Here is a 57,671-nt window from a genome sequence, read left to right as displayed (position 1 = left end):
GCATTCAAATACTCTGCTCGGGGTGTGGACGCATGGGAATAGGGGTTTTCCAGACCGCATCATGATGACTTCCTTGTCTTATGTGCTGAGTCATTGTGCAAAGTTTCGGGAACAAGTCGGGTGGGTGGAAAACAGTGATAGTTTTACGCCTGTTGTGCAATATCTGACTACGCATAGCTCAGTACGTCAGGCTTTGGTCAAACTTATCCAGCAACAAGACCCAAGCGTAGGTGATACGGCTTTGGTAGTGGTCAAGTATTTAGTGGCTTTGGATTTAGGTGCTTTATTTAAAACCTTGAAACAAGCACGCAAAAATACCCAAGACCCTTTACTCAGGTCTGGCCTTGCTCAACTAGCGAAGCTGTTATTACCGGGTGTGTATGATCGACCCTCTTTGGCAACGGTTGCAGAGGTTTGTGGTTTGGCGAAAATACCTTATGCCACCTCTGTATCTGCTGAAATGTTAATGGCGGGTGCGATTCAGCGTGACATGGTATTGGAGTTTTATCCGATTTCTAGCACCAATCCGCAGTTAGCCGCAGTACCGGGGTTTTATTGTTTAGGTTTACCGCCTGAGTCAGGCTCAGTCGCTTTACAAGCTACCCTCACTGATATGGAGGATGATCTATTTCGGCGGGTGGGTAGCCAAGGTATAGACAAAATTACCAGCGATATTGATCAATATCTGTATGACAATCTTGCTCAGAAAAGTCGTGCCAGTCGTGATCGTCCGCAAAAGCGAATCATGGTAAATAATGAGTTGAAGCGTTTGCTGGAGCGTGATCAGGCAGGCCAATATTATTGGATTTTGCAAGAAGGTGAGACGGGTTCATTATGGCCAAAAGTAGCCAGCTATTTTGCTGAAAACTATCCTTCTATTCGCTTGTTGTGTTTGGCGGATGATTTTGATAAGGAAGAGCGTGAGAAGGATTTATTCGCAGATTTGCCCGATATATTGAAAGATTAAGCCTAGGATACCTATGAACTTATTAGCCCAAGACCTCCGGCAACAAGAAATTATCGCTGATACTGGTGAGCGGGTGCAGCATGTGTTTGAACCGAAAGCTATCCAAGCCATTAATGCGGCCTTAGCCGTGCAGCGCCCTTTATTGTTATGGGGTGAGCCGGGTATTGGCAAAAGCCAATTAGCCAAAGCCGCCGCACAAGCCTTGGAGCGAGTGTTTATTCCTTTTGTGGCAGATGCTCACACCGAAGCCCATGATTTATTGTGGCGCTTTGATGCAATAGCCCGCTTGGCTGAAGCTCAAATTCAAACAGCGGTGGCGCATGATCGGGCCGCCCTTGCGATGAAAAATTTTATTATTCCCGGCCCTTTGTGGTGGGCTTTTAATTGGGGGAGTGCCTTGCAGGTGATTGCGCCCGATCGCTCTAATCATCTGGGGCAGATTTGCCAGCGCCACCCACCTCAAATCCATGCAGGGTGTGCGGTTGCAAACGGGGTGGTGGTGTTAATTGATGAGATTGATAAAGCCGATAGCAGTGTCCCGAATGGCTTATTGGAAGCCTTGGGGGCAAGGCGTTTCCAGCCACAGGGCTTTGAGCAGGTAGTCAGCTGTCAGGGCGTAGCTCCCTTAATTATGATTACCACGAATGAAGAGCAGCGCTTGCCAGATGCTTTTATGCGCCGCTGCTTATCGCTGCATTTATCCTTCCCTAAGGATGCTTCCCAAATGCAATTCTTATTGCAACGGGCGTTGCCTAATTTTAAAGCGCTGCATCAGGAGTCTTATCCGGCTTTGGGGGATAAGACGGTGCTAGAGGTGGCGGCTGAAATGCTGATACAAGATCGAGCCTATGCAAAAACTAAGAATTTGTATCCCTTACCGGGTTTGGCAGAGTATTTTGATCTATTGCGCGGTGTTGAGCGTTTGAGTGCAGCAACCGGGCAAAAGCCGCTTGATTTAATCCAGCAGTTGCAGCAGTTCACCTATCAAAAACACCCCGGTTTTCATGCCCAAGGGGTCTAAGGATGAAACGCAGCCAGCTTAGCCGTTTAGATTTACTGCAAGCTTTGGCCAGTGCGGATACTCAAAGCAGCTTGTACCTCGCTGAAGCCTTGGGGTTGGTTTGTGAGTTTACACCTGCGGTAGCTTCTGCAACTACCAGCGCAGAGGATACGGGTACAGCCAAGGGTTTGGTTAGCACAACTGAACTAGGGAATAGTACCGAACAGTCGACAGCCGTATTGCCACGCCCTTCATTCTACTTATTGCAGGCACGTGAGGCGTTTGAAACCCAATTAACGGCATCGAAGGAGCAAGCAGCCACTAGCTGGAGTGCTCAGCCTGAGCCTTCGTTACGAGTCCCCATGCATCATTTTTTGGGGCGGGTGCGTGATCTCTTGCCCCGCTTGAAACACGCCCTGTTGGCGGAGCAGTGTGGGCGACAACTGGATATAGAGGCGATGGTCGCAGCGGTGAGTCGGGGGCGTTATTTGACCCATCTGCCTCGGCAGGCACAACGCCGTTTCAATCAAACCGTACATTTTTTGACAGATCGAGCCATCCGCTTAACCCCCTATTGGCGTGACCATGATCTGTTGCAGCGCTTGCTATTGCAGGGGTTACCACAACATAAGGGTGACTATGCCGTTTTGCCCGAGGGCAGTACAGAACCTCGGCAACACACGCCAATGGGCTTGGCCGATTGGTCGATACCCGAGCCGGGTAGTGCTTTGGTGATCTTTAGTGATCTGGGTGCTTTAGAGCGGTATGGAGATGCGGCGGCTCAGGTGTGGTTGCAGATCGGCGAGCGCCTACACCGCCAACAATGCCATGCGCTGGTGGTGTTGCCTTGCCACCCCGATGATTGTGATCCACGCTTGCGGCAGTGGTTTAAGTGCGTGCCGTGGCAAATGAGTTCTTCGATTAGCCAGCAAGAGGCCGGCCCTGGGGCGCAACCGATAGAGCGTTTGTTGACCGTGTTAGCCCCAGCGATTCGGATAGAACCCAGCCTGCTACGCCAGATGCGCCTCAGCATGGCGCAGTTTGGGTCTGAGTGGCAATGGGACGCGCGTGTTGAGGCTGGTGTTTGGCAAGACCCCGCTTTGCCAGAGCGTCATAGTCGTGCGGCAAGTTGGAAGGTAGATAGTCGGCAAGACTATCTACAGAAATTTGCTCAGTTGGATGCTGGGCAACAAACCGCCGCGCTGGAGGTGATCAAAACTTGGCACACGGGTTTATCAGAGCAAATCTGGTTTGAGGAACTCACCAGCCTTGATGCCAAGGCGCGGCAGTTGCCGAGTTTGCAGGCAGATATTCAGGCTGCCAATGCTTATTATCAGCAGTTGAGCCAAAGCTGCGTAGCGCCGACCTGTTTGGATGAGCCACTACGTGAATGGTTGCAGCGTTCTTTAAAACGTCTGCCACCCACTGCTTTGGCGGATCAAGTGCTTGGCCAGTCCTTGCAGCAGTTGCAGTATCAAGTGTTTGAGGGGCAACGCTTGCAGGGCATCAACCCCCAACAGTTACCACGAAGTGATTTACCCGTTCAGCAGCTTGAGCTAGCTCAGCAGGGGCAGTGCTTATATTTACTGCCTTTTGAACCACTCTCAGCCCGCCCCCTAGGGTTTAGCCCCTTAGCTTGGCTGCGCTTGCGCCGCCCGTTTGTGCAGGTCTTGCTAGGGGCAGGGCAGGCGTTATCCTTGACCTTGGATAAGCCGCTGGCTTTGCCTAGTCGTGAAACCTTTGAGGTAATCAGCGATTGTGAACGTCTGTGCTTCACAAGCTGGCAACGCCCAGCATGGGCGGAAGCGCTAGGGCGGGACCAATATGGCTTGTTTATGGATCTGGTATTCCAAAACATCCCCCAACGCTTCCGCTATATCCCGCCTCAAACCTTTCTGATGGGGTCGCCAGTGGACGAAGAGGGGCGCAGTAGTGATGAAACCCAACACTCGGTCACCCTCACTCAAGGCTATTGGCTGGCCGATACCACCGTGACCCAAGCCTTATGGCAGGCGGTGATGGGTAAGAATCCCAGCCATTTTCAGGGCGAACAGTTACCTGTGGAGCAAGTCAGTTGGGAGGATGCTCACGCCTTTATTCAAGCTTTAAGCCAAGTTTTTCCAGACTTAACTATGCGTTTACCGACTGAAGCCGAATGGGCGTGTGCTTGCCGGGCAGGGACGACTACCGCCTTTGCTTTCGGTGGTAAGGCTGAGCTGAATCGGAAGCGAGTGAATTATTCAGGTGAATGGGATGCGTTTAATGCAAAGGGGCCAACCAAGCCTGTTAAAACTTATCCGCCGAATGCTTGGGGCTTGTATGAGATGCATGGTAATGTCTGGGAGTGGTGTGAAGATTGGTATGCTAGTCGCTACGGAGCAGAGCCACAGACAGACCCGCGCGGGGCTGACTCGGGTGAGGAGCGCGTGCTTCGTGGTGGCTCGTGGTTCAGCAACGGTAGGGGCTGTCGTTCTGCCGGCCGTTCTGGGCTCACGCCTGACGGCTGGGACGACGACTTTGGTTTCCGGTTTGCCCTAGGTCATCTGAGCTCAGGAGCAGGTCAGGAGCAGGCTGGCAGGCGCGTCACGGAGTAGCGCCAGCACGGGCAGGTGGACAGACTGCGGGGGAGGGCTTCGACTCCGCTCAGCCAGCGAATCGTTCCCTGAGCGCAGCCGAAGGGAACAAGGCTGATTTATTAAAGCCAAGTCTGGCTGAACGTATCGGTGAGGCGGTAAGCGGCTGGTTAGGACGGTGGGGGAGGAAAAAGTGAGGTATAAGTTTTTTCATGGGCTTGCTCAAATGGGTGTTGTAAGATGACCCCTCTCCACCCCCTCTCACCCCCCGAATTCCCTGCCCCGTGGGCTTCTGATTGGGGTGAAGATCGCTATGGCTTATGGATGGCCTTCAGCTATCAAAATGTACGCCAAGCCTTCCGTTGGATCGCCTCCGGTTCATTTTTGATGGGGTCACCCGCCGATGAGCCACAGCGTAACAATAATGAAACCCAGCATAAGGTAAGCCTCACCCAAGGTTTTTGGTTGGCCGATACCGCCTGTACCCAAGCCTTATGGCAGGCGGTGATGGATAGAAATCCGAGTCGTTTCAAAGGCGATGAGTTACCTGTGGAGTCTGTCAGTTGGGAGGATACCCAAACCTTTATTGAGCGTTTCAATGCCTTGCATCCGCTGTTGCAAGTCCGCCTGCCCACAGAGGCCGAATGGGAATATGCCTGCCGTGCGGGCACTCATACTCCCTTTGCGTTTGGGGGCAACATCACCCCTGAGCAAGTCAATTATGATGGCAATTATCCTTATCATAGGGGGAGTAAGGGGCAATACCGTGAAAAAACCGTTGCGGTTAAAAGCTTGCCACCAAATGCTTGGGGCTTGTATGAAATGCACGGCAATGTCTGGGAATGGTGCAGCGATTGCTATGCTAGTGACTACGGAGCAGAGCCGCAGACAGACCCGCGCGGGGCTGGCTCGGGTGAGCATCGCGTGCTTCGTGGTGGCTCGTGTTTCTACGGCGGTATGAGCTGTCGTTCTGCCAACCGTGCTGGGGACGCGCCTGACAGCAGGCGCTACAGCATTGGTTTCCGGTTTGCCCTAGGTCATCTGAGCTCAGGCACAGGGTAGGAGCAGGCTGGCAGCCTAAACGGGCAGGCGCGTTACGGAGTAGCGCCAGCACGGGCAGGTGGACAGATTGCGGGGGGGGGGAGTTAATCCTTCAAAACTCACAGTCTAAAAGAAAGCTATGCGATTAGGTCGGAAACCTGAAGGACAATTACATTCTGATAACTTCGTATTCGTTTATCATTGGTAATGAAAAAATCGCATTGGTTTTCATAAGCGGTTGCCATGTGTATAGCATCGGGGGTTCTCATCCCTGTTTCACCACCAAGCTTAGCGGCTTGATGAAAGGTGCTTGCATTTGCTCCAAGCAAAGTAAAATACTCAGACTCAAGTAACAGCCCCTTATAGTCTTCAATGAGCTCATGAAGCTGATCACGATAAGGCTTGATCAATACTTCGGTAACGGTAAATTCAGCGGTAAAGGCAGCGATCAAGTCTTGATCTAATAGGTCAAAAATCGGTTTTACGGCGGAATAAAAAATCTCATGCCCTTCTACAAAGTAAATAATGGGTTGGTGTCAAAGTAGACCCGTTTACTTTTGAGGTATTCCAGCATGGTTATTTATCCCAATTGTCACGCAGACCAGAAATGAAAGTGTCGGCTTCTTGAGCGCTTGCATAGCTGCGTTGTTTTCTGTTGATGCCTGCATAGCGAAAAATACTTTCTCTCTTTTTCTTTGATTGAGCAGAACGAATCATGACGCCATTGTTCGTAATGGAATATTCAAGGTAGGCATCGGGTTTTATTTGCAGGAAAGCAACCACCTCTTTAGGTAAAGTAATTTGATGTTTATCCTGTACTTGGATCATCGGCATGGCAGCCACCATAAAAATTTAGAAATTAAGGGACTTCTTACAGTCTAGGTTCTTCAATGAAAAAAGCAAATCAAAGTAGCTACGATTCTTGATCTTACAGTGTAGCCATGAAGACCTCCCAAACCTACAACCACCCCTTATGCTTAAACAACAAATACGGCGCTACCCCCGCCACGACCATCAAACTAATCGCCCACGGATAGCCGAGCATCCATTGTAATTCTGGCATGTGTGTAAAGTTCATCCCGTACATACTGGCTACTAAGGTTGGCGGTAAAAACACCACAGCCGCAATCGAGAAAATCTTAATAATCTTATTCTGCTTAATATTGATAAAGCCTTGAGTGGAACTCATTAAGAAGTTGATTTTGTCGAATAAAAACGTGGTATGTGACATCAAGCCTTCAATGTCATGCATGATTTCGCGCAGGGTTTCAGTCAGCTCGGCATTGCCCTTGAGATGACGCAATAGGAAAGAAATATCGCGTTGCGTATCCATCAGGCATAGGCGAATCTTGCCATTACTGTCTTCGAGTTGAGCCAGTTCGCTAATTGAATTTTCTAAATCAGAATCTTCCTCCTCGAGCACTGAATGGCTCACATCCTCAAGGGCGTGATGAATATCCTCCAAATAGTCCGCATGATTTTCGACTTTATGCTCAAACATCGTCACCAAGAGTTCAGCTGCATTGGTGCAATGAATCTGCCCACGGCGGGCGCGTAAACGGAATAAACGAAAATCAGCCAGCTTTTCCTCACGAATCGTGATCAAGCGATGGTCTTGCAGAATAAAAGCTACCGATACCGTACTATGGCGACCTTCTTCTTGATAAATAAATAAAGCATGCACATGAATCCCGGATTGATCCACAAAGCAGCGTGCCGAGTATTCAATTTCTTCGACATCATCGGATTCGGGCAAATCGGTGTGCAACAGTGATTCGAGCAATAAACGCTCATCATCATCTGGGTCGCACATATCAACCCATTGCACCTCAGAAAGCTGATCATGTAAGCGCTCAGGCTCTACATTAGTTTTGTGGAGTAGGCCCTGCTCAATTTTAAATAGGCGTAACATGTTTAGACCTCCTTAGCGCTTCGAGTCGCGGATAGGTAAATTTGCGCGCGAGTTTACCAGAAAGCTATTAGGGATGACCAAACTTAAGCTAAACAGCAAAACCAGCAAAACCTAGCCACAAGTAGCGTAAACGCCCACAACCTGCTACCTTATCGCCCTTAGTCTGGACTTCGGATCAAGCAATGCAGCCAAGAAAAATCCTCATCACTAGTGCACTACCCTATGCCAACGGTAAGATTCATTTAGGCCACATGGTAGAGCATATCCAAACGGATATTTGGGCGCGGTTTCAGCGCTTGCGGGGGCATGAATGCTATTTTGTGTGTGCAGATGATGCACATGGCACGCCGATTATGTTGCGTGCTCAAAAAGAGGGCATTGCACCGGAAGCCTTGATCGCTCGAGTCAAAGAAGAACATCAGCGCGATTTCGCAGGCTTTAATATTAGTTATGACAATTACTACACCACCCATTCTGAAGAAAATCGCTATTATGCTGAATACATTTATTTAGCAGCCCGCAAGAACGGACATATTGCCGAGCGGACGATTCGCCAAGCTTACGATGCCCAAGAGCAGATGTTCCTACCGGATCGCTTTATTAAAGGTGAATGCCCTAACTGTGGCTCGCCGGATCAATACGGCGATAATTGTGAGGTTTGCGGCGCTACTTATGCCCCGACTGATTTAAAAAATGCAGTTTCAGCCATTTCCGGTACTCGTCCTATTGAAAAAGAAACTAATCATTATTTTTTTAAATTAGGGGATTTTGCAGCGCACTTACGTGAGTTTTTACAAAGCGGGGCAGTCCAAAAAGAAATTGCCAATAAACAAATGGAGTGGTTTGAGTCTGAGCAAGGCCTAAGTGATTGGGATATTTCCCGCGATGCACCGTATTGGGGGTTTAAAATCCCTGATACCGACGAAAAATATTTCTATGTTTGGTTGGATGCACCGATTGGCTATTTAGCCAGCTTTCAAAATCTCGCTCAACGCAAAGGCTTAGATTTTAATGAGTATTGGCAGCCCGCTTCAGAGGCTGAAGTACATCATTTTATTGGCAAAGATATTGCCTATTTTCACACCTTATTCTGGCCGGCTTTATTAACAGCAGCAGGGTTTCGGACGCCGACTGCAGTGCATTGCCACGGTTTTTTAACCGTCGATGGTGCAAAAATGTCGAAATCACGCGGTACTTTTATTCAGGCAGAAAGCTATTTACGCCATTTGAATCCAGAATACTTGCGTTATTATTTTGCCAGTAAGTTGACGAATGGAGTGGATGATATTGATCTAAGCTTAGATGATTTTATCCAGCGCGTGAACAGTGATTTAGTCGGTAAGTTAGTGAATATTGCTTCGCGCTGTGCAGGCTTTATCACTAAACGTTTTGATAATTATTTAGCCGCTGACTTACCTAATCCGGGGTTATATCAAGAATTTGTAGCTGCAAGCGACAGCATTGCAGAGGCTTTTGAGGCGCGTCGCTATAGTCAAGCGATTCGAGAAATTATGGCCTTAGCTGATAAGGCCAATCAGTATGTGGATGAACAGAAACCTTGGGTGTTAGCCAAAGATGCAGCACGCTCAGCTGAAGTACAAGCGGTTTGTACCCAAGGGATTAATTTATTTCGTGCCATTATTACTTATCTAAAGCCGGTTGTTCCGCAGTTGGCGGCTGATTCAGAAGCCTTTTTGAATGCAGGTGAATTGACTTGGGGCAGTGTGCAAACTCCGTTGCTGGCCCATCCGATTAAACCGTTTAAAGCCTTATTAACTCGTATTGAACGCGAGGCGGTCTTGGCGATGGTTGAGGATAATAAACAAGCCTTAGATCAAGCCAGTGCAGAGGCTAGTGTTCAGAGTGCGGTGGCTAGCGAGCCTGAAACAACCACTCAGCCGAGTCAGTTAAGTGCTGACCCACTGAGTGCGGAAATTCAATATGAGGACTTTGCTAAGCTGGATTTACGAGTTGCAAAAATTGTTCAGGCGGTGGCGGTTGAGGGTGCAGATAAATTAGTCCAATTGACTTTGGATTTAGGGGGCGAGACTCGCAAGGTGTTTGCAGGGATTAAATCAGCCTATCAACCCGCTGAGTTAGAAGGGCGCTTGACAGTCATGGTGGCTAATCTTGCTCCTCGCAAAATGCGCTTTGGCGTCTCTGAGGGGATGGTGTTAGCCGCAGGTCCTGGAGGTAAAGATTTGTTTATCCTAACCCCGGATAGCGGTGCTGAACCCGGTATGCGTGTAAAATAAAACTTGCTTGACTATTCAAGGCTAGTTCAAGGCTAGTTCAAGGCTAGTTGAACTTAGGTTTAGTTAAATTTGTTAAATTTAATTCTATTCTATTTGACCTCTCCTCGCCGAGTGCTGAGGAGTATCCACTACAGAAGTTGAGATTTATCATGCTAGGAAGCTTGTTTAAACCGAAATGGCAACATAAAGACGCCAAAATCCGCTTACAAGCGCTAACCAGCTTAGCCCCTGACAGCAGCGAATTAATAAGCTTAGCCGAAAATGATCCAGACGATAGTGTGCGTCGGGCGGCGATTGAGCGCCTGAATCATTTGCCGTGCTTAATTAAATTGGGCAAAACCAGCACAGCTATGAGTCGTGAGGCGCAAGCACGGGTGCAAGCGCTGATTGAAACAGATCTAAGCCAAGATGCAGCTTTAGTGGAGGTGTTCGCTTGGTTTAAACCACAGGCTCATTTACTCAAGGCCTTAGCACAAAATCCGAAGCGGGATGTGAGTTTACGCAAATTAGCCCTCGCTGAAATTCGTGATCAGGCGGTCTTACTACAGATTGCTGAGCAAGCGGTTTCTAAAGATATTCAATTTCAAGCCGCCAGCCAAATCAGTGATTTGCAGACTTTGCAGCAACTTGAGCGTTCACAAGGTAAAACCAATAAGCGCTTACGGCAGTTGTTAAAGGAGCGGATGGATCAGGCGCAACAGCAACAACAGCGCCAGTCTAACTTAGAAAAACTGTGTGCTGATTTAGAGGCTTTAGGTCAACAAGGGCAATGGGCGCAGGATAAAACCCGCCAGCGTGTCTTAGCGCAAACTTGGAAGCAGCAAACTGATTTAGGCGAGATTCCACCTGCATTGCAGCAGCGTTTTCAGGCCGCTGAGCAGGATTTTGCGGCGCGTTTACAAGCCTATGAGGCTGAGCAAGCTGCCCAAGCACCACTTCAAACGAATTTTGAAGCTTATTTACACGAAGCGCGGCTGCTCCAAAACACCATCCAGCAGCATCCTGAGCAATTGACCTTAGAGACTATTGATCAGACTTTATTACAGCTACAAGAGCGCTGGGTGAGTGCTCAGCGTTTGCCGGAAAGTTTGCAAGCGTCTTTAGATCAGCGTTGGGTGGAACAGTTTGTCGCTTTAACGGATGCACGGGATGCAGTCGCTAGCGATTTGAACGCTTTGGCAGCTTTGCAAGCCTGCTGCCAGCAAGCTGAAACTTTGCGCACGAGTGAGCGCTTGCTTCAAGCGAAACGCTTGACGGATTTGCAAAGCCAATGGACTCAATTAAAGCGCCCCTTGCATTTGCGTGAAGTAGTGGCGAATTTAGAAAATCGTTTCCATCAAGCCCTCAGTAGTTTAACCGCTCGGTTAGACAAGCAAGTGGCGCAACGTGAGCAAGTATTACAGCAGTTGCAAGCTGATTTACAGCAAATGGAAGCGGATTTAGAAGCTGAAAAATATGGCGAAGCGATTGATCTTCACCAAAAACTGAGTCATGCCCTCAGTGAGGATCTGGATTTGCCAGCAGGTGAATTAGCGAAAATAAAACGACGTTTGCAAGCCGCGACACCGCTGGTGTTAGAGCTGAAAGATTGGCGGCGTTGGGGGACGGATCAAGCTCGCGAGCATTTAATTGAAACGGCTGAACGTTTAGAGCGTAATGAGCTAATGGATCCACAAGTGCGTGCCAAAGAAATTAAGGCCTTGCGTGAAGAGTGGCGTAAGTTAGGGCAAATGGATCCGGGGCGGCAACACAAACAATGGAAAACTTTTGATAGCAAAGTCACTGCCGCGTATGAGGTGAGTAAGCAGTATTTCGCGGAGCAAGCGACTCAACGGGAGGCACATTTGCATGACCGTGAAGCGATTTGTGCGGCCTTAGAGGCATTGCAGGCTGACACAGCTTGGGAGCAGGCGGATTGGTCTGGAGTACAAGCCGTAATCAATCAGCAGCGTCAAGCATGGAAGGCCTGCGGTACAGTCGGACATAAAGAATGGAAGCAAGTGAATCAGCGTTTTAACGCAGCAATGGATGCTTTGGACGCTGAGCTAGGTGCAGAGCGTACCCGTAACTGGGCCGCCCGAGAAGCTTTAGTCGAGCAGGCCAAGGCTTTATTGGCGCAAGAAGATTTGGCGGCTGCAACTGAGCAAGCCAAATTATTGCAAGCACAATGGAAAATTACCCTTGCTGCCCGCCCTAAAGAGGAGCAGGCCTTATGGAAGCAGTTTCGAGCACCGATTGATGAGCTATTTACACGCTTAAAAGCCAGTCGCCAAACCCAGCGCTCAGAAACCGAACAGCGGATTGAGCAAAAAGAGGCTTTATGTGCTGAAGTGGAGGCCATGCAGACGCTGAATGGTGAAGCGTTTACGCAAGCGACTAAGCAACTGGAGGGTTTGCGCCAACGCTTTAATGCCCTACGTGATTTACCTAAACCTATTTGGCAAAGCTTAGAAGAGCGCTTCCAGCGGGCTGAGAAAGCGCTGCAAACTAAACGTCTACAATTGCGTTGGCAAGCTAAATTAGCTGAACTTGATCAGTTAGCGACCGAATCTCTGCAACATAAATTAGATTTTGAGGATGTGGCGTTGGCAACGATGGCTCAGCATCAAACTGAAGGTGAAAACCTTTGCTTGCAATTAGAAATTTTAATGGATGTCGCTACACCAAACGCTTTTCGTCAAGCCCGTCTGCACTATCAAGTTGCACACATGTCTGAGTCGATGCGGGGCTTAAAAGAATCTGGGGATTTGCGCACCCAAGCTTTGCAATTATTGAAAGCTTGGTATCAATTAGGTGCGATGCCAGCAGAGGCTTTAACTGCACAGCAAGCTAGGATTGAAGCCGTGCGTCGTGCGGTGGCAGGCTAACTAGCCGCTAAGAGAGGCTAAGGCTAAGATTGACTTGCGGCTGTGCCGACGAAAAGCACAGCCAGCGCTCAATAGGGGTTTAAAAGCTTCAGCTGGGTCTAAATCATGGCGAAATAGGCGCGTAATTCTTCTTCGCTAATCACCTCTTGGTTTTGATTTTTAATCACTCCATCCAATTGATGATTTAAGCGTTCGGCTGTTTTGACAAAATCATGGATCGCCTCACGATTATTAATCGGGCTAGGTAAATTCAAAATCAAGGATAAACCCGGCGTACTGGTTTCCGCGACTTCATCCGGTACTAAAGTCCAAGGCTTAATCCCATTGGCGACATAAAATAAGCTTTGCTCGCCGGTTTCAGTGAGAATCATGCGGTGATAGACATTCATCTCGCCAAACTGTAAGCCTGCATTATCTAAGGCTGATAAAACCTCAGTGCCGGCAAATTCAGCCTGTTCAGCGGCAATAAACATAATGAGTTGTGAAGGGAGCTCAGCGGTCGTTTCTGGCTCAGGGTCAGGTGGTGTAGAGGGACCAGGCTTAGTTTCCCAGCCGTCAAGCATAGTGCGCGCATTTTCGTTGGGTAATTTACCGTCGCTAGCAGGTAGATCCGCTGCTATAGAGGAGATTTCACCACCATCTTCAGCAGTAATCTGATCAATTGAAGGTCGATTTTGCCTTTGTTGGGTAAAGTCTTGACCTGTCCGACGGCTAGCCCAGTAAATAAAGATTAAGGCCACCAACCCAATGATCATAATAATCAGGCTTACTATTTCCACAGTATCATCCTTCTAATTAACCTTCGATCCTTGAAGGGTTTGAGGTTTGTTTTACTCACTAACTAGCTCCAAAGCTTGCGCCATATCCACTGAAACTAAACGGGATACCCCCGCTTCTCGCATGGTAACACCGATCAGGTTTTCGGCAAGCTCCATAGTCGTTTTATTATGCGTGATGAAAATGAATTGTACCTGCTCAGACATCTGCTTGACCAGCTCACAAAAACGCCCGACATTGGCTTCATCTAAAGGTGCATCCACTTCATCCAAAATACAAAAGGGAGCGGGGTTTAAGGCAAAAATAGCAAAGACTAAAGCCACGGCTGTTAAGGCCTTTTCGCCCCCTGACATTAGCTGAATACTGGATAAGCGCTTGCCCGGAGGCCGTGCCATGATATTCACACCACTCTTGAGCAGATCCTGCTCGGTCATCGCTAGATAGCATTCACCCCCACCGAATAAGCGTGGAAACATCTCCTGCAACCGCTGATTGACTAAATCGAAAGTTTCCTTAAAGCGTGCTCGTGTTTCTCGGTCGATTGTGTGCATGGCGGTGGCTAAGGTTTCAAGCGCTAAGACTAAATCAGCATTTTGTTGATCTAAATAGGTTTTACGTTCACTTTGCTCACGATACTCTTCAATCGCCGCCAAATTAATAGCACCTAGCCGTTCAATGTTGGCACTGGTTTTCGCTAAGTCTTGGCGGATGGCTTCAAGATTAGGGTACTGAGCGAGTGTCTGAGTTAAGGCGGCGAGTTCAAAACCGGTCAGTGCGAATTGCTCTTGGAGATGTTGAGTTTGAACTTGCTGCGTTTGCCACGCGAGTTGAAGGGTTGCTAATTGCTCACGAGTGCGCTCTAAATGCGCTGTGCATTGCAGACGTTGTTGTTCTTGAGTGCGGATCTGTTGCTCAAGTTGTTGAGTCTGCTGGCGAGCTAGCTGTAGGGCTTGTTCAGCCTCTAAGCGCTGGGCTTTAGCGGTGGCTAAATGGGTGTGTAAAGCCATGAGCGATTCAGTTTGCTGGGCTAATTCAGTTAAAACTTGTGCTTGTTGTGCCTGTAAACGAGTCAAACGGATTTGTCCACGTTCTAATTGCTGTTGAATATGCTGCTGTTCAGTCTGGACTGTGTGGAGGGTTAGGGTAAGCTTTTGTTGCTGAGTGTTCAGGTGACGGGCTTGGCTACGTAAATTTTGTAGGCTCTGCTGTTGTTGATCTTTTTTAAGCCTGAGGTTGGTTTGCTCTGCTTGTAAGCTAAGGCTGGTCAGTTCAGCGCTTGCCTTGCGTTCAAGCGCACTGGCGAGGTCTAGAGTCTGTTGGGTTTGTTGCTCGGCTAATTCGTGTAGCTCAGTGTATAATTGCTGTTGGCGTTGTTGTTGTTGAGCCTGTTGCTGTTGGATTTGCTGTAATTGCTTGCTTAGAGCAAATTCTTGTTGTTGGAGTTGCTTAGACGCTAATTGTGCTTGGCCTTGGGTTTGTTCTAGATCCCGGTTCTGTAAATCCAAGGCTTGTTGCGCTGCTTCCATTTGAGCCAAGGCAAGCTGCAAGGGCTCGATTTGGGTTTGCAGGTTACGAAGGGTTTGTTGGCGTTCCAGAACATGGCCAGTGGCGGATTGACTGGGTGTTTGTAGCCAATGTTTGCCGACGCAGCTGCCATTGGGCGTAATATAAAACTCCGGCGGAGTTAATTGCTCGCGTTGGGCGAGTGCGGTGGCTAAATCAGGGCTGCAGAGTGCATGTTGGGCTAATGACTGTGCATGCTGTGGGGCAAGGATTTGATGGGCTAAGCTTGCAGGATTGAGTGCTAGGGGCTTAGCACTAGCTTCGCGGTTAGTTTCGATTAAAGCAAGACCCGTTTCGGGCAGATTTTCCAAAGTAATGTCTGCTAGTTGCTCAACACCAAGGGCAGTTAAATGCTTAGCCAATACCACCTCAACGGCGGGTTCCCACCCGCTAACTACCTGCAATTCAGTGGCTAAACGGGGATATTGGTCTAAAGCTTGGCTTTGCAACCAGCCTTGATAGGCAGGCTGGTCTTGCTTCAAGGCGGCTTGTTGTAGGGTGTTAGCAGCAGTTAATTGGCCTTGTAGGTTTGATAATTGCCTGCGTTGCTGCTCGATTTGTTGAGTGATCTGTTGCTGCTGTTGACGCTGCGTTTGCAGCTGAAGGTTGAGTGCTTCTAGTTGCTCTTGGTTAAACGTTTGCTTTGCGGTCGTCGTGGCTAATTCTAGCATTAAGCCTTGCTGCTGAGCGGTAAAATCATCCTGCTCTAAAGCAGCTAAGGCTTGTTGTAAACGATCACGGCGTGGTTGGCTGGCTTGAGTTTGCCGCTCTAATTGTTCAATGCGTGCGGTTTCGCTATGCAGTTGGCGCAGGGGTTGAGCCAAGGCTTGTTGCAATTGCTGCCATTGTTCTTGTAATGCTAGGGCAAGGTGCTCAGTGGCTAGTACAGAGGCCTCGGCTTGTGCGAGTTGCTCCTCGAGGGTCGCCGCTGCTGGCCGTAATTGTTCTAATTGAAGAATTTTGGTTTGTAATTGAGCTTGATCCTCAGTCTGTTGAGTTAAGCTTTCGGCTAGGCTTTGCTCTAAGCGAATGAGCTGCTCTTGGTGGCGCTGCTGAGTGGCTTGCTGATGTTGCAGGTTTTGTTCTAAGCGCCCTAGATTAGCACCTGCTGCATAGTAATGAGCTTGCGCAAGGTTTAAGGCCTCAGTGGCTTGGGAAAACTGTGTACGTAAGGCTTCAAGCTGTGCCGTGATTTGCTGAATTTCTGTGAGACTGGCTTGTTGTTCCTGTGTGGACTGCTTTAAGTCAGCCAATAATGGCTCAGCAGTTTGAGTTAATGCTTGTAATTGCGCGGCTAAATGCAAGGCATCTAAACGCTTTTGCTCTTCACGCAGCGCTCGAAAGCGCTCTGCAGTTTTGGCTTGTTTATCGAGCTTTTGTAGCTGTTTGGCTAATTCTTCACGTAAATCAGCCAGCCGCGCTAAATTGTCTCGGGTATGCGTGATTCGAGTTTCGGTTTCACGACGGCGTTCTTTATAACGTGAAATCCCTGCCGCCTCTTCTAAACTGGCTCTGAGTTCTTCAGGTTTGGCTTCAATCAGGCGGGCAATCATGCCTTGTTCGATAATGGCATAGCTGCGTGAGCCTAAACCCGTACCAAGAAATAAATCAGTAATATCACGGCGTCGGCAACGACTGCCATTTAAAAAGAATTTAGAGCTACCGTCACGACCGACTTGGCGTTTGATGGCGATTTCTGCATAGCTGGCGTAAGGTCCGGCTAATTGTGCGGCCGTATTATCAAACACTAATTCAACAGAAGCTAAACCGACGGGTTTACGTGCAGATGAACCATTAAAAATAACATCTTCCATCGCTTGCCCGCGCAAGTTTCTAGCCGAGCTTTCGCCCATTACCCAGCGCACGGCATCAATAGTATTAGATTTACCACAGCCGTTCGGTCCTAAAATACCTACCAAATTACTCGGTAAATTTAAGGTGACAGGATCAACAAAGCTTTTGAAGCCGGCTAGACGAATTTTACTTAGACGCACGGTTTTAGGGGGTTAGTTGGCTTGGGGCAACGGAATTGCGCCTAAGAATGCTATAAAAGGCAGGGTTTTGCAAATGTTGCCCATAAAAAAGCGGGCCAAATGGCCCGCAGAAGACTTTAAGGAAGCTGGTCGCTACAAGCAACTCTTGTTGTTATGTGGCTGGATCTCAGACCTTCCGTTTAATCTTGAATCCATGAGCGCAGTATAGGTGTTGCTAAATTAACAACGCTTGAATCTATTAATTTTTTTTATTGCTAACTGTAAGTGACCTTAAGCCATTAACTTAAAACTCAGATCAACACAGATCAGCATAAAGCGACACCGCTTATCCTAGGTCATTCTATTGAGTTGCAGCGCACAACAGTAAGGCTTGATCTAGGTTCTGCATTCCTTTAACCTGCAACTAAGAAAAAGTTCGAGAGTTTCAATCGTTTTGGAGGCAAGGATGATGTCTTCTAGTCGTGTCAACACTACTAAAAAGGCTACAGTCGCCTGTAACAACTGCAGTTTGAGTGAGCTGTGCTTGCCGCGTGGTTTAACTAAAGAAGAATTAGCTAGGCTAGAAACTGCGATTAGTAAAGCCACGAAAATCAACAAAAAAGATTATCTGTATCGACGTGATGATCCGCATCAAGCGATTTATGCGGTGAAATCTGGCTCGCTGAAAACCTCGCTATCGACCTTGGAAGGTGAAGAGCAAATTTTAGGCTTTTACCTACCCGGCGATTTGGTGGGTTTTGATGCATTTGCTAACAGTAAACATAGTTGTGATGCGCAAGCCTTAGAGGATACTTTTGTCTGTGAACTGCACATGGATGCTTTCTATGAGCTCTGTGGCAGCATTGCGAGTATGCGCAGTGGCATGATGCGACAAGTGGGCATGGAGATTGGGCGTGAGCATCAATTACTTTTAACTCTAGGGCAAATGCGAACTGAAGAGCGGTTAGCAACTTTCTTGATTGGGATCGCAGAGCGTAATCAATCACGGGGGTTTTCAGCGCGTGAATTCTATTTGCCCATGCCTCGGCATGATTTAGCCAATTACTTAGGCATGGCGGTCGAGACCTTAAGCCGGATGTTTTCACGCCTTCAGGACGATGGCATTATCAGAGTTAACCATCGTCTGATTGAGATTTTAGCGCCAGAGCGCTTGAAAGGGTTAGGCCATCACCAATGTCGCTAAAGACAGCACTTTAGTAAAATCTTAAAGTACTTTAGAAAATAATTGAGTCGCAGAACGCTGTTTTAGGCGGGTATCAAATACCATGCAAATAACGCGCACTAAAAACCGTCCGCGTGCAGTTACTTTAATTTGATTGGCATGGATTTCGAGTAATTGATCGGCTTGCAGGGGGGCTAGTTGTGCTAATTCAGCTTGAAAGTAGCGCTTGGCATCCATTGCAAATTTCTGACTGAGTGTGGTTAAGTCGAGGCTAAATTGGCAGGTCAATTGCTGAATCACATAGCGCCGGATTTGATCATCTTGGTTTAAATTCAGGCCGCGTGTGACGGCTAATTGCCCTGCATCGAGGGCTGCATAATAAGCCTCAGTGGTTTTTTCATTTTGGCTATAACAGTTAGCGACTTGGCTGATTGCGCTTACACCCATCGCGACTAAATCACTCTCGGCATGGGTGGTATAGCCTTGAAAATTACGCTGCAGTGTTCCTTGTTGTTGGGCGAGGGTTAGTTCGTCCTGCGGTTTAGCAAAATGGTCCATGCCAATATACACATAGCCTGCTGCGGTGAGTTGTTCTACCGCCGTGTGTAAAATGGTTAGCTTCGTTTCACTGCTCGGTAGTTCAGCGCTATTAATCCGCCGCTGGGGCATAAATAGGCTGGGTAAATGCGCATAATTGAACAATGAAATCCGATCAGGTGACCAGTCCAGTACGGTGGCTAGGGTTTGGTTAAAGCTGGCTAAAGTTTGCCGTGGTAAGCCATAAATCAAGTCAATACTAATGGATTTAGCAGCGTGGCGGCGGCAGCTTTGAATAATAGCTAAGGTTTGCTCAGGGGATTGAAGACGATTCACTGCTCTTTGTACGTGCTCATCAATATCTTGCACACCGATACTAAAGCGGTTAAAACCTTGTTCAGCAAGTAATTGAATCGTTTCAGGGGTGACTGAGCGCGGGTCAATTTCAATCGAATAATCGCCTGTACCATCCGTTAATACATTAAAATGCTGGCGAGTTTTAGCCATTAACGCTGCTATTTGAGCATGATCTAAAAAAGTCGGTGTGCCGCCGCCCCAATGCAATTGCTGCACTTGACGATCAGGGTCGTATAGGGCTGCTTGGAGTTCGATTTCACGAAATAAATAAGCTAAATACAAGCTTGCTTGTTCGCGGTTTTTGGTAACGATTTTATTGCAGGCACAATAAAAGCAAATGGTCGAACAGAAGGGGATATGGAAATACAAAGACAGGGGTAAAGGAATCAGGTCTTCATTACTTTGCAGGGCTTGGCTGAGGTAGTCGGCAGCTGCAAAATCCTTAAACGAAACGGCCGTGGGATAGGAGGTATAACGTGGTCCTGTAAGGTCATAACGGCGTATCAGGTCTGGGTCAAAATTTATACTTTTCATACTGAGCCTCGACGAATACGTGCATCGGTTAATCTAAAAAGCACTTTGGCTAGTTAAGCTTGAAGCCTAAGCTAGCATGGCGGTTTTAGTGCAAAGCTAGCATGACTAAAGTCAATAGAGCGCTCTAGATTAGCCGCAGATCCTGAAAACTGCAGACTCTTTGATCTTTATCAGGATTTGAGTGATGGCTAATCGAGTGAATTTAGAGTTCATCCTCTTCTTCATCTTCTAAGGCAGAGCGACTAAAAAAGAAGGGGTCAAACATTTCAATAAAGCGCTTGGCTTGAGGAGTAAAAAATTTGCCTTTACGCACAATTAAGCCATAGTTGCGTGAGGGAAAGTAGTGATCAAGTGGAATGGCAACAATTTTATCATTCGGTGTCAGGCAGACATCGGTGACAATCGAAATACCTACGCCTAGCTCAACATATTTTTTAACAATTTCCCAGCCACCTGCTTCCATACTGACGGTGTAGGCGACTTCGTGCTGGCGAAATACAGTATCAATCATGCGCCAAGTACTTTGATTTTTAGGCGGTAGAATCAAGCCATAAGGGCTAATATCTTCTAAGCTGATATTGATTTGTTGGGTGAGTGGATGACCTTCTGGGACGATTAAAATTGAGCGAAAATTTTCAAAGGGTTGATAAATAATACTCTCGGGGATTTGTAGTAAAGGACCAATAGCGAGGTCAACCTGATCTTCTAGTAAGAGCTTCATCCCACTTTGGCCTTCTACCGTATGTAGATTAATCCGAATACCGGGATAAGCCTCTTTAAATTGTTGAATATACTTGGGCAAAACATACAGCGAGGTTGATTGACCTGTGGCAATATTCAATTCACCCATTTCCATTTTGCCAAGGCTAGCGGCAAAGGACTCACGTAAGCCATCAATTCCGGCTGCTAAGGGTTGTACCAGTTGATATAACACCTTGCCTTCAGGGGTGAGCTTGACGCTAGGGCCACGTCGTTCGAGTAGTTTTTGTCCCATTTCACGCTCAAGCGCTTGAACTTGGAGAGAAACGGTCGGTTGACTGATATGCAGTTGTTCAGCGGCATGAGTGATGTTTTCTTTTTGAGCCACAACACAAAAGGTACGCAACAGCTTGTAACGAGTCTGTTTGTAGTAGTGCATGATGTTCCTGGGTGCTTTTAAATGAAGACTAGACTTTTTTACTATTGTGCAGATCAATAGTAAAAATTGAAACAATTGATTTTAATAAATTAGACAGGATTTGTTAATATTGCCGTCATCAAACATTCATGTAATGTTATCTCATGCTAACTGTGGTGCTTGCGGCGTTCCTAGTGGATGCCGCTCTTTTTGCCCGCCTGTCACTGTAGATGCACTCCCTTCCATTTTTAGATAAGCTAGCAGTCCCCTTTTTAGCCAAATTTTAACATTTCGGGAGATCCAAAATGGCTGATTATATTTTGTGGTTTGATCAACTCGGCATGCATGATGTCAATATTGTCGGGGGCAAGAATGCGTCATTGGGGGAAATGATCAGTCATCTTGCCAAGGTCGGTGTCAGTGTACCCGGTGGCTTTGCAACGACAACCGATGCCTATCGTGATTTTCTACAATATGAGGGCTTAGACGCTCGCATTAATCAGCTGTTAGCGAGCTTAAATGTAGATGATATTCAGGCTTTAACCACAGCGGGCAAAACGATTCGTGATTGGCTGATGGCCGCCCCTTTGCCACAAGCTTTATTAGCAGCTGTCACCAAGGCTTATGAAAAATTAGCCGCTGGTTCAGGTGATACGGCTTCTTTTGCCGTGCGTTCTTCGGCGACCGCTGAAGATTTACCCGATGCCTCCTTTGCAGGCCAGCAAGAAACCTTCTTGAATGTACGCGGTTTAGAGCAGGTGATTGCCGCGATCAAAGAAGTGTTTGCATCTTTATATAATGATCGTGCGATTGCCTATCGTGTGCATCAGCGGTTTGAACATGACAAAGTATTTTTGTCTGCCGGCATTCAAAAAATGGCTCGCAGCGATATTGGGGCGAGCGGTGTGATGTTCACCTTGGATACTGAATCGGGTTTCCGTGATGCGGTGTTTATTACCGGTGCTTACGGTTTAGGTGAGACGGTTGTGCAGGGCGCGGTTAATCCTGATGAGTTTTATGTCTATAAACCTAATCTGGCGGCCAAGCGCCCCGCGATTTTATCGCGCCGCTTAGGGGCAAAAGCGATTGAGATGATCTACGACACGCAAGCGGGTGCGCATAATAAAGCGACGTTAACCCGTGATGTTGAAGCGGGGCGTCGGCAGCGCTTCTGTTTAACAGATGAGCAAGTCGAATCCTTAGCCCGCCAAGCAGTGATTATTGAGCAGCATTATGGTCGGCCGATGGATATTGAGTGGGCTTTAGATGGGGGCGATGGTCAATTGTACATTGTTCAAGCCCGCCCAGAAACAGTAGAAAGCCGAGCCAGCAGTGTGGTCGAGCGCTATCAATTAGCGGGCAAAAGTAAAGTGCTTGCCGAAGGGCGCTCCATTGGTCAGAAAATAGGGCAGGGAACTGCTCGAATTATTATGAGTATTGCCCAAATGCATGAGGTGCAAGAGGGCGATGTGCTGGTGACGGATATGACTGACCCTGATTGGGAACCGATCATGAAGCGTGCCTCGGCGATTGTCACCAATCGGGGTGGGCGTACCTGTCATGCAGCGATTATTGCGCGTGAAATGGGGATACCAGCAGTAGTTGGTTGCGGTGATGCCACTACGCAGATTAAGAAGGGTGATCAAGTAACGGTTTCTTGTGCCGAAGGCGATACTGGTTATATCTATGAGGGTTTACTCGGCTTTGAGCGGATGACGGCGGATACCGGTAATCTTCCCGAGCTGTCGGTAAAAATTATGATGAATGTGGGTAATCCTTCGCGTGCTTTCTCGTTTTCGCATTTGCCCAATGAAGGCGTGGGTTTAGCCCGTTTAGAGTTCATCATTAATAATACGATCGGGATTCATCCGAAAGCTTTATTGGAATTTGAGCGCTTACCCGAAGACTTAAAAGCAAGTATCGGTGAAAAAATTGCCGGTTATTCAAGTCCCGTCGGTTTTTATGTGGATAAGCTGGTTGAAGGCATTGCCACTTTAGCGGCTGCTTTTTATCCGCATCCAGTGATTGTCCGTATGTCGGACTTCAAATCGAACGAATACGCTAATTTATTAGCCGGTGATCGTTACGAGCCGCATGAAGAAAATCCTATGATTGGTTATCGTGGTGTATCCCGTTATTTATCCAGTGCCTTCCGTGATTGCTTTGAATTGGAATGCCAAGCCTTACGTAGAGTACGTCATGACATGGGCTTAACCAATGTACAGGTGATGATTCCTTTCTGCCGTACTTTAGAGGAAGCCCAACAGGTCACAGAGCTACTCGCTGCCCAAGGCATCCAGCGTGGTGAGCAAGGTTTACGCTTAATTATGATGTGTGAGATTCCTTCGAACGCGCTGTTGGCTGAAGAGTTTTTAGAGTATTTTGATGGGTTCTCGATCGGCTCGAATGATATGACGCAGCTTTCCTTGGGTTTGGATCGTGATTCGGGTTTAATTGCACATTTATTCGATGAGCGTAATCCTGCGGTGAAGAAGCTCTTGAGTATGGCGATTGAGGCTTGTAAAAAGCAGGGTAAATACGTGGGGATTTGTGGGCAAGGGCCTTCAGATTATCCTGATTTTGCCGCTTGGTTGCATGAGCAAGGGATCAGTAGTATTTCCCTGAACCCCGATACCGTGGTGAATACTTGGTTGCATTTAGCCAGCCTTGAGAAATCAGCCTAAGCTAAGGAGGACGGTATGAGCAGGCAAAAACGCACCGTTTACTATTTGTCTGACCGTACAGGGATTACTGCAGAAACTTTGGGTCATAGTTTATTGACCCAATTTGATGGCATTGATTGGAATAAAATTAATGTCCCTTTTCTGGATACGGTCGCCAAAGCGCATGATTGGGCAGCACGAATTAATGCAGCGGCAGAGCGTGATGGCTGTCGCCCCATCGTATTTAGTACCTTGATTGATGATGAGATTCGTAGCCTGATCGCTCAGGCGAACTGCATGATTTATGACTTTTTCGGTACTTTCATTGGTTCGATGGAGCAAGAATTGCAACAACCTTCAGCGCATGCAGTAGGGCGCTCACATGGTTTACAAAATAATTCTTCTTACTTTAATCGGATTGCCGCGATCAATTATACCCTGACCAATGATGATGGGGTATCAGCCAAGAATTTTAATGATGCTGATATTATTTTGGTGGGTGTTTCTCGCTCAGGCAAAACCCCGACCTGTCTCTATCTAGCTTTACAATATGGGATTTCAGCTGCCAATTATCCACTCACTGAAGAGGATATGGATGCGTTGCGGTTACCTAAGCTGTTAGATCCCTATAAGCATAAACTATTTGGCTTAACCTTAAGTGTGGAGCAATTACATTTAATTCGCCAAGAGCGGCGTCCGAATAGTCGCTATGCTTCGCTTGCGCAATGCCAGCAAGAGCTGGATTGGCAAGAAAAATTATATCAGCGATTAAACATCCCCTATATTGATACGACGAATATTTCTATTGAAGAAATTAGCACAATCATCCTGAATCGTAGTGGTTTGAAACGGCATTTATACGGGCAGTGACAGTTGCTACGCAGACATGCGAAGATGTGTGTCTTTGCCTGTGAGGATGGAAGATGGTTGCAAGGGTTATTGATGGCAAGCAGGTCGCAGCTCAAGTTCGCCAAGAAGTAAAAGATAAAGTTGCAGAACGCTTGGCTCAAGGTAAGCGCCCCCCCGGTTTAGCCGTCATTTTAATCGGCAACGATCCTGCCTCCCATGTGTATGTCAGCAATAAACGTCGTGCCTGTGATGAGGTCGGCATTGTTTCGCGTTCTTATGATCTGCCTGCAGAAACGACGCAGTTTGAGCTATTAAAGATTATTGATCGTCTCAATAATGACCATACAGTGGATGGTATTCTGATTCAATTGCCCTTGCCTGCGCATATTGATACTTCCTTAGTGATCGAGCGGATTGATGCGGGTAAAGATGTCGATGGTTTCCATCCGAGTAATGTGGGTAAATTAGCTTTGCGTATTCCGGGCTTACGTCCGTGTACGCCTTATGGTGTGATGCGCCTATTGGAATCTGAAGGCATTAAGTGTTTAGGTAAACATGCTGTGGTTGTGGGCGCTTCGAATATTGTCGGTCGACCAATGGCCTTAGAATTATTATTAGCTGGAGCCACTGTGACGGTGTGCCATCGCTTTACACCTAATACGCCCGAGCTAGTTGCGCAAGCTGATATTTTAGTGGTTGCTGTGGGTAAACCTAAATTTATCCAAGCACAGTGGCTCAAGCCGGATGCAGTCGTGATTGATGTAGGGATTAATCGTTTAGAGACTGGGCGTTTAGCGGGTGATGTGGATTATGAGGCAGCTAAAGAAAAAGTTGCTCTGATTACTCCAGTACCGGGCGGAGTAGGGCCGATGACCGTCGCGATGCTGATGAGAAATACCTTGAGTGCTTGTGAGAAGCATCAGTTCTAATCAAGTGCGAATCGCGTCTAAATCTAAGCCTAGCCTAAAGCTAACAAGGCAAGATTTGCTTAAGCTTGCCTTGTTAGTTGAGAAAATTAAGCCAGTGATTCGACCAATCACTTAAAGTGAATCGACGGGTTTAGTTTTTCTTTGGAGGTTGTTGAGCTAATTTCTTCAAAACATCATCGGATAAAGCACCCGATTCACGTAAGCGGCGAATGACAGAAGCAGGTAAGCACACGATATCTGAAGCGGCAGCGGGTAATAGCTCTTTGCCACCACTGCATAGACGCCGCTTATCATCCCCTTCTTTAGTTTTCGCGGGATCTTCAGCTAAATAAGCTGCATTCACCCAGCCATTTTGGCCAGCCCAGCGTACTAATTCAAAAGCAACATCTCCACCTTTGGCGACTTTGCCTATTTTGGTAATCCAAGTGGCATTATGTGGAATTTCTACGGCAATGGCAGATTGATTACCTTCTTCCACATACATCATTAGGCTCTGGCCAGCGGTTAAACCACGCACTGAGAAAATAGGCACAGAACGGAAAGGCAAGCCTTTAGCTTTTTCTGGATAGCCGCAACAAACCTTTTGATCAGCAGGTACTTTAGGATCAACTAAGCAAGCCCGCCGTGCTGCGGCGATACTGGTCGATTCAGCATCATAACTTAAAGCGCTAGATTCAACCCAACCGGTCATATCATCCCAGCTAACCTTTTCCCATAAGACATTACCGACTAATTGTTGGGCATTCCGACGCACCAGCCAAGTCGCATTGTGCGGAATATTGACTAAAATGCCTTCGCCGGGTTTTTTATACATTTTTAGCACATTGCCGGGCGTCCGACCTGCGACTTGATAAATTTTAGAGCTATCTGCTGGCAAGGTGAGAGGAGCTGCGAGTGCTTGTAAAGAGGCAGTCAGCAGAAACGCGCCCGCCATGAAAGCGGGGATCATCTTTTTAAGTAATTGCTTGTCCATGTTTCCTCCGATGAAAAAGACTAGGCCGCTAGATTGGAGAGTCTTTATCTTCGATCTAAACTTAAAAACCACCTAAGGTGATGGTACACAGGGTGACACTTCAACCCAACACTATAAAAGTGTAGCGCATGATTAACGCTTGATAGCTAAATCATGATTTTTCCGCAACGGCTAGGATACTATATGTTGTAAAAAAGTCACAGAAAAACCACTGATAAAGCTTAGTTTTAAACTGCTGAACGGTTGTTTTCTCGCCGAAATAATAACATTGCATCACCATAACTAAAGAACCGATAAGCTTGTTTAATGGCATGTTGGTAGGCCGCTTTGATTGACTCATACCCCGCAAAGGCAGAGACTAAAATTAACAAGCTGGATTGCGGTAGGTGGAAGTTGGTGATTAAAACGTCCACGACTTTAAATTCATACCCCAGTTTAATAAATAAACGGGTATCGCCCGTGTAAGGTTGAAGACTACCCGCTTGTGCAGCTGTTTCTAGGCTACGGACTGAGGTTGTCCCCACAGCTACGACTCGTCCTCCGCGTGCTTTGCAGGCTCGAATAGCTTCGCAGGTGGCTGCACTGACTTCAACATATTCCGCATGCATCTTATGTTGTGACAAATCTTCCGTGCGTATTGGTTGGAAAGTGCCTGCACCGACATGCAAAGTGACCGTCGTGCTGGCAATTCCTTGTTCAGCCAGTTGCGTTAACAGTCTGTGATCAAAGTGCAATCCTGCGGTAGGGGCTGCAACTGCACCTAGCTTTTCTGCATAAACAGTTTGATAACGCTCACGGTCGGTCGCTAAATCGGGGCGTTCGATATAAGGGGGAAGGGGAATATGCCCATATTGATCTAATAATTCAAAAAAGTTGGCGGGTTCAGTCAGTTGCAGTTGAAATAGCTCACCTTCACGCTCTAATATGATGGCCTGAAAAGCACCTTCTAGCTCCAATACTGTACCGGCTTTGGGTGATTTACTGGCTCGAATATGTGCCAAAGCCCGCTGTGGGGTTTGAATCCGCTCGATCAATACTTCAAGTTTGCCACCACTAGCTTTTTTCCCATACAAGCGAGCAGGAATGACTTTGGTATTATTGAACACCAATAAATCACCTGCTTGTAAAAATTGGGTTAACTGATAAAAATATTGATCTTTCGGTTGAGGGCTACAGGGATCTAATACCAATAAACGGCTTTCAGTCCGCTCAGCCAAAGGTTGGTAAGCAATCAATTCAGGAGGAAGTTGGTAGTCGAAGTCACTAAGTTTCATGTCAGTATGATAACACTGCATAAAAAGACTTTCCAAATGGCAAAAACTTGGTAGAATACGCGCCACTACACCTTGCCGGGGTGGCGGAATTGGTAGACGCAGCGGATTCAAAATCCGCCGCTGGTAACAGTGTGCGAGTTCGAGTCTCGCCCTCGGCACCACGTTATAATCTAGATTAATCTAGTACATCCATAAAGCCTTGAATCTTAACGGATTCAGGGCTTTTTTGTGTCTAAAGCAAACTAATTTATCTATGAGCAGGTTAACCAAACAGGTAGATACAAGCTATTAGAGCAGAAAAGATTTCAAGAAATTTAGATACTATTCAATAGCATCAACTCACTCGGGTGGGGTCTTAAATAATACTGCCGCTCAATATATGGATGGGGATGCCGCCGAAAATGATGTTTAAGCAAAGTAATTGGCACGATTAAGGGTAGATAGCCTTGTTGGTAGTGTTGAATCGTTTCGACTAATTCAGCCCGATCTTCGCGATCTAGGTGCTCAGATAAATAACCCATTAAATGAGTCAGTACATTGCCTTGCTGCCCTCGCGATGCTCGTTTGGTCAGAATGTGCATGAGCTTTTGAATATATTGAGCATGTAGGTAGGTTAAATCCGCGTTGCCTGCTTGTGCAACCAGTTGCCCTAATTCGCGTAAGCCAGCTTGATCATGTGCCATGATCAAATATTTATGATCAGCATGAAACTGTACAAAAGCATGGGCATTAGGCGGTTCTTGCATGAGCGCTTGCCAGCGTTGGTAGACAAATACCCGCCCAATAAAATTCTCTCGTAAAATCGGATCACATAAGCGACCTTCTTCTTCTAAGGGCAGGTTGGGATAGGCTTGTTGCAAGCTGGCTGCAAATAGCCCAACACCACTGCGCTCAGGGGGCTGCCCTGTTGCAGGTTCTGCATAAACCTTAACTCGTTCCATGCCACAACTGGGAGAATCTTTTTTAAGAATAAACCCGCTGAGCTTGGCGAATTGAGGCTCAGCGAGCAAATTTTCGCTGGCGGCTCGCAAGGCTGCGGTCACATCGACCTGATGATTTTTGACTTGGACTAAGCGTATGTCCCCTGTGCGCTTCACTAAATGAATCGGTGGGCGAGGTATCCCTAAGCCAGCCGCGACCTCAGGGCAAACTGGGATAAATTCAAAATACTCACCTAAAGAATCCGTGATATAAGCATTATGTTTATGTCCACTGTCAAAGCGTACTGAATTACCTAATAAGCAGCTACTAATGCCCAGTTGTGGTTGGTGAGGATGAGTCATGGTCGATAGTTTGATCCTGTTAATGAGAGCTGGCGCTGGCGGAGTTTAATCGCTGCTGGCGCTGGTTTTGTTGGCGAATCGCCCCGATACTAAAGACGACCAAAGCCACCCAAATAAAGAGGAAAGCAATGAATTGCTGCTGAGTGAATGGCTCTTTGAGCAGATAAATTGCTGTCAAAAATTGCATCGTGGGATTGATATACATCATAAAGCCTACTGCGGTTAGGCTTAAGCGCTGGGCGGCCGAAGCAAACAGTAATAAAGGTGCTGCGGTCAGTGCACCTGAAAAGATTAATAAAAAAGTAGTTTGGAAGCCCTCCGAAAAGAGTTGGCTTTGCCCTTGGACTTCTAAGCCGATCCAAGCTATTAAGGCAAACGGTAAGAGGATACCCGTTTCTACCCATAAGCCTGTTAAGGAATCTACGGGTACTTTTTTGCGAGCCAAACCATATAAACCAAAGCTCGCGGCTAAGGATAAGGATACCCAAGGAACTACGCCTAATTGCACGACTAACCACAGAACGCCAATAAGAGCTAAGACAACCGCAGTTAAGCGATAAATGTCTAGGGATTCCTTGAGAAACACTCGTGCTAATAACACACTCACCAGCGGGGTAATGAAATAACCTAAACTCGATTCAACTACTCGATCTTGACCTACCGCCCAGATAAAAATCAGCCAATTCGCCGCAATTAACAATGAGGAAATGCACAAGCCCAGCAAAGTTTTAGGTTGGCTGAGCGCTAATTTAATCGCTGACCAATGTCGCAGGACGAGAGCAATGAGAGTGACGAGTAAAAACGACCAGGTAATGCGTTGAATCAGGACTTGCCAAGGGTCAACATGCGTCAGAAAGTGGAAATACCAAGGAAATAAACCCCAAATAGTATAGGCAGTGAGGCCATACACCAAGCCGAGTTTTTGTTCGGAGATCTTCATGTGGGTAGGCAGCCTTAGACTTCATTCAATCGAGGCATGAGCATGACTAAATTGCAGGGCTGGGTGCGATAATCCAGTTGTGCTTCAATTAATTGATCCCAAGCTAGGTGACAAGCATCACTTGACCCCGGTAAACAGAACAGATAGGTGCTATTGGCAACGCCAGCAATCGCCCGAGATTGCAGGGTAGAGGTTTTAATCGCTTGATACGATAAGACCCGAAACATCTCACCAAAACCTTCTAGTTCTTTATCTAATAAAGGTTTAACCGCTTCAGGCGTGCCATCACGTCCCGTGACGCCGGTGCCACCCGTGCTGATAATAACATGGATGTTTTCATCCAAAATCCAGCGTGAGACAACAGCACGAATCGCATATTTGCTATCAGGCACTAATTCGCGTTCAAGGCATTGATGGCCTGCCGCTGTGAGTTTATCGACTAACACTTGGCCTGAGCTGTCATTCGCTAAGGTACGGGTATCAGAAATAGTCAAAACGGCAATAGCCAGAGGCTTAAAATCGGCGGTACTCATCATAAAAATGGATGCTAAGGAATCAAGCCCCTAGTATAAGCCAAGATCAACGTTCAGCGTTACAACCACTTTTTCCAGCGGAAAATCCCAAGAATAAACAACACAATGCCAAACATCGCTAAAATAACCAATATAAACCCATAATGCGTTGTTAAACCCGGCATATGCTCGAAATTCATTCCATAAATACCCGAGAGTAGATTTAAGGGGAGGAAAATCACGGAGGCAATCGTTAGGACACGCATAATGTCATTCATACGTTGATTGCTGGCGGAAAAATAAATTTGTACTAAATTCTCTAAGTCATTTTGGCAAATTTCAGCGTCACGGTCGACTCGATTGAAATGCTCTTGTACATCGGTCAGGCGGGTGAGAATGCGTGCATCCATTTCCATGCGCTCATCGCGCCATTCATCTAATGCAGTTTGCTGTGGCTCAATTAAGCCAAGGCGGTATTGACGTAATAGGCTACCGGCCTTTAGCAGGCTCGCCCAATTTTGAAAACGAGCCGTTGATTTGAGCATTTGAGTTTGCCAATCTTCCAACTGCTCTACAAACGAGATTCTTAAACTCAAATATTGATCGGTTAACCAACTTAATAACAAACACAAAACACCATCAGGAGACAAAGGTGCACGCACTCTTGAACCACGCAACCAGCGGCTACGGATTTCATCAAAATTAGTTTTGTTAGTGTTATGAATGCTCAGTAGCAGCTTGCCATAAACAAAGAAAACAATCGGCGCTGAATCGACTTCGAAACTGGATAGTTGGGTGTTGGCGCAGTTTAAGGCACGAAAAATGAGCATTTCATAGCGTTCAGTATCATCATGAAAGGGCGGGTGATTCGGATTCGCCGCATCCTGTGCATGTTGCTCTTCTAGGATTAGTCCAAACTCTTGTTCAACAAAATTTTGCCAATCGGTATCCGTTGCCAGTACATCCAGCCAAATCATGCCTTGACTGGTTTTAATCTGTTCAGGGCGAATCAGTTGTGCTTGTTGAGTTTGAGCGTCAAATAAAGTGATATACACGCAGCGAACCTTTCTAAAATACAGGTCTAAAATACAGGAATAAAGTTGTTTTTATGCCGTGGAGCTACCATACAATTTTCGATACAAGCCATCTTGCTGGATCAATTCTTGATGATTGCCTTGCTCAATAATTGTGCCGCCTTCAAACACTAAAATTCGATCCGCTTGGCGGACGGCGCTTAAGCGATGCGCAATAATGAGCGTTGTGCGATTTTGCAAAAAAGTGTGTAAGGCCGTATGGAGCTTCTGCTCAGTTTCCATATCCAAAGCTGAAGTGGCTTCATCTAAAATCACCACTTTAGGATCAGAGAGTACCATCCGTGCAATCGCCAAACGCTGACGTTGCCCGCCCGACAAACGCAGACCTTGCCGTCCAACTAGAGTTGCTAAACCCTCGGTTTGTGCACGAACCGTCTCTTCCAATTGCGCAATCCGTAAAGCTTCCCAGAGTTTTTCATCCGGTAAGTCTTGGCCTAGGGTCAAATTAGCGCGCAGGGTATCATTAAATAAAGCGGGCTGCTGCAAGACCGTGGCGACATGTTCACGCACCACATCTAAACCGATGGCAGTGATCGGAATCTCATCGAAATAGAGTTGGCCTTGCTGGGGTTGATAGAGGCCTAATAAGATTTGTACAAAGGTTGATTTTCCGCCGCCACTTGCACCGACTAAAGCCACTTTTTCACCTGCAGCAATGGTTAGGTTCACATCGACTAAAACCGGGGGCTTATCGCCATAGGCAAAGGTAACCTGCTCAGCGCGTACACTGACGGTGTGTTTGTTTTTAAAAGGATTTTGTAGATGTGGATAGATCGGTTCGGATTTAAGTGCTAGGAGTTGGTTAATCCGCTGCAGGGCGGCCTTGGCTCCAAACCAGCCATATTGAATATTCAGAATTTCTTGCACGGGTCCCATCATAAACCATAGATAGCTGAAGACGGCAAGCATTTCTCCAATCGTTAAATCAGAAAACACCACCATTAACATGGCAATGGCTCGAAAGACATCAAACCCAGAAATAAAAATACTGAAGGATAATTTATTGGCGGCATCACTGCGCCACGCGAATTGCCCAGCTTGATTTTTAACCTCAGCCGCTAGCTTGATAATCTGTTCGAAAAAACTCTGAGCACGGTTGCTGGCGCGAATTTGCTGAATTGTATCTAAGGTTTCGGTGAGGGCTTGTTGGAAGAGTTCAAAGGCGGTGTTTTCTTTTTTCTTTAGCTCTTTAACATAGCCGCCCATTTTGGTAGTCAGCAAAATCACCACGGGATTTAAAATTAAGATAAATAAAGCCAGTTGCCAATGTAGCCAAAGCATCACCACAGTCACCCCCAAGAGGGTTAAGACGGAGACAATGAAGCGGCTAATCGTGATCCCCAGAAAATTATCAATGGTTTCAATATCCACGACCAAGCGTGAGCTGACTGTCCCACTGCCTAGGGTTTCATATTCAGCCATTGCAATCGTTTCAATATGCTCAAGCAAGCGCCGACGAATACGGAAGGTAATATCTTTACTGATTAAGGTAAATTCGCGGGTTTGCCAGACTGAAAAGAACAGCCAAGCCAGTCGTAAGCAAATTGTGATGACAGTCACTGCCAGCACATACAAAATCGGTCCATGCCAACTGCTCGGAAACAGCTGATCAATGAACTGCGTGAGTACACCAGGTTGTTTGAGTAAGACTTCATCGACTAACAGCGGAATCAGCAGGGGGATAGGTACACTTAAAACGGCAGTGAGAATGGCAATTAAATTCGCACGAATCAATAAGCCCCGATGCCGCATGGTTTGGCGAAAGAGGTCATTCCAAGTATAAACAACAGGCTGGCTAGCAGACATAAGCACTCAGCAATATCCAAAGCTGGCTATTGTACGAGTAAATCTAAATGGCTGCTAAATCCTTATTGACGGCTGTTCTTAGATTCTGAATAGTAGCTATTTTGCACGGCCTAGAAAGATGATGGAACAGTTCGGTGTCAATAGTTATTTAACTTATGTATTGGGCGTCATTATGATTGTGTTGCTGCCCGGCCCTAATTCTTTATATGTATTGGCCTTAGCGGCTCAACAAGGGGTGCGTGCGGGTTGGCAGGCGGCCTTAGGGATTTTTGTCGGGGATGCGGTTTTAATGCTAGCGAGTGCGGCGGGTGCGGTCACATTGCTCCAAACTTATCCGTTCATTTTTCATATTGTCCAATATGCAGGGGCTGCGTATTTGATTTATTTGGGGGTACGCTTGATCCTAGCTGCCATCAAAACTTGGCCGAAAAACGAACAGCTACAAACCGTCATTGAGCAGCCAGTTGCTGAACCTAAATTGGCTAAGCAAGCTTCACCCTTCGCTAAAGCGTTATTGATTAGCTTACTGAATCCCAAGGCGATTTTGTTTTTCTTGTCTTTTTTTGTGCAGTTTGTTGATCCCAAGTTTCCGCAACCTGCTTTATCGTTCTTGATTCTAGCGGTGACTTTGCAGTTTTTTAGTGCCTTGTATTTAGCCACTTTGATCTATGGCGGCAATTATTTAGCAGCCTCTTTTCGCCAACGCAAACGGTTAAGCGCTGTATCGACGGGCGGAACCGGTGTCGCCTTTTTGGGTTTTGCAGCTAAGCTTGCGAGTACTTCTGCACTAGCCTAGGGGTTAGGGGATTTTTGAGCATTATCATCTTTGAGCATTACCATCAATGCATTCATTGTATTGAGAGCACAAGGTGGGGTGTCAGATCTAGCACTGTTGATAGCTTGTGCTGTTCAGTGCTTTCCTCGATTGTTATCCGCAGTTTTTAGCTTCCTGCTTTCTTCCTATTTTTCTTCAAATGCTAACTAACCTGTGCCGACTTGGGTCTGCTAGGTGATTGTTTTTTAGTCTATTGTCTCTGTGTGCGGATTTGCATAAACGCTGATTACTGGTTGTTAACTCCCTTCATTTTTTTAAAAAAATATTGCAGTGCACAGATTTTTTGTTAACAATCAACTGAATAATCTTTCATTTATTGAGATAAATGGTATATTTGTCGGACTGATTGTCAACAATATGGAGCAATCATGTCAGCACAGTTAGATTTAGAAGCAGAAAGAACTTTATCAGATCGAGCCTCTAGCCGACTGACTCAAGCCATTGTGACGGGGGAGTTAGCACAGGGGCAAAAGTTAAGTGAGGCCGATTTAGCCACTCGCTTTGGGATTAGCCGTGGCCCTTTGCGCGAAGCTATTCGCCAATTAGAAGGGATGCGGCTAGTAACGCGAATTCCACATGCTGGAGCGCGGGTTGTGACTTTAGATAGGCCGATGTTGGCTGATCTTTATCGGGTGCGAGAAGCCCTAGAAGGGATGGCTTGTCGGATGGCGGCTCAGGCTATGAGCCAAGAAGAAATAGATACTTTATTCATGCTGCTAGACCAACATGAAGAAGCTATTAATGCAGCGGATGGTTTGGCTTATTTTCAAAGTGAAGGGGATTTTGATTTCCATTTTCAGATCGCTTTGGGTAGCCGTAATCAGATGCTGATTGATTTGCTCGCAGGTGAACTCTACCAATTGCTAAGAATGTGCCGTTATCGCACCAGTCACTTAGCCAAACGGACTCGACCTGCTTTGCAACAACATCGTCAGATCGCCGAAGCGATTGCAGAACGCGACGGAGATCTTGCTGAATTACTCATGCGTCGCCATATCAGCGGAGCATGGAAAAGTATTAGCCAAATTATGGAGAATAACCCATGACTGAGCCATTGACCCCCGGCCAAAAATTTCGCCGTGCTGTCGAAGAGCATCATCCTTTACAAGTGGTCGGGGCTGTAAGCGCCAATAGTGCCATCATTGCAGAAAAAGTAGGGCATAAAGCATTGTATTTATCTGGCGGTGGAGTCGCCGCCTCATCCTTGGGGATTCCAGACTTAGGGATTACTACGCTGCATGATGTCGTTGAAGACATTAAACGGATTACGGCCGTCACTAGTGCACCTTTATTAGTTGACATTGATACTGGCTGGGGGGGCGCTTTCAATATTGCCCGTGCCACTCGCGAAGTCGCTCAAGCAGGTGCAGCTGGTTTTCATATTGAAGATCAAGTCATGCAAAAGCGCTGTGGTCATCGCCCGAATAAAGCGATTGTCAGCCTCGAAGAAATGGTGGATCGCGTCAAAGCAGCTGTAGATGCGCGCACCGATGCCAGCTTTGTGATTATGGCGCGGACGGATGCTTTAGCGGTTGAAGGTATGCAATCAGCGATTGATCGTGCGATGGCTTGTGTGGAAGCAGGTGCGGACATGATTTTCCCTGAAGCGATGAATCAGCTCGAGCAGTATGCTGAGTTCACTCAAGCAGTGCGCGTGCCGGTATTAGCGAATATCACTGAATTCGGGGCGACCCCGCTTTATACCACCACCGAGTTGGCTAGTGTGGGTGTCAAGTTAGTGCTGTATCCCTTATCGGCTTTCCGTGCGATGTGCAAGGCTGCCGAAAATGTCTACACCCACCTTTTACAAGACGGTACTCAAAAACAAGTGCTCGATACCATGCAAACTCGCATGCAGCTGTATGACACCATTGGTTATCACGCCTATGAGCAAAAGCTCGATGCATTATTCGCCAAGCAGGGCGCAGAGTAAGGAGTCAACTGAGATGTTTGAGCAAGTACTACCTAAAACCAAAAAATCAGTCGCTTTATCAGGCATTGCTGCGGGCAATACAGCCATTTGTACGGTTGGGCGCACCGGTAATGACTTGCATTATCGCGGTTATGACATTCTAGATTTTGCAGAGCAAGCAGAGTTTGAAGAGATTGCGCATTTACTGATTCATGGCGTTTTACCCAATCCTGCCCAATTAAAAGCCTATAAAGCTAAACTAAAATCCTTCCGTGGGTTGCCACTTGCCGTTAAGCAGGCGATGGAAGCTTTACCACCTTCAGCACATCCTATGGATGTTATGCGTACAGGTTGTTCGGTATTAGGAACTTGTTTGCCTGAGAAAGAAGAGCATCCTGTCGCTGAAACGCGCTTAATGTTGGATCGCTTAGTGGCAAGCTTTGGCTCTATGCTGCTGTATTGGTATCATTTTGCGGTCAATGGTAAACGGATTGATGTCGAAAGCGATGAAGACTCCGTGGGGGGGCATTTCTTGCATTTATTGCATGGCAAGCGGCCTAGAGCCTCATGGATACGTGCTATGCATACTTCATTGATTTTATACGCTGAGCATGAGTTCAATGCCTCTACCTTCACGGCACGGGTTATCGCGGGGACGAACTCCGATGTTTATTCCTGTATCACTGGGGCGATTGGTGCTTTACGTGGCCCCAAGCACGGGGGCGCGAATGAAGTCGCTTTCCGTATTCAAAGTCGTTATTTCACACCAGATCAGGCTGAAAAAGATATTCGCGAGCGGGTGGCTAATAAAGAAGTGATTATCGGCTTTGGCCATCCGGTCTACACCATTGCTGACCCACGCAATGAAGTGATCAAGCGCGTGGCTAAGCAACTCTCTGACGAAAATGGTGATCTGACCATGTACAAAGTCGCCGATCGCTTAGAAACCGTGATGAAAGAAGTCAAAAATATGTTCCCGAACCTTGATTGGTTCTCGGCGGTTTCTTACAACCAAATGGGTGTACCCACGGATATGTTCACACCGCTGTTTGTGATTGCACGGACAACAGGTTGGGGCGCGCATGTGATTGAGCAGCGCGAAGATGGCAAGATCATTCGCCCAAGTGCGAATTATACCGGCCCTGAAAATGTGCAGTTTGTCCCCTTGGCTGAGCGAGCTTAATTCAGAACGCCTCCCTAATCCTCCTCTAATCAAAAATGGGAGCTTGGGAGGGGGTCAACCTACTACAGAATTGAATAAGTGATGAATACTGAATATCGTAAAAACTTACCCGGTACTAAATTAGCTTACTTTGATGCTCGGGCAGCGGTCGAAGCGCTGAAGCCCGGCAGTTATGACAGCTTACCTTATACTTCGCGGGTTTTAGCTGAGCAATTGGTACGCCGTTGTGAGCCAGCCGTGTTAACCGCGTCCTTAGAACAGTTAATCGAAGGCAAACAAGATCTCGATTTTCCTTGGTATCCTGCGCGGGTAGTTTGCCATGATATTTTGGGGCAAACCGCTTTAGTTGATTTGGCAGGCTTACGTGATGCGATTGCCGAACAAGGTGGCGATCCGTCTAAGGTTAATCCGGTCGTTCCTACGCAATTAATTGTTGATCACTCATTAGCGGTTGAATACGCTGGCTTTGATCCCGAAGCCTTCCGTAAAAATCGTGAAGTGGAAGATCGTCGCAATGAAGATCGGTTTCATTTTATTGAGTGGACAAAAACAGCGTTTAAAAATGTCGATGTGATCCCTGCTGGCAATGGCATTATGCACCAAATCAATTTGGAGAAAATGTCACCGGTGATTCAAGTACGCGAGGGTGTCGCTTTTCCTGATACCTGCGTGGGGACGGATTCACATACTCCGCATGTTGATGCTTTAGGGGTGATTGCAATTGGCGTCGGGGGCTTAGAAGCCGAAACGGTGATGTTGGGTCATCCTTCGATGATGCGCTTGCCAGATATAGTCGGTGTGAAACTGACTGGCCAACGTCAAGCAGGTATTACTGCGACGGATATGGTGCTGGCTCTAACCGAGTTCTTACGTAAAGAACGGGTGGTGGGCGCTTATGTTGAATTCTTTGGTGAGGGTGCAGATAGCCTCTCCATCGGTGACCGCGCTACGATTTCCAATATGTGTCCAGAATATGGGGCAACGGCGGCGATGTTTTATATTGATGGGCAAACCATTGATTATTTGAAACTCACCGGCCGCGATCCAGAGCAAGTCAGCTTAGTTGAACACTATGCTAAGACCACTGGCTTATGGGCTGAGGCACTGAAAACAGCGCACTATCCACGAGTCTTAACGTTTGATCTATCGACGGTGGTGCGTAATATGGCCGGTCCGTCTAATCCCCATAAACGTTTACCTACGGCTGCTTTGCAAGAGCGCGGGATTGCCGATGAAGCTAAATTGGCAGCGGGTAAAGCCGATGCCGCCCAAGGTTTAATGCCAGATGGTGCGGTGATTATTGCTGCTATTACTTCTTGTACGAATACCTCGAATCCACGCAATGTGGTGGCTGCGGGTTTATTAGCGAAAAAAGCTAATCAATTGGGTTTGGTGCGTCAACCTTGGGTGAAATCTTCTTTTGCCCCCGGTTCGAAAGTGGCTGAGTTATATCTAAAAGAAGCGGGTTTGCTCACGGAGTTAGAGCAATTAGGCTTTGGCATTGTTGCCTTTGCGTGCACCACCTGTAATGGCATGTCAGGCGCTTTAGACCCCAAAATCCAGCAAGAAATTATTGATCGTGACTTGTATGCGACAGCGGTGCTATCGGGTAATCGTAATTTTGATGGGCGGATTCATCCTTATGCCAAGCAAGCTTTCTTAGCTTCGCCGCCTTTAGTGGTGGCCTATGCTATTGCCGGAACAGTACGCTTAGACATTGAGCAGGATGCTCTGGGTACGGATCATCAAGGCCAGCCAATTAAACTGAAAGATATTTGGCCGTCCGATGAGGAAATTGATGCCATTGTGGCGGCTAGTGTGAAGCCTGAGCAATTCAAACAAGTTTATATTCCGATGTTTGACTTAGGTAAGGTTGAGGCGGCGGCGAGTCCTTTATATGACTGGCGTCCACAGTCGACCTATATTCGCCGCCCACCGTATTGGGAAGGTGCCTTGGCTGGCGAACGTAGTTTGCAAGGCATGCGCCCGTTAGCCGTCTTGCCGGACAATATCACCACGGATCATTTATCACCTTCGAATGCTATTTTGCCCAATAGTGCTGCAGGTGAATATTTAGCAAAAATGGGTTTGCCGGAAGAAGATTTCAACTCTTATGCTACCCATCGTGGTGATCATTTGACCGCACAGCGCGCCACTTTCGCTAATCCACAATTAGTGAATGAAATGGCGGTGGTGGAGGGGCAGGTGAAGAAAGGTTCATTAGCACGGGTTGAGCCAGAAGGCCAAGTGATGCGGATGTGGGAAGCGATTGAAACCTATATGCAGCGTAAACAACCGCTGATTATTATCGCGGGCGCGGATTATGGGCAAGGCTCGAGTCGTGACTGGGCCGCTAAAGGTGTGCGCTTAGCCGGGGTCGAGGCAATTGTAGCTGAAGGTTTTGAGCGTATCCACCGGACCAATCTGGTTGGGATGGGGGTTTTACCCTTAGAGTTTAAAGCGGGTGAGACTCGCAAAACTTATGCCATCGACGGTACAGAATCCTATGATGTTGAAGGTGAACTCGCGCCACGTGCCACGTTGACCGTGGTGATGCACCGTCGCAATGGTGAAACCGTGCGTATTCCGGTGACTTGCCGTTTAGATACAGCAGCAGAAGTACGTGTCTATCAAGCGGGCGGCGTATTACAACGCTTTGCGCAGGACTTTCTCGAAGGAGCAGCGGCCTAATGTCTCAAGTCCCACAAATTAAAATCCCCGCGACTTATATGCGTGGGGGTACTAGTAAAGGCGTATTTTTTAGTCTTAATGACCTGCCCATAGCGGCTCAAGTCCCTGGTGCAGCTCGGGATAAAATGCTGTTGCGCGTCATTGGTAGCCCTGATCCTTATGGCAAGCAAATTGATGGCATGGGGGGCGCGACGTCGAGTACGAGTAAAACGGTGATTCTCGCTAAAAGCAGTCAGCCCGATCACGATGTCGATTATCTATTCGGTCAGGTGTCAATTGAGAGCGCTTTCGTGGATTGGAGTGGTAATTGCGGTAATTTATCGGCTGCGGTGGGTTCGTTTGCCATCTATGCAGGGCTAGTCGATCCAAGTCGTATCCCTGAAAATGGTCACTGCACCGTGCGCATTTGGCAGGCTAACATCAATAAAACCATTATTGCGCACATCCCGATAAGTCAGGGAGCAGTGCAAGAAACGGGTGATTTTGAGCTAGATGGGGTGACTTTCCCTGCAGCGGAAGTGCAGCTTGAATTTCTCGATCCGGCGGATGAAGGCGAAGATGGGGCGGGTGGTTCGATGTTCCCAACCGGAAATTTAGTCGATGACTTAGAAGTACCGGGGGTGGGCCGATTTAAAGCCACGATGATTAATGCAGGGATTCCGACCATTTTTATCAATGCTGAAGAACTGGGTTATACCGGTACTGAATTGCAAGAGGCGATTAATAGTGACCCTGCGGCCCTTAAGCGTTTTGAAACGATTCGTGCTTATGGTGCGCTCAAAATGGGGCTGATTAAAACCATCGAGGAAGCGGCTAAGCGTCAACATACGCCGAAAATTGCCTTTATCGCTCAGCCTAAAGACTATCTCTCCTCCAGTGGTAAAACCGTCACTGCGGATGAGGTGGATTTATTGGTACGCGCACTTTCAATGGGCAAATTACATCATGCAATGATGGGGACAGCGGCGGTGGCGATTGGTACTGCCGCTGCCGTCCCCGGTAGTTTAGTCAATTTAGTAGCTGGGGGCGGTGAGCGTAGTGCAGTTCGTTTTGGGCACCCTTCCGGTACTTTACGGGTAGGAGCACAAGCCAAACAAATCAACGGCGAATGGACAGTCACCAAAGCCATGATGAGTCGTAGCGCACGGATTTTAATGGAAGGTTGGGTGCGCATTCCGGGTGACACGTTTTAGGATTTTTCCGATAGGATAGGAGGAGATTAACGTGAGTTATAAAGCAGAATACGAACGTTCGATGAATGACCCTGAGGGCTTCTGGAAAGAGAAAGCTGAAGCACTGCAGTGGTATACATTCCCTGAGACGATTTTATCCAAAGATGAGCACGGTATTTATCGTTGGTTTGCGGATGGTGAGTTAAATACCGCGTATATGGCCTTAGATTATCATGTCGAGCAAGGTCGTGGTGAGCAAGTTGCGATTATTTATGACTCTCCGGTTAGCAACACCAAAGCTCAAGTCACTTATGCTGAACTGCTAAACCAAGTCGCTAAAACTGCTGGTATGCTCAGAGACTTAGGTGTGGGCAAGGGTGACCGTGTGGTGATCTATATGCCGATGATGGTGGAGGCTGTGGTGGGGATGTTAGCGACTGCTCGCCTAGGGGCGGTGCACTCGGTGGTATTCGGGGGGTTTGCACCACCTGAATTAGCGGTACGCTTAGAGGATGCTCAGCCTAAAGTGATTCTATCAGCTTCTTGTGGAATCGAAATCAGTCGGGTGATTGAATACAAACCCCTGTTAGATAAAGCGATTGAATTATCTTCACACAAGCCACAGGCCTGCGTTATTTTCCAACGTCCACAAGCGAGTTCACCCTTAATAGAGGGGCGTGATTATGATTGGGCGCAACAAGTTGCACAAGCTGAGCCAGCAGCTTGTGTTCCCGTTAAAGGGACTGATCCACTGTATATTCTGTATACCTCCGGTACGACCGGCAAGCCAAAAGGTGTAGTGCGGGAAAATGGTGGACATGCTGTTGCCCTGAATTACAGTATGCAAGCCATTTATAATGTGGGTATCGGTGATGTCTTCTGGGCTGCCTCGGATGTGGGTTGGGTGGTCGGGCATTCTTATATTGTCTATGCACCTTTGATTCGCGGTTGTACCACGGTTGTGTATGAAGGCAAACCCATTATGACCCCTGATGCAGGTGCGTTCTGGCGGGTTTGTGACGAGTATGGTGTGAAGGCTCTGTTTACTGCCCCTACAGCCTTCCGTGCTATTAAGAAAGAAGATGCTCACGGTGAGTTCTTCAAAAAGTATGATCTAAGCAAACTGCAAACCATCTTCTCGGCAGGCGAGCGTCTTGATCCACCGAGCCAAGAATGGCTGATGGAAAAAAGTGGCAAGCCGGTGATTGATCACTGGTGGCAAACTGAAACCGGATGGGGGATCACCGCTAATCTGCAGGGGATTGAGCCGATGCCGATTAAGCTTGGGTCTTCCACCATGCCGACACCGGGCTTTAATGTGCAAATTCTGGACGAAGCAGGCCAGCAGCTCAAAAATGGCGAGCAAGGTTATATCGCACTTAAATTACCTTTACCTCCGGCTTGTTTGGCGACCGTGTGGGGGAATGTCGATAAGTTTAAAGAAAGTTATTTATCGACGTTTGAAGGCTATTATGCCTCCGGTGATGGTGGTTATATTGATCAAGACGGTTATGTTTTCGTGATGGGACGGGTCGATGATGTGATTAATGTCGCAGGCCATCGTCTGTCTACTGGGGAAATGGAAGAAATCATCGGTAGTCATACCGTAGTCGCCGAATGTGCTGTCGTTGGACGCGATGATGATCTTAAAGGGCAAATTCCCATTGGCTTAGTGGTGTTGAAGTCGGGTGTCGAAATCGACGAAGCCAGTTTATCTAAAGAGCTAGTCACGATGATTCGCAATAGTATCGGTGCGATTGCTTGCTATAAAGATACCTATATTGTCAAACGCTTACCTAAAACCCGCTCTGGAAAAATCTTACGGAAAAACATGCGTCAGATGATCAATGGTGAGAATTATGTTGTGCCATCGACTATTGACGATCCGGGTATCATGCCAGAGATTGAGGCTCTGTTAAGAGAGCGTGGTGTAATTCGGTCTTAACAAGGCTGGTCGACCAAAGAACTTAGCAAGAAAGTTAGCCGGAAAATTAGCAGGGGAGTGGAGTACGCCCTTGCTATTAAATTGTTCAATCTTCAATCAATTTTCTCAACTAGTCTGGCTGAAAACCACCAACAGACTTTTATTAAATATTGGTTAAGATCTTGCGGTTTTAGTCATTTTCATACAGCTAGGTGGATTTTTCGGGCATAATCGTCGCCATTGCGGTTTTTGGTGCGATTTGAATGAAAGTGTTCCCTCAGTGTGGCGTTCCGGCTATCGGCTTGAGCCTTGTTATTAGTCTTTTATTGGGCTTAGCTGTGCCTAGTCTAGCGGCTGAAGATAAAACCATGACCGAAGCTAGCCCGCTTGATTCGACTAAGACCACGGATAATGAAGTGGATGAATCGGGTGCGCCCCTTAAGCAGGCTCCCATTGATTTAAGCAATACTGAGGCCGATGAAATGGCTCAGTCCATCGTGAAGATCTATACTACGGCTGAAAAAAACTCCACCCTTGCCCCGTGGAATTCAGACAGTGAGTCGATGATTGGTACGGGCTTTGTGATTCAAGGTAATCGTATTTTGACCAATGCCCATGTCGTGGAAAGTAGTACTTTCATTGAGTTACAGCGAGATGGTAAACCAGATCGTTATGAGGCTGAGGTACTGGCTATTTCTCATGAAGCTGATCTGGCTTTATTGAAAGTTAAAGAAGAGAGCTTTTTTAAAAAAGGCAAGTTTTTAGAGATTGGTGAGTTACCACGGGTGCATCAGGAAATCAGTGTCTATGGTTTCCCAACCGGGGGTGATACTTTAAGTGTGACCAAAGGCATCGTCTCACGGATTGAGTATTTGGAATATGCCCACAGTGGCTTAGCGTCGCAAGCGATTCAAATTGATGCAGCGATTAATCCGGGCAATAGTGGCGGTCCTGCTTTAGCAGGGAAAAAGGTCGTTGGTGTGGCTATGCAAGTGGCGGCGAATGGCGAAGAGAACATTGGCTATATGATTCCTCCTTCGATCATCAACCATTTCTTAAAAGACTTAGAGGATGGTCGTTATGATGGCTTTCCTGAGTTTGCGGTGGTGACTCAGCAATTAGTCAACCCAGCTTTACGGAGTAAGCATAATTTATCCAAAGAGCAAACAGGGGTATTGGTTACTAAAGTTTGTGCGGGGACTACCTCTGAGCAATACTTAAAAACTGGCGATATTATCACCAAAGTCGACAATGAACCGATTGAAAATAATGGCACGGTCTTATTTCAGCCGAGTAAATACATTGATTTTAATTATCGTGTTGACCAGCATCAACTGAATGATACTTTGCATCTGGATATTATTCGGGATGGCAAAGCCTTAGCCGTGCAGCTGCCTTTAGATAGAGCGGTCACTTCTGTATATACGCATGATAAAAAACCCCGTTATTTTATTTATGGGGGTTATGTGTTTACGCCAACTGAACTCTCCGAGGCTTGTCAAAAGCGTAAAGACTATGACAAAAATGAATTCAAAGATAAAACCGAAAATGTGAGTATTGTCAAGGTTTTAGCCTCGAGTAGTAATGTCGGTTATCATGATTTGGCGATGCGTATTCAAAGTATTAATGGGCAAACTTTCAACGATTTTCGTGAGTTTTATAAGTTATTGAAACAAGTGAGAACCCCCTTTATTACTTTAGAGGATATAGATGGTTATCAAGTGGTGATTAATCGTCAGGCGGCTGAGGCTGAGCAAGTTGAGCTGCTTAAACGCTATAATATGGAAAGTATTCAGTCACCCGATTTAGATGATTTGGAGGCTGAACTGGTTAAAGCCAAACTTTAGCCGTTTATCGCTTTGTCACGGTGCGCTATCTAACTCTGCTTATAATTCTTGATTATTGATTATAAAATAAATCAATTATCAATTAAAATTAATGTGTTGAGCATTGTCATGACAAAGATAAACAGCGCTCTATTCCTCAGCTTAGTGCTGTCGCTAGGCTGTTTAGGTAGCCAAGTAACTGCAGGTGGTTTATACCGTTGGGTCGATAGCAATGGTAAGGTGCATTATGCTGATAGTGTACCCCCCAATTATTCACAAGGTGGGCATGCAGAGTTAAATACTTTAGGTATGACCATTAAGAAAGTACCGGCGGCGAAAACCAGCGAGCAAGCCGCTGAAGATGATTGGATTCAAGATCTAGAAAGCAAGCACCAGAAATTGAAAGAACGCCAGCAGCAAGAGGATAAGGAGCTACTAGCGACCTTTTCCGATGTTAAGCAGTTAGATGAGGCACATCTGACACGGATGAAAATGCTTAAAGACAGCCGTGAACAAATGGAAGTCTTACGCGATAAGCTCAATCATGAGGTCATTGAGCTAAAAGCAGCCTTAGCTAAGGCTCAAGGTGCTGAGCAAAAGCGGGTACAAGGTTTCATTGATACCAAACTAAACAGCGTAAGCGATTATGAGATGGCTATTCAGCAAAGCTTAGCCGAGGAAAAAACAGCTGACTTGGCATTTCAAAAGCAACGAGCACGTTTCTTAGAGCTGCTTGATAAGCAACAAACCAAAGAAGCTAGCCAAGCTGGTTTAAAATAGCTTTTGCGTCTAAGTAGGAGTGTTGAATGCGGTTTAGACCTTGCTGGTTGTGCAGGATCAAACTGGGGAAGCTACTGACGCCTAATTGATCGGCTAAGTCTAGGTTTTGTTCGAGTTGATTCTGAATCTCGGGTGATTGCAAGTCGCAGGCAAAACGTGCTGAGTCTAAAGCTAGTTCTGTAGCCAAAGCCAGCAAAGTGCTAGTCTCAGAAGGATTGCGTGCTTGTTGATAATAGGCGTTTTGAATTGCCTCAAGCATCTTGCTACCTGCATTCAGCTGCTGAGCTTCAGCAGCTAACACGGCACGGCAGGCTGGGTAGGTCGAGCGCCGGGGTTGGCATTGAGTCCAAAAATCAAAATTAAAAATCGTAGCAGGAACAGTTTGGATGATTTGTTGCCAATTTGCCCGCACCTTATGCTGCATGGCGAGTGGCATCGGCTCTTCAGTGTCGGGTGCTAAGCCACCTAAGACGGTAGTTACTTGGAGCTGCCTAGGCAGTTGTTGTTGTACTTCGCGCCAGATCGGTCGAAAAGCATAACACCAGCTGCACATCGGATCGTAAATGTAGTAAAGCGTGGCGGTTTTAGTTGAATAGTTTGAATTTTGCATCAATAGGAAAAAAGTTTTAGATTGAAGGCTAAGCTTATCACAAGGATCACATGATGTTGCAAACTCGTATTCCACCGCCTATTTATGCCCTAGTTGCTGGATTTGGCATGTGGCTGCTAGATGCTTATTTACCGCTTTGGGTTGGGTTAAGTAGCCCGTGGAATCGTCTAGGTCTGGTTGTGATTCTAATCGCAGGCTTGGCTGATCTGTGGTCATTAGGCTTATTTTTCCGTGCACGTACCACCCCCAATCCGATGCAACCGCAGCGTAGCTCAAGCTTAGTCACTGAGGGTTTATATCGTTACACCCGTAATCCGATGTATGTCGGTATGCTCCTGATGTTATTCGGCTGGGGAATTTATTTGGGTAGTTTAAGTCCGCTGTTGGTATTGCCATTATTTGTTTGGGTGATTAATCACCAGCAAATTTTCCCAGAGGAAGCCGTACTCAGTGAAAAGTTTGGTGACCGTTATCAGCGCTATCGACAGTCTGTGCCACGTTGGTTATGGTGATAAACGTAAACACTCATGTCCTAAGCTAATTAAGGCTTTTTCTACTGCCGCTGACCAAGGTTGTGCGCAATTGATGCGAATACAGTTGGTATATTTTGAGCTGGCGGAAAATAAAACTCCGGGGGCGATGCTGACCTTATGTTCAATCATCCGATGCGTGAGTGCCAAGGTATCCATCCCGGTGGGGAGTTCCACCCAAAGTACAAAGCCTCCTTTGGGTTGAGAAATCCGCGTACCTTCCGGTAAATGCTTATGCAAAGTACGTGCGAACAAGCTGACTTGTTGTGCATAGTGAGTTTGTATTTGGCGCAAATAGCGCTCATGCCCACCGTGTTCTAAATAATCTGCCACGGCTAATTGCGATAAAGTAGGCGCGGCTAGATTAGTCACATACTTAAAATAAGTGGCACGTTCTAAATGCTCAGGGGGGAGTAGCATCCAGCCTAAACGTAGACCTTGGGCGATCGTTTTGGAGAAAGATGAGCAATAAATAACTCGTTGATGTTGATCAAAACTATGCAGGGAACGGGGGCGTTCGCCGTTATAAGCGAGATCGGCATAAATATCGTCTTCAATTAAAGTGACTTGGTAACGATGGCTGAGTTTGACTAAGGCAGCTTTATGAGCATCGCTTAATAAGCAACCTAAGGGATTATGAAAATTGGGTATCAAGACACACGCTTTAATCGGCCATTGTTCTAAAGCTAATTCTAGAGCTGGCAAACTCAGGCCTGTTTGTGGATCAGTCGGGATTTCTAAAGCTTTCATTCCCAGAGAGTCAATCACCTGCAACAGACCATAGAAGGTAGGTGATTCGATAGCAATAATATCCCCAGCCTCGGCCACGGTTCTTAGAGCGAGGGTTAAGGCTTCATGCCCACCATTGGTAATTAAAATCGCCTCAGGCTGAAGCCGATCACCACTGGCTAACATGCGCCGTGCAATTTGCTGTTGTAAACTGGGCAAGCCCGGTGGAAAAGCATAGTTTGCCGCTCGGTTATCATACAAACGCACGACTTTATTTAAACTGCGCTGCAAAGCACGCATGGGTAAAAAACTGGTATGCGGAACAGCAGCACCGAGTTGAATGAAGTCCTCCTGATTAACGACGCGGGCTAAATGTAAGGATAGCTCCTGACCACTGACTGGCATCGGGCGTTGAGGTGGGCTTGAAGCAGAGGGGAGGGCAGGTTTATTCCACGGTTGCTCACAAATGTAATAACCCGAACGCGGTCGCGCTTGTAAACTGCCTTCATTTTCCAGCTGGCGTTGGGCTTGAACGATAGTGGAAATACTGACTCCAAATTGTTGACTGAGCAGCCGCACACCGGGTAGACGTTCACCGGGAAGGTAAACACCCGTTTCAATCGACTGATGAATCCGATGCGCGATTTCGTGATAAAGCAGAGTCATGATGAGTCGACATCCTTCAGCAGTACAGCTTGATGAAGATTAAGCAGTACAGTTTTTAAAATTAAGAAACTGTACTGCTTAAATAGATTTTTTCTAAATCTGTATCGCTAGCTTAGCACCCTTTATGCTAAGTCCACTACAAAAAATGAGACTAAGGTAATGGATTTTCAGTTAATAGCCGCGATGTTTAGCTTTGCTTTTGTCACTTCTGCTACTCCAGGGCCGAATAATTTAATGCTGTTAGCGTCTGGGGCAAATTTTGGTTTTAAGCGTACAATTCCCCACATGCTGGGCATTGGTTGCGGTATGATTTTGCTCTTATTGGTTTGCTTAACAGGTTTAGGTGAAATCTTTACCCGCTTGCCTGCCGCACAAACCGCCTTAAAATTAGTGGGTGTGCTGTATTTATTATGGTTAGCGTGGAAAATTGCCAGTGCACCGGTTACAGAAGCCCCAGCTAATACCCCGGCTGAAAATGCAGCGAGTGATCAGCCCGTAAGAACTGCTCAGCCGCTGCGTTGGTGGCAAGCTGCTGCCTTTCAGTTTGTGAATCCTAAGGCTTGGATGATGGCCTTGGGTGCGGTCAGTAGTTTTACTTTAGCGGGTGAACAGTATTGGTTGTCGGGTTTGATATTAATGCTGGTATTTTTCTTGGTCAATGTACCCTCAGTCTCCATTTGGGCGGGCTTTGGTGTCGTCATCCAACAGTTTTTATCGAGTGCACGGCGCAAGCGTCAATTTAATATTCTAATGGGCTTGTTAACGGCTGCTACGGTTTGGATGATCGTTGGTGTATAAATTTTGGAGTAAAAGAAATCATGTTTGAGCATGCGCGTTGTTGGGTAAATGGTCAGTTAGTTCCTGCTGAGCAGGCAAGTGTTTCTGTGTTTGATCACGGCTTTTTATATGGCGATGGGATTTTTGAAGGTGTGCGGTTTTACAATAAACGTGCTTTCCGTTTGCCGCTGCACTTAAAACGTTTACAACGCTCGGCTGCTGCCTTACAACTGCAAATTCCGCATGAAGAGGTATTTATTCAAGCTGTCTATGCCGTGATTGAAGCTTCTGAGTTACAAGATGGCTATTTGCGCATTATTGCTACCCGTGGGGTCGGTGTTTTAGGAATTAATCCAGCCACTTGCAAAGAACCGGGGGTGATTGTGATTGCTGATCAATTACAAATGGTCAGTGATGCAGAACGTGCTAAAGGGATTCGAGCGATTATTACCGCGACTCGCCGTTCGCAACCCGACCGCTTAGATCCGCGCATTAAAAGTTTGAATTATCTGACCTCTATCTTCGCACGGATGGAAGCGAATTTCGCAGGTGTGGAAGAGGGGATTTTATTAAATGATCGTGGTTGTGTGGCAGAGGGGACAGCGGAAAATATTTTCATTATGCGCGACGGTGAACTACTCACGCCGGCACCCACAGAAGGGGCTTTAGCCGGAATAACCCGAGCGACGGTGTTAGAGTTAGCGGCTCAGTTAGGGATAAAAACTCGTGAAACCGTCTTGACTGCTTATGATCTATATTCTGCAGATGAATGCTTTTTTACAGGTACGGGGGCGCGGTTAATTCCGGTGCGGGAAATTGATGGACGCAAAATCCAAACTTGCCCCGGTGAGGCGTATCAACGCTTGGCGGTTGCCTTTGCTGACTTAGTGCATCAAGAAACGACTAGCCTTAGCCCTTAATTAGGGAGGTGGTATGCAGCAAATTTTACGCTCAAGCTTAGTCAAACGGCGCAAAATGATTGAGGCGGAGTGGATTCAATGGATTGCGGGTAATCATGATTTTAACATGGATAGCATCCGTAGTGATATTCAGGGGTCATGGCAACGTAGTGTAACGGTAGCTATTCAACAAGGCCAAGCCCCTGCTGATGATGCTTATCTGACCTCCAAACTTTGGAAGGAATCTGTAATCCGTCAAGCGGCTGAACGTGAGCAAGAGCAAATCATTCAACTGGCTAGAGAGGGGGAGTTAGTCGCAGCGATTGCCGATGCTTCAGGGCGGTTACTGTGGACGAGCGCTAGTCGGCACATGCAAGCGCGTGCGGAGGCTGTTAATTTCACCGCAGGCGGGCGTTGGGATGAGCGCTCGGTAGGGACGAATGCGGTCGGTTTATCCTTAAGTCTTAAATCAGCGGTGACAGTATTTTCTTCAGAGCATTATCAGCCTTTTGTGCATGATTGGGTGTGTTATGCAGCACCGATTATTCATCCCCAATCGGGTGAATGTGTCGGTATTTTAGATCTCTCTACGACTTGGAAGCGGCATACACCCTTAGGTCAAGCGGCAGTGACAGAATTAGCGCGTTCGATTGCCCGCTGTTTACCCCATCAGTTACCGCGAGCCGAACTCGAGGTCTATGCTTTAGGCCAACCTCGAGTTCTGTTTCGTGGTCAGCCACTGGTTTTACCCCAGCGCTATTTAGAAATGCTCTGCCTATTACTATTAAATCCGCAAGGGTTAAGTTTAGAGGCCTTTCATGCGGCCTTATACCGCGATGCTGTGGCCTCAACGGCTACTTTAAAAGCTGAAATTTCTCATTTACGCCGTATTTTGGATGGAAAAATTGGTTCACGTCCCTATCGGTTGTTGATTCCAGTTTGGGCGGATTTTATTCAAATTTGGCAGGCCTTGCGTGAGCAAAAAACCAATGAGGCTTTAGCCTTGTATCGTGGTCCGCTTATGTCTTCATCAGATTCGCCTGCCTTAAATGAATGGCGTCATTGTATTAATGTGGTTATGGATCAGGTTTTAGATACTTGCACCGAACCGAGTGTGTTAGTGGATCAAATTTGCTCTAATCCGTCAGGTAGTCATTTAGTCCGAGAGCGGCTGGTGGAACTGCTAGCGAACCCTAGGCTAAGTTGGTGAGCGCAGAGCGGCTAAATAGGTAGGCTCATACCTTTGCAGAGCAACCTTCAAGGCTTTCGCCTCTATGAGCGGGGATAAAGCCCGTGCTAAAATATTGCAATTCCATAATCCGATCATAGGCTGCTCAGCAAAAGCATAGCGACCTTGCTCATCAGCGGCGCTACTCACACAATCGGGCTTACGCTCAGGATTGAAGCAACTTTCACCTAAATCAAGGGTGAGTCCTAGAATCGACTGATTATCAGTATTCATCATCCCATGTACAAAACCGACATTTTGCCATTGCGCAATCAGTTTGGCAGTGCGCTCCACCACAGCTTGGAAAAAAGCCGCATAAGCTTGAGTACTCGCAAGACAGTCTGGGTAATACTGTTGGATGACGAAATCGGTTAATTGCTGAAGTTCTGAATATTTACGCTCGAAATAATACAACTCAAAATGTCCAAAGCGAATAAAGCTCGGTGCTAAGCGCGTTAAGATAGCCGCCGCTTGAAAACCTTGCCGGTACACCTGACGACTGCCTGCAGTCAAAGCTAAACAACGGACAGTGGGAATCCCCCAAGCCGCTAATTGCTCGCTGATTTCATATTCTTGTAGGCCTTCACTTAAACCGACTAAGCCATCTGCATGGCGGGCATAAGCTGTTTTGCCAGCACCTTTGAGTTGCCATTCTAAATACCCGTCTACGGTTTCAATGCCGCCTAACAGGATGCTGCGGCCATCCCCTAAAAATGGATTGAATTTACCTAATTGATGCCCTGCATAGGCCTGTGCTAGGGGTTGCATACCATCAAGTAGTCGGTTGCCGCTACAGACGGGTAGGCAGTCAGCATGGGTGAACATGCAAGGATCTAAACCAAGCTGGGTCGCTAAGGTTAAATTAGTCCGCACAAAATAAGGCTCAATTAAACCTTGTGGAATCGTCGGGGTAAAAAAATCCGCTCCTAACGAGTAGAAGCGGTTAGAAAATACAAGGTCAGACCAAGACTTCTGCATAAAATCGAGAATTACAGTCTGGTGTAATTCTCGAACACGAGGAGAAGACTTAGAAGAAACCTAGAGGATTGATGTCGTAGCTGACTAACAAGTTTTTAGTTTGTTGGTAATGATCGAGCATCATTTTGTGGGTTTCACGCCCGACCCCTGATTTTTTGTAGCCACCAAAAGCCGCATGAGCGGGATATAAATGATAGCAATTAGTCCAGACGCGCCCTGCTTGAATACCACGACCCATGCGATAAGACAGATTCATATCCCGAGTCCAAACCCCAGCGCCTAAGCCAAATTCAGTATCATTAGCAATCGCTAACGCTTCGGCTTCATCTTTGAAAGTAGCGACAGACACGACCGGGCCAAAGATTTCCTCTTGGAAAACCCGCATATTATTAGTACCTTTTAATAAAGTAGGTTTCACATAGAAGCCTTCTTTATAATCGCCGGTTAATTCTTCAACCCCACCGCCCAACAGGACTTGTGCGCCTTCCTGTTTGCCAATGTCGATATAGCTGAGGATTTTCTCAAATTGCTCTTGCGAGGCTTGTGCACCCACCATGACTTCAGTATCTAAAGGATTGCCACGTTTGATCTGAGCGGCACGTTCCGCCACCATGCCGATGAATTTTTCATAAATCGACTCTTGTACCAATAAACGCGAAGGGCAGGTACAGACTTCGCCTTGGTTAAAGAAGGCTAACACCGCCCCTTCAACTGCTTTACTAACGAAGGCGTCCTCTTGATCAAGCACATCAGCGAAGTAAATATTTGGTGATTTGCCACCTAACTCTACCGTTGAAGGAATAATATTATCGGCTGCATATTTCATAATCAGCGAGCCAACCGGTGTTGAGCCGGTAAAGGCGATTTTGGCAATCCGCTTATTGGTTGCCAACGCTTTACCTGCTTCAGTACCAAAGCCATTTACAATATTCAGTACCCCTGCTGGCAATAAATCACCAATCAGCTCAGCAAATAATAAAATAGAGGCTGGAGTTTGCTCAGCGGGCTTCAATACCACACAGTTGCCTGCAGCTAACGCGGGAGCAAGCTTCCATGCAGCCATTAACAAGGGGAAGTTCCACGGAATAATTTGGCCAACAACACCTAAAGGTTCATGGAATTGATAAGAAACCGTATTGTGATCAATTTCACCCATCGTGCCTTCTTGCGCTCGAATGCAACCTGCGAAATAACGGAAATGATCCGCGACTAAGGGAATATCCGCATTTAGGGTTTCACGCACGGCCTTGCCATTGTCCCAAGTTTCGGCAACGGCTAACTGTTCTAGATGGGCTTCTACCCGATCCGCAATTTTCAGCAGGATATTAGAGCGTGCAGTGACTGAAGTTTTACCCCAAGCATCTTTTGCAGCATGAGCAGCATCTAAAGCTAACTCGATGTCTTCGGCGCTCGAGCGTGGGATTTTGGTGAAGGCTTTACCATTGACGGGTGAAATATTATCAAAATATTCACCTTTAACCGGAGCAACCCATTGGCCACCGATATAATTTTCGTATTGTGATTTGAAATTGACGACTGCGCCGTCGGTATTGGGATTTGCGTATTGCATATTCCTAGCACTCCTCTTTGCAATTTGAATATAAGACTCATCAGGCGAGTCTCGCGCCTGTTAAGCCTTAGGCTAGAACAAAGAGGGTAGGAAGAAGGTAGGCTGATAACCTACCTTTTACCAACGTGTTTCGACGGGTTCAGCAGGATAATCAAGGGATGACTTGCGTTTGTTTAGCGTCTGCTGAGTACTTACCGCCGAATTTACCAACGGAATAGGTTTGGGTTTAAAATCAGGTAGAGGCACAGGTAAATCAGCCCATAAGTGCAGCGGTTTGGGCTGTTGACGATCTTCGTCAGGACTAGTGCTAAAGGTACTATTAAATAATTGTACCTCATCAGCGGTCGGTGGCGAATAAGTATCACGTAATTTAAGCAAGGCATCTCGCAAGCCTTGCGCGTGAGCTAGGCTCATGGCTTTTCCCTCGCAGGCCAACAGTCAGTTTAGTTTACACCACCGGTTTACGAGCAATAAAGGCGCTCACTGGCCGCCCATCGTCTAATACTTCGATTTCATCTAATAATAGCTCAAAGCCTTGAAATTGTTCAGCTAATTCATGTGGGGCTAATAAAAATTTGGGATTGCGTGGTCGACCCACTCTTGTGTTTTCACAGCCTTGCATAAAAGTCTGGTAGATAATCAAGCCACCCGGTTTTAATAAATTGCGCAGCAAAGGAAAGAGGGGACGATGCAGGTAACGGGCGACACAAATTAAGCCAAAGCTTGCCGCCGCGAATTCTGGTAAGGGATTTGCTTGGGTTTCTAAGTCCCGCTGGAGCGTTCTTATGTTTAGGCCTTGACTTCGAGCTAATTGCTGTACTCGTGTCAAGGAGTCTGCTGACCAATCTACGCCCGTCATTTCCCAACCCTTTTGGGCTAAGTAAATTAAATCTCGCCCCGCGCCACAGCCTAAATCTAAGCCCTGACTGGCTTGAATCCGATAGCGAGACATCAATTCCTGTACAAAAACCTGCACTAAAGGCGCTGCTTGCCACCATTGGCGTGATTGTGGTCCTGTTTCTAATCGGCCTGCTTGCTTAAGTTGCTCAGCAAGTGGGTCAGACCACACAAGATCCTCGAGTAATTGATAGCCACGCTCTAATAAAAAGGCTCGGGCGATGGCTAAATCATCTGTTTGGCCACAGAGTTGTAAAGTTTGTGAGCGTTTTGGCAATTCATGGAGACGTGCAAATAAAGCAGACGCAGGTAAGGAACAGGCGCCTTGGTGATGGCCTAACACATAGTCAGCCTCGGGGCGACAGTCGATTAAAGCAGCAATAGCAGTAGAATGAATCATGAAAGTTAATCACTTAGGCGTGGGGGTAGGGGCGAGAGGTTTCGGTTTGAGGATGTAAAGCCGCATTTTTTGTTTCATATGGCCTGCCCAAGTTTCTGCTTGCTGACCCGTACCGAAGAAAAAATCACCGCGTAATTCGCCTTTAATTGCTCCCCCGGTATCCTGCGCAAACATTAAGCGCTGCAAAGGTTGTTGAGTATCAGGATAAGTGGTATCTACCCACATCAGACTGCCTAAACTAATCATTTTCCGATCCACAGCTAAGCTGCGTCCAGCTGTTAAGGGTACGCCTAAAGAACCAACTGGCCCTTGATCAAGGTTGTCACGCAAACTAAAAAATACATAACTGGGATTTTCATTGAGGAGTTTATCCGCTTCATCAGGATGCTCGCGAATCCATTGCTTAATTGAAAACATATTAATCGTGCCCGCTTGTAATTTACCCCATTCTTGTAAGCGTTTGCCAATCGCAACATAAGGTAGGCCATTTTGATTGGCATAAGCTACCCCGATGACTTTGCCATCCGGTAATTGCACTCGTCCTGAGCCTTGAATATGCAGGAAAAATAAATCTTCTTTATTGTCAACCCAAACGATTTCTTGCCCTGCTAACGGTTGAGTTGGGCCATCAATGGTAGCCCGGTCATAATAGGCAATCACTCGATTACCTTCGACTAACCGCCCACGTACTCGTTTATCTTTTAATTCTGGAAATAGCCCAGCTAATTCAATGGTCAGCATATCTTGGGGTGGGCGATAAATCGGATATTGAAAGCGGTCACTGGGTTCGAAGCTACCTTGTAAGAGTGGCTCATAATAGCCCGTTAGCAAGCCTTCGGGTTTAAGGTTTTCACCAAATAATTGATAAGGGGTAAAAAATTGCTCAAAAAAAGCCCGTGCACTGGCAGAGTCAGTCACAGGATGACTGTAAGCTGCTTGGCAAATAGCCGCCCAGCTCTCTTCTTTTTTAGCCATAGCACCACAATTACTGAGTAAAGCAGGCCATGCTTCTTGAGCTTGATCTAAATTCCAGCCCGGAACTTCTGCCCAAGTAAGTGCTTCACTGATGATCGGGCCGGTAGGTGTGGCTGGTTTGGGTACGGGGTCTTGATCTTGGCAGGCTGTTAAAGCCAAGGCGCAAGCGAGTATGAACCCTAATTTCCGAGCTTGGCGAAGCTTGAGCATAGCAGCATCCTAGTTGATTAAGCCTGCATTATTAAAAAAAATCGCAGTTTCTACAATTTACGGGCGTTTAATTCAGGTGTGGCGTTCAGATTTTAGGCAGCTCCTAGGGTTTATGCTTGGAGTGTTTGCAGCTATGAATACTTATGTATACAGTAGGCAACCAAGTTGGTGGGCTTTTCCAACGTAGTATGGCACTGACGTTGTGCGGCCCAATCATTCATGGATTGAGATTCGGGCTTGCGATTGATGAAAAAAATTCTTATGACTGCCTTTAGTTTAGCGTTAGCGAGTCAGCTGGCTTTAGCACAAACAGACCCTAAACCCAGTGCAAAAATGCCTCAGGCTACCCATACCCAAACCACCCAAGCGACTCAACAGGATGCAACCCCTGGTGAAGTACGCTTAATTCCGATGCTGAATAAAGCTCAGCCTTATGAATTAGCCGCGAAATTGCAATGGAATCCGCATGATAAGCGTTGGGATAAAGTCCTCGTTTTATACAATGGTGCGAGTAAACCCCCCGCTGATCATCCGGTTTGGGCTTATTTCAAAGCACTGGGCTTACCTGACCGTGCACCGAGTAAACCGGGGGAGAATCTGGCTTATCGCCCGTTTCATGCGAATGCTTATTGTGATGGCACAACCCCTTTAAGCCGTGGGCAAGCGATGCGGGTGAGCTTTGATGAGAATGACTTAGGGGGGTACGGACAAAAAGATTATTTTCGGGATTGGAATTGTCCACAATGGGGGATGGGTTTAAAAAATCTGGCGATTGTGAATGGGAAAGAATCACGAACAGGGAAAGATAAAACCTTAAGAGTTAAGCTTTTAAAGGGGTTATCCGGTTGTGATACGGAGCAAAGCTGTATTAACTGGAAACCACAACTCGGCGAGAAATTCGATAGTTTATATTATACCTATTGGGTGAAATTTCCTGAGGGTTTTGATCCCGTTTTGGGTGGCAAGCTGCCCGGGATTGGCAATGAAAATGCGCGCACGGGTGGAGGTAAACCCACTGGACATGATGGCTGGAGTGTGCGCGTGATGTGGGATCGACACGGTAAACTAGGCCAGTATGTTTATCACATGGATCAGCCCAGCCATTTCGGCGATTTTCTGGAGTGGAAGGGGGTTGAAATTCAAAAAGGTAAATGGCAGCAGATTAAAACCTATGTAAAGCTAAACTCACCGGGTAAACGGGATGGGATCATCAAAACTTGGTTAGATGGTAAACCAGTCTTAGCCAGAAGTGATTTGCGTTTTCAAAGCGGAGATAATCTGAAAATTGAGCGTTTTTTATTCTCGGTGTTTTATGGGGGTAGTGGCCCTGAATGGGCACCAAATTATGATAATGTGATTTATTTGGATGATTTTATGATTTCGCTCCAACCCCTTTAGTGCTTCAGCATAAACCAGCCAAGGATGAGTCAGCTGGGCTGGTTTATCCTCCGCGCCGTAAAACCCCGTACTTCAGTACGGGGATACAAGGCAGATCGGCGATAGCCGATTAATGCGGTGTGTCTTGTTGCTCAATATATTGCCGACAAAGACTAAACGCATCTCATCCAGAATAGATTGGGTGAACACCTTGCGTCGATACTGGGTCACAAAGATCAAAAGACTTGTTTTTGGGTTGTCAATGTTATCCCAATGGGTTAATATTAGACCCATAGGATAGTAATGCCAATACATTGGGATAACAAAATGGATTCTGATAAAGAAGTTCGTTTAAACATTAGAATTGAAGAAAGTTTAAAAAACTTGCTACAAGAAGCTGCAAACCTTGAATCTAGAACCGTCACAAGCTTTGTGATTAATGCGTTAAAGCAGCATATTTCTCAACAGCACCCACAGCTACTCGATCAAAGCAAACTAGAGGCAGCCGACTAAATGCCTGTGG

46 protein-coding genes and 1 tRNA gene (1 of these 47 running past the window's edge) are annotated in these 57,671 nt (G+C 46.8%); 26 read left to right on the top strand and 21 right to left on the bottom strand.

Translation table 11 applies throughout. From position 1 onward, the window contains the following. The 4 genes from B5D50_RS16570 to B5D50_RS16555 all read left to right on the top strand — a co-directional run. On the top strand, positions 1–967 hold the 3' portion of the coding sequence (locus tag B5D50_RS16570; protein WP_078923769.1) for a S1 family peptidase. It extends 509 nt beyond the left edge of the window; only the last 967 of its 1,476 coding nucleotides appear in the window; the start codon falls outside the window, past its left edge; its stop codon occupies positions 965–967. A gap of 13 nt (positions 968–980) precedes the next feature. Continuing rightward, entirely contained in the window at positions 981–1,988 is a 1,008-nt protein-coding gene (locus tag B5D50_RS16565) for an AAA family ATPase (RefSeq protein WP_078923768.1), read from the top strand. 2 nt (positions 1,989–1,990) lie between these two features. Further along, complete coding sequence (locus tag B5D50_RS20535) at positions 1,991–4,561, top strand: formylglycine-generating enzyme family protein (RefSeq protein ID WP_200807120.1); 2,571 nt, start codon at positions 1,991–1,993, stop codon at positions 4,559–4,561. Positions 4,562–4,780: 219 nt separating this feature from the next. Then, on the top strand, positions 4,781–5,602 hold the full coding sequence (locus B5D50_RS16555) for a formylglycine-generating enzyme family protein (protein WP_078923767.1): 822 nt from the start codon (positions 4,781–4,783) through the stop codon (positions 5,600–5,602). Positions 5,603–5,718: 116 nt separating this feature from the next. Here the strand turns inward: B5D50_RS16555 and B5D50_RS16550 are convergent, their stop codons facing one another. From B5D50_RS16550 to corA, 3 genes are all read right to left on the bottom strand, one after another. Beyond that, a complete protein-coding gene (locus tag B5D50_RS16550; RefSeq protein ID WP_327193493.1) occupies positions 5,719–6,105 on the bottom strand; it encodes a type II toxin-antitoxin system VapC family toxin in 387 nt (128 codons plus the stop codon). 52 nt (positions 6,106–6,157) lie between these two features. Continuing rightward, the gene (locus B5D50_RS16545; RefSeq protein ID WP_143594400.1) at positions 6,158–6,415 is read right to left on the bottom strand and encodes an AbrB/MazE/SpoVT family DNA-binding domain-containing protein; all 258 of its coding nucleotides are present in this window, start codon (positions 6,413–6,415) and stop codon (positions 6,158–6,160) included. Positions 6,416–6,539: 124 nt separating this feature from the next. After that, entirely contained in the window at positions 6,540–7,493 is a 954-nt protein-coding gene (corA, locus tag B5D50_RS16540) for a magnesium/cobalt transporter CorA (protein WP_078923764.1), read from the bottom strand. Positions 7,494–7,675: 182 nt separating this feature from the next. Here corA and metG point away from each other — a divergent pair, with 182 nt between their 5' ends. Together metG and B5D50_RS16530 are read left to right on the top strand one after the other, a co-directional pair. Continuing rightward, on the top strand, positions 7,676–9,748 hold the full coding sequence (metG, locus tag B5D50_RS16535; RefSeq protein WP_078923763.1) for a methionine--tRNA ligase: 2,073 nt from the start codon (positions 7,676–7,678) through the stop codon (positions 9,746–9,748). Positions 9,749–9,897: 149 nt separating this feature from the next. Continuing rightward, on the top strand, positions 9,898–12,615 hold the full coding sequence (locus B5D50_RS16530) for a DUF349 domain-containing protein (RefSeq protein ID WP_078923762.1): 2,718 nt from the start codon (positions 9,898–9,900) through the stop codon (positions 12,613–12,615). 98 nt (positions 12,616–12,713) lie between these two features. Here the strand turns inward: B5D50_RS16530 and B5D50_RS16525 are convergent, their stop codons facing one another. Together B5D50_RS16525 and smc are read right to left on the bottom strand one after the other, a co-directional pair. Beyond that, positions 12,714–13,394, bottom strand: a complete 681-nt coding sequence (locus B5D50_RS16525) for a cell division protein ZipA C-terminal FtsZ-binding domain-containing protein (protein WP_143594399.1) — start codon at positions 13,392–13,394, stop codon at positions 12,714–12,716. Between the two features lie 51 nt (positions 13,395–13,445). Beyond that, complete coding sequence (gene smc / locus B5D50_RS16520) at positions 13,446–16,949, bottom strand: chromosome segregation protein SMC (RefSeq protein WP_078923760.1); 3,504 nt, start codon at positions 16,947–16,949, stop codon at positions 13,446–13,448. A gap of 445 nt (positions 16,950–17,394) precedes the next feature. Between smc and fnr the strand changes: the two genes are divergently transcribed. Next, positions 17,395–18,132 carry a fumarate/nitrate reduction transcriptional regulator Fnr gene (fnr, locus tag B5D50_RS16510; RefSeq protein ID WP_078923758.1) on the top strand — a complete coding sequence of 246 codons (738 nt, stop codon included), beginning with the start codon at positions 17,395–17,397 and terminating at the stop codon, positions 18,130–18,132. A gap of 21 nt (positions 18,133–18,153) precedes the next feature. Here the strand turns inward: fnr and hemN are convergent, their stop codons facing one another. Together hemN and B5D50_RS16500 are read right to left on the bottom strand one after the other, a co-directional pair. Then, entirely contained in the window at positions 18,154–19,539 is a 1,386-nt protein-coding gene (hemN, locus tag B5D50_RS16505; RefSeq protein WP_078923757.1) for an oxygen-independent coproporphyrinogen III oxidase, read from the bottom strand. A 202-nt stretch (positions 19,540–19,741) separates the two neighbouring features. Beyond that, positions 19,742–20,677 carry a LysR family transcriptional regulator gene (locus B5D50_RS16500; RefSeq protein ID WP_078923756.1) on the bottom strand — a complete coding sequence of 312 codons (936 nt, stop codon included), beginning with the start codon at positions 20,675–20,677 and terminating at the stop codon, positions 19,742–19,744. Between the two features lie 284 nt (positions 20,678–20,961). On the opposite strand from B5D50_RS16500, the gene ppsA reads away from it, so the two are divergent. Genes ppsA through folD form a run of 3 tightly spaced genes read left to right on the top strand, consistent with a single transcriptional unit; the run spans position 20,962 to position 25,097 of the window. Next, complete coding sequence (gene ppsA / locus B5D50_RS16495; protein ID WP_078923755.1) at positions 20,962–23,340, top strand: phosphoenolpyruvate synthase; 2,379 nt, start codon at positions 20,962–20,964, stop codon at positions 23,338–23,340. Between the two features lie 15 nt (positions 23,341–23,355). After that, on the top strand, positions 23,356–24,189 hold the full coding sequence (gene ppsR, locus B5D50_RS16490) for a posphoenolpyruvate synthetase regulatory kinase/phosphorylase PpsR (RefSeq protein WP_078923754.1): 834 nt from the start codon (positions 23,356–23,358) through the stop codon (positions 24,187–24,189). A 53-nt stretch (positions 24,190–24,242) separates the two neighbouring features. After that, complete coding sequence (gene folD / locus B5D50_RS16485; RefSeq protein ID WP_078923753.1) at positions 24,243–25,097, top strand: bifunctional methylenetetrahydrofolate dehydrogenase/methenyltetrahydrofolate cyclohydrolase FolD; 855 nt, start codon at positions 24,243–24,245, stop codon at positions 25,095–25,097. 130 nt (positions 25,098–25,227) lie between these two features. On the opposite strand, the gene B5D50_RS16480 is transcribed toward folD, so the two are convergent. Both B5D50_RS16480 and queA read right to left on the bottom strand, forming a co-directional pair. Further along, entirely contained in the window at positions 25,228–26,070 is an 843-nt protein-coding gene (locus B5D50_RS16480) for an SH3 domain-containing protein (RefSeq protein ID WP_078923752.1), read from the bottom strand. A gap of 227 nt (positions 26,071–26,297) precedes the next feature. Next, a complete protein-coding gene (gene queA, locus B5D50_RS16475) occupies positions 26,298–27,344 on the bottom strand; it encodes a tRNA preQ1(34) S-adenosylmethionine ribosyltransferase-isomerase QueA (protein ID WP_159448661.1) in 1,047 nt (348 codons plus the stop codon). 74 nt (positions 27,345–27,418) lie between these two features. Here queA and B5D50_RS16470 point away from each other — a divergent pair. Beyond that, positions 27,419–27,505, top strand: a tRNA-Leu gene (locus tag B5D50_RS16470). Positions 27,506–27,658: 153 nt separating this feature from the next. Here the strand turns inward: B5D50_RS16470 and B5D50_RS16465 are convergent. From B5D50_RS16465 to B5D50_RS16445, 5 genes are read right to left on the bottom strand one after another with little or no spacing between them, the layout of a single operon-like run. Next, positions 27,659–28,627: a YbgA family protein gene (locus B5D50_RS16465; protein WP_078923750.1), complete on the bottom strand. Its 969-nt coding sequence runs from the start codon at positions 28,625–28,627 to the stop codon at positions 27,659–27,661. A gap of 19 nt (positions 28,628–28,646) precedes the next feature. Further along, positions 28,647–29,567: an EamA family transporter RarD gene (rarD, locus tag B5D50_RS16460; protein ID WP_078923749.1), complete on the bottom strand. Its 921-nt coding sequence runs from the start codon at positions 29,565–29,567 to the stop codon at positions 28,647–28,649. A 14-nt stretch (positions 29,568–29,581) separates the two neighbouring features. Beyond that, the gene (gene moaB / locus B5D50_RS16455) at positions 29,582–30,100 is read right to left on the bottom strand and encodes a molybdenum cofactor biosynthesis protein B (RefSeq protein WP_200807124.1); all 519 of its coding nucleotides are present in this window, start codon (positions 30,098–30,100) and stop codon (positions 29,582–29,584) included. Positions 30,101–30,159: 59 nt separating this feature from the next. Further along, positions 30,160–31,134: a magnesium transporter CorA family protein gene (locus B5D50_RS16450; protein ID WP_078923747.1), complete on the bottom strand. Its 975-nt coding sequence runs from the start codon at positions 31,132–31,134 to the stop codon at positions 30,160–30,162. Between the two features lie 51 nt (positions 31,135–31,185). Beyond that, positions 31,186–32,979, bottom strand: coding sequence for an ABC transporter ATP-binding protein (locus B5D50_RS16445; protein ID WP_078923746.1), 1,794 nt, complete (start codon positions 32,977–32,979; stop codon positions 31,186–31,188). A gap of 118 nt (positions 32,980–33,097) precedes the next feature. On the opposite strand from B5D50_RS16445, the gene leuE reads away from it, so the two are divergent. The 9 genes from leuE to B5D50_RS16400 all read left to right on the top strand — a co-directional run bounded on the left by leuE (position 33,098) and on the right by B5D50_RS16400 (position 45,302). Continuing rightward, the gene (gene leuE, locus B5D50_RS16440) at positions 33,098–33,775 is read left to right on the top strand and encodes a leucine efflux protein LeuE (RefSeq protein WP_078923745.1); all 678 of its coding nucleotides are present in this window, start codon (positions 33,098–33,100) and stop codon (positions 33,773–33,775) included. Positions 33,776–34,182: 407 nt separating this feature from the next. Beyond that, positions 34,183–34,860: a GntR family transcriptional regulator gene (locus tag B5D50_RS16435; protein ID WP_078923744.1), complete on the top strand. Its 678-nt coding sequence runs from the start codon at positions 34,183–34,185 to the stop codon at positions 34,858–34,860. Next, the gene (gene prpB, locus B5D50_RS16430) at positions 34,857–35,747 is read left to right on the top strand and encodes a methylisocitrate lyase (protein WP_200807119.1); all 891 of its coding nucleotides are present in this window, start codon (positions 34,857–34,859) and stop codon (positions 35,745–35,747) included. Before B5D50_RS16435 ends, prpB begins: the two co-directional genes overlap by 4 nt. Before the next feature lie 13 nt (positions 35,748–35,760). Further along, a complete protein-coding gene (gene prpC, locus B5D50_RS16425) occupies positions 35,761–36,909 on the top strand; it encodes a bifunctional 2-methylcitrate synthase/citrate synthase (protein ID WP_078923743.1) in 1,149 nt (382 codons plus the stop codon). An 81-nt stretch (positions 36,910–36,990) separates the two neighbouring features. Next, positions 36,991–39,600, top strand: coding sequence for a Fe/S-dependent 2-methylisocitrate dehydratase AcnD (gene acnD / locus B5D50_RS16420; RefSeq protein ID WP_078923742.1), 2,610 nt, complete (start codon positions 36,991–36,993; stop codon positions 39,598–39,600). Continuing rightward, positions 39,600–40,793 carry a 2-methylaconitate cis-trans isomerase PrpF gene (prpF, locus tag B5D50_RS16415; RefSeq protein WP_078923741.1) on the top strand — a complete coding sequence of 398 codons (1,194 nt, stop codon included), beginning with the start codon at positions 39,600–39,602 and terminating at the stop codon, positions 40,791–40,793. Before acnD ends, prpF begins: the two co-directional genes overlap by 1 nt. 31 nt (positions 40,794–40,824) lie before the next feature. After that, positions 40,825–42,717, top strand: a complete 1,893-nt coding sequence (locus B5D50_RS16410; RefSeq protein ID WP_078923740.1) for a propionyl-CoA synthetase — start codon at positions 40,825–40,827, stop codon at positions 42,715–42,717. Positions 42,718–42,959: 242 nt separating this feature from the next. Next, positions 42,960–44,543, top strand: a complete 1,584-nt coding sequence (locus tag B5D50_RS16405; protein WP_234975912.1) for a S1C family serine protease — start codon at positions 42,960–42,962, stop codon at positions 44,541–44,543. Positions 44,544–44,651: 108 nt separating this feature from the next. Beyond that, positions 44,652–45,302, top strand: a complete 651-nt coding sequence (locus B5D50_RS16400) for a DUF4124 domain-containing protein (protein ID WP_143594398.1) — start codon at positions 44,652–44,654, stop codon at positions 45,300–45,302. Here the strand turns inward: B5D50_RS16400 and B5D50_RS16395 are convergent. Continuing rightward, on the bottom strand, positions 45,280–45,912 hold the full coding sequence (locus B5D50_RS16395) for a DsbA family protein (RefSeq protein ID WP_078923738.1): 633 nt from the start codon (positions 45,910–45,912) through the stop codon (positions 45,280–45,282). The two genes, B5D50_RS16400 and B5D50_RS16395, sit on opposite strands and share 23 nt — an antisense overlap. Before the next feature lie 50 nt (positions 45,913–45,962). Here B5D50_RS16395 and B5D50_RS16390 point away from each other — a divergent pair, with 50 nt between their 5' ends. Beyond that, entirely contained in the window at positions 45,963–46,424 is a 462-nt protein-coding gene (locus B5D50_RS16390; RefSeq protein WP_234975911.1) for a methyltransferase family protein, read from the top strand. Here the strand turns inward: B5D50_RS16390 and B5D50_RS16385 are convergent. Further along, positions 46,416–47,837: an aminotransferase-like domain-containing protein gene (locus tag B5D50_RS16385; protein ID WP_078923736.1), complete on the bottom strand. Its 1,422-nt coding sequence runs from the start codon at positions 47,835–47,837 to the stop codon at positions 46,416–46,418. The two genes, B5D50_RS16390 and B5D50_RS16385, sit on opposite strands and share 9 nt — an antisense overlap. A gap of 159 nt (positions 47,838–47,996) precedes the next feature. Between B5D50_RS16385 and B5D50_RS16380 the strand changes: the two genes are divergently transcribed. Genes B5D50_RS16380 through B5D50_RS16370 form a run of 3 tightly spaced genes read left to right on the top strand, consistent with a single transcriptional unit; the run spans position 47,997 to position 50,723 of the window. Next, positions 47,997–48,635 carry a LysE family translocator gene (locus B5D50_RS16380; RefSeq protein WP_078923735.1) on the top strand — a complete coding sequence of 213 codons (639 nt, stop codon included), beginning with the start codon at positions 47,997–47,999 and terminating at the stop codon, positions 48,633–48,635. A gap of 20 nt (positions 48,636–48,655) precedes the next feature. Continuing rightward, positions 48,656–49,534: a branched-chain-amino-acid transaminase gene (ilvE, locus tag B5D50_RS16375; RefSeq protein WP_078923734.1), complete on the top strand. Its 879-nt coding sequence runs from the start codon at positions 48,656–48,658 to the stop codon at positions 49,532–49,534. A 13-nt stretch (positions 49,535–49,547) separates the two neighbouring features. Then, positions 49,548–50,723, top strand: a complete 1,176-nt coding sequence (locus tag B5D50_RS16370; protein ID WP_078923733.1) for a sigma-54-dependent transcriptional regulator family protein — start codon at positions 49,548–49,550, stop codon at positions 50,721–50,723. Here the strand turns inward: B5D50_RS16370 and B5D50_RS16365 are convergent. The 5 genes from B5D50_RS16365 to mltA form a co-directional block, all read right to left on the bottom strand. Next, positions 50,712–51,719: a protein adenylyltransferase SelO family protein gene (locus B5D50_RS16365; protein WP_078923732.1), complete on the bottom strand. Its 1,008-nt coding sequence runs from the start codon at positions 51,717–51,719 to the stop codon at positions 50,712–50,714. The genes B5D50_RS16370 and B5D50_RS16365 overlap by 12 nt on opposite strands. Before the next feature lie 49 nt (positions 51,720–51,768). Then, positions 51,769–53,289, bottom strand: a complete 1,521-nt coding sequence (gene exaC, locus B5D50_RS16360) for an acetaldehyde dehydrogenase ExaC (protein ID WP_078923731.1) — start codon at positions 53,287–53,289, stop codon at positions 51,769–51,771. A gap of 117 nt (positions 53,290–53,406) precedes the next feature. Next, positions 53,407–53,703 (bottom strand): hypothetical protein, encoded by a 297-nt coding sequence (locus B5D50_RS16355; protein WP_078923730.1) that lies wholly within the window; start codon positions 53,701–53,703, stop codon positions 53,407–53,409. 34 nt (positions 53,704–53,737) lie between these two features. Further along, positions 53,738–54,586 (bottom strand): methyltransferase domain-containing protein, encoded by an 849-nt coding sequence (locus B5D50_RS16350; RefSeq protein ID WP_234975910.1) that lies wholly within the window; start codon positions 54,584–54,586, stop codon positions 53,738–53,740. A 9-nt stretch (positions 54,587–54,595) separates the two neighbouring features. Beyond that, positions 54,596–55,771: a murein transglycosylase A gene (gene mltA, locus B5D50_RS16345; RefSeq protein ID WP_078923729.1), complete on the bottom strand. Its 1,176-nt coding sequence runs from the start codon at positions 55,769–55,771 to the stop codon at positions 54,596–54,598. 246 nt (positions 55,772–56,017) lie between these two features. Between mltA and B5D50_RS16340 the strand changes: the two genes are divergently transcribed. Together B5D50_RS16340 and B5D50_RS16335 are read left to right on the top strand one after the other, a co-directional pair. Beyond that, complete coding sequence (locus B5D50_RS16340; protein WP_234975909.1) at positions 56,018–57,169, top strand: polysaccharide lyase; 1,152 nt, start codon at positions 56,018–56,020, stop codon at positions 57,167–57,169. A gap of 306 nt (positions 57,170–57,475) precedes the next feature. Further along, positions 57,476–57,661 (top strand): type II toxin -antitoxin system TacA 1-like antitoxin, encoded by a 186-nt coding sequence (locus B5D50_RS16335; RefSeq protein ID WP_159448660.1) that lies wholly within the window; start codon positions 57,476–57,478, stop codon positions 57,659–57,661. The last annotated feature ends 10 nt before the right edge of the window (positions 57,662–57,671 follow it).

It is taken from the genome of Thiothrix eikelboomii (assembly GCF_900167255.1).
GTDB classification, from domain to species: Bacteria; Pseudomonadota; Gammaproteobacteria; order Thiotrichales; family Thiotrichaceae; genus Thiolinea; species Thiolinea eikelboomii.
This window is presented reverse-complemented; position numbering and strand designations above follow the sequence as displayed.

Coding starts and splice junctions, on each gene's coding strand:
- B5D50_RS16365 (WP_078923732.1), bottom strand. CDS start 51,719: ATGCAGAAGTCTTGGTCTGACCTTGTATTTTCTAACCGCTTCTACTCG.
- B5D50_RS16545 (WP_143594400.1), bottom strand. CDS start 6,415: ATGCCGATGATCCAAGTACAGGATAAACATCAAATTACTTTACCTAAA.
- fnr (WP_078923758.1), top strand. CDS start 17,395: ATGATGTCTTCTAGTCGTGTCAACACTACTAAAAAGGCTACAGTCGCC.
- B5D50_RS16500 (WP_078923756.1), bottom strand. CDS start 20,677: ATGCACTACTACAAACAGACTCGTTACAAGCTGTTGCGTACCTTTTGT.
- B5D50_RS16340 (WP_234975909.1), top strand. CDS start 56,018: ATGAAAAAAATTCTTATGACTGCCTTTAGTTTAGCGTTAGCGAGTCAG.
- B5D50_RS16435 (WP_078923744.1), top strand. CDS start 34,183: ATGTCAGCACAGTTAGATTTAGAAGCAGAAAGAACTTTATCAGATCGA.
- B5D50_RS16480 (WP_078923752.1), bottom strand. CDS start 26,070: ATGGACAAGCAATTACTTAAAAAGATGATCCCCGCTTTCATGGCGGGC.
- queA (WP_159448661.1), bottom strand. CDS start 27,344: ATGAAACTTAGTGACTTCGACTACCAACTTCCTCCTGAATTGATTGCT.
- B5D50_RS16355 (WP_078923730.1), bottom strand. CDS start 53,703: ATGAGCCTAGCTCACGCGCAAGGCTTGCGAGATGCCTTGCTTAAATTA.
- B5D50_RS16555 (WP_078923767.1), top strand. CDS start 4,781: ATGACCCCTCTCCACCCCCTCTCACCCCCCGAATTCCCTGCCCCGTGG.
- B5D50_RS16445 (WP_078923746.1), bottom strand. CDS start 32,979: ATGTCTGCTAGCCAGCCTGTTGTTTATACTTGGAATGACCTCTTTCGC.
- prpF (WP_078923741.1), top strand. CDS start 39,600: ATGTCTCAAGTCCCACAAATTAAAATCCCCGCGACTTATATGCGTGGG.
- B5D50_RS16390 (WP_234975911.1), top strand. CDS start 45,963: ATGATGTTGCAAACTCGTATTCCACCGCCTATTTATGCCCTAGTTGCT.
- ppsR (WP_078923754.1), top strand. CDS start 23,356: ATGAGCAGGCAAAAACGCACCGTTTACTATTTGTCTGACCGTACAGGG.
- B5D50_RS16380 (WP_078923735.1), top strand. CDS start 47,997: ATGGATTTTCAGTTAATAGCCGCGATGTTTAGCTTTGCTTTTGTCACT.
- corA (WP_078923764.1), bottom strand. CDS start 7,493: ATGTTACGCCTATTTAAAATTGAGCAGGGCCTACTCCACAAAACTAAT.
- prpB (WP_200807119.1), top strand. CDS start 34,857: ATGACTGAGCCATTGACCCCCGGCCAAAAATTTCGCCGTGCTGTCGAA.
- B5D50_RS20535 (WP_200807120.1), top strand. CDS start 1,991: ATGAAACGCAGCCAGCTTAGCCGTTTAGATTTACTGCAAGCTTTGGCC.
- B5D50_RS16395 (WP_078923738.1), bottom strand. CDS start 45,912: ATGCAAAATTCAAACTATTCAACTAAAACCGCCACGCTTTACTACATT.
- ppsA (WP_078923755.1), top strand. CDS start 20,962: ATGGCTGATTATATTTTGTGGTTTGATCAACTCGGCATGCATGATGTC.
- moaB (WP_200807124.1), bottom strand. CDS start 30,100: ATGAGTACCGCCGATTTTAAGCCTCTGGCTATTGCCGTTTTGACTATT.
- B5D50_RS16385 (WP_078923736.1), bottom strand. CDS start 47,837: ATGACTCTGCTTTATCACGAAATCGCGCATCGGATTCATCAGTCGATT.
- exaC (WP_078923731.1), bottom strand. CDS start 53,289: ATGCAATACGCAAATCCCAATACCGACGGCGCAGTCGTCAATTTCAAA.
- B5D50_RS16335 (WP_159448660.1), top strand. CDS start 57,476: ATGGATTCTGATAAAGAAGTTCGTTTAAACATTAGAATTGAAGAAAGT.
- B5D50_RS16530 (WP_078923762.1), top strand. CDS start 9,898: ATGCTAGGAAGCTTGTTTAAACCGAAATGGCAACATAAAGACGCCAAA.
- leuE (WP_078923745.1), top strand. CDS start 33,098: ATGATGGAACAGTTCGGTGTCAATAGTTATTTAACTTATGTATTGGGC.
- B5D50_RS16405 (WP_234975912.1), top strand. CDS start 42,960: ATGAAAGTGTTCCCTCAGTGTGGCGTTCCGGCTATCGGCTTGAGCCTT.
- B5D50_RS16400 (WP_143594398.1), top strand. CDS start 44,652: ATGACAAAGATAAACAGCGCTCTATTCCTCAGCTTAGTGCTGTCGCTA.
- B5D50_RS16565 (WP_078923768.1), top strand. CDS start 981: ATGAACTTATTAGCCCAAGACCTCCGGCAACAAGAAATTATCGCTGAT.
- B5D50_RS16370 (WP_078923733.1), top strand. CDS start 49,548: ATGCAGCAAATTTTACGCTCAAGCTTAGTCAAACGGCGCAAAATGATT.
- hemN (WP_078923757.1), bottom strand. CDS start 19,539: ATGAAAAGTATAAATTTTGACCCAGACCTGATACGCCGTTATGACCTT.
- folD (WP_078923753.1), top strand. CDS start 24,243: ATGGTTGCAAGGGTTATTGATGGCAAGCAGGTCGCAGCTCAAGTTCGC.
- B5D50_RS16465 (WP_078923750.1), bottom strand. CDS start 28,627: ATGACTCATCCTCACCAACCACAACTGGGCATTAGTAGCTGCTTATTA.
- mltA (WP_078923729.1), bottom strand. CDS start 55,771: ATGCTCAAGCTTCGCCAAGCTCGGAAATTAGGGTTCATACTCGCTTGC.
- rarD (WP_078923749.1), bottom strand. CDS start 29,567: ATGAAGATCTCCGAACAAAAACTCGGCTTGGTGTATGGCCTCACTGCC.
- ilvE (WP_078923734.1), top strand. CDS start 48,656: ATGTTTGAGCATGCGCGTTGTTGGGTAAATGGTCAGTTAGTTCCTGCT.
- B5D50_RS16350 (WP_234975910.1), bottom strand. CDS start 54,586: ATGATTCATTCTACTGCTATTGCTGCTTTAATCGACTGTCGCCCCGAG.
- acnD (WP_078923742.1), top strand. CDS start 36,991: ATGAATACTGAATATCGTAAAAACTTACCCGGTACTAAATTAGCTTAC.
- prpC (WP_078923743.1), top strand. CDS start 35,761: ATGTTTGAGCAAGTACTACCTAAAACCAAAAAATCAGTCGCTTTATCA.
- metG (WP_078923763.1), top strand. CDS start 7,676: ATGCAGCCAAGAAAAATCCTCATCACTAGTGCACTACCCTATGCCAAC.